General features: G+C 63.5%; 61 protein-coding genes (1 of these 61 only partly in view). 36 read left to right on the top strand and 25 right to left on the bottom strand.

Translation table 11 applies throughout. From position 1 onward, the window contains the following. The 3 genes from RA25_RS08530 to RA25_RS08520 all read left to right on the top strand — a co-directional run. Positions 1–1,526, top strand: the final stretch of a protein-coding gene (locus RA25_RS08530) for a chromosome segregation SMC family protein (protein WP_039171541.1). It extends 1,930 nt beyond the left edge of the window; 1,526 of the gene's 3,456 nt are visible here — the last part of the coding sequence; its start codon lies off the left edge, out of view; its stop codon occupies positions 1,524–1,526. Positions 1,527–1,591: 65 nt separating this feature from the next. After that, positions 1,592–2,059 (top strand): YbjN domain-containing protein, encoded by a 468-nt coding sequence (locus RA25_RS08525; protein WP_019296628.1) that lies wholly within the window; start codon positions 1,592–1,594, stop codon positions 2,057–2,059. A 70-nt stretch (positions 2,060–2,129) separates the two neighbouring features. After that, entirely contained in the window at positions 2,130–2,474 is a 345-nt protein-coding gene (locus RA25_RS08520) for a hypothetical protein (RefSeq protein ID WP_446720368.1), read from the top strand. On the opposite strand, the gene RA25_RS08515 is transcribed toward RA25_RS08520, so the two are convergent. The 4 genes from RA25_RS08515 to RA25_RS08500 form a co-directional block, all read right to left on the bottom strand. Beyond that, complete coding sequence (locus RA25_RS08515) at positions 2,471–3,640, bottom strand: lytic murein transglycosylase (protein WP_019296626.1); 1,170 nt, start codon at positions 3,638–3,640, stop codon at positions 2,471–2,473. The two genes, RA25_RS08520 and RA25_RS08515, sit on opposite strands and share 4 nt — an antisense overlap. 46 nt (positions 3,641–3,686) lie before the next feature. Beyond that, positions 3,687–4,598 carry an adenosylcobinamide-phosphate synthase CbiB gene (cbiB, locus tag RA25_RS08510; RefSeq protein ID WP_039171535.1) on the bottom strand — a complete coding sequence of 304 codons (912 nt, stop codon included), beginning with the start codon at positions 4,596–4,598 and terminating at the stop codon, positions 3,687–3,689. Then, on the bottom strand, positions 4,595–5,557 hold the full coding sequence (locus RA25_RS08505; RefSeq protein WP_082023053.1) for a threonine-phosphate decarboxylase: 963 nt from the start codon (positions 5,555–5,557) through the stop codon (positions 4,595–4,597). Before RA25_RS08505 ends, cbiB begins: the two co-directional genes overlap by 4 nt. Positions 5,558–5,685: 128 nt before the next feature. Next, positions 5,686–6,660: a glutathione S-transferase family protein gene (locus tag RA25_RS08500; RefSeq protein WP_039171529.1), complete on the bottom strand. Its 975-nt coding sequence runs from the start codon at positions 6,658–6,660 to the stop codon at positions 5,686–5,688. Between the two features lie 214 nt (positions 6,661–6,874). Here RA25_RS08500 and RA25_RS08495 point away from each other — a divergent pair, with 214 nt between their 5' ends. Then, positions 6,875–7,243 (top strand): hypothetical protein, encoded by a 369-nt coding sequence (locus RA25_RS08495; RefSeq protein ID WP_039147151.1) that lies wholly within the window; start codon positions 6,875–6,877, stop codon positions 7,241–7,243. Between the two features lie 6 nt (positions 7,244–7,249). On the opposite strand, the gene RA25_RS08490 is transcribed toward RA25_RS08495, so the two are convergent. Continuing rightward, positions 7,250–7,780 carry a L,D-transpeptidase family protein gene (locus RA25_RS08490; RefSeq protein ID WP_039171527.1) on the bottom strand — a complete coding sequence of 177 codons (531 nt, stop codon included), beginning with the start codon at positions 7,778–7,780 and terminating at the stop codon, positions 7,250–7,252. Positions 7,781–7,782: 2 nt separating this feature from the next. Then, entirely contained in the window at positions 7,783–8,955 is a 1,173-nt protein-coding gene (locus RA25_RS08485) for a MalY/PatB family protein (protein ID WP_039171524.1), read from the bottom strand. Between the two features lie 98 nt (positions 8,956–9,053). On the opposite strand from RA25_RS08485, the gene def (RA25_RS08480) reads away from it, so the two are divergent. From def (RA25_RS08480) to RA25_RS08465, 4 genes are all read left to right on the top strand, one after another. After that, on the top strand, positions 9,054–9,572 hold the full coding sequence (gene def, locus RA25_RS08480) for a peptide deformylase (protein ID WP_029204849.1): 519 nt from the start codon (positions 9,054–9,056) through the stop codon (positions 9,570–9,572). Positions 9,573–9,585: 13 nt separating this feature from the next. Then, entirely contained in the window at positions 9,586–10,083 is a 498-nt protein-coding gene (gene def / locus RA25_RS08475) for a peptide deformylase (RefSeq protein ID WP_019296618.1), read from the top strand. A 112-nt stretch (positions 10,084–10,195) separates the two neighbouring features. Next, the gene (fmt, locus tag RA25_RS08470) at positions 10,196–11,101 is read left to right on the top strand and encodes a methionyl-tRNA formyltransferase (RefSeq protein ID WP_039171522.1); all 906 of its coding nucleotides are present in this window, start codon (positions 10,196–10,198) and stop codon (positions 11,099–11,101) included. Between the two features lie 12 nt (positions 11,102–11,113). After that, complete coding sequence (locus tag RA25_RS08465; RefSeq protein ID WP_019296616.1) at positions 11,114–11,350, top strand: GlsB/YeaQ/YmgE family stress response membrane protein; 237 nt, start codon at positions 11,114–11,116, stop codon at positions 11,348–11,350. Between the two features lie 9 nt (positions 11,351–11,359). Here RA25_RS08465 and RA25_RS08460 read toward each other — a convergent pair whose 3' ends face one another. The 5 genes from RA25_RS08460 to ispH form a co-directional block, all read right to left on the bottom strand. Next, on the bottom strand, positions 11,360–11,983 hold the full coding sequence (locus tag RA25_RS08460) for a trimeric intracellular cation channel family protein (protein WP_019296615.1): 624 nt from the start codon (positions 11,981–11,983) through the stop codon (positions 11,360–11,362). A gap of 16 nt (positions 11,984–11,999) precedes the next feature. Continuing rightward, on the bottom strand, positions 12,000–12,464 hold the full coding sequence (rnhA, locus tag RA25_RS08455; RefSeq protein ID WP_019296614.1) for a ribonuclease HI: 465 nt from the start codon (positions 12,462–12,464) through the stop codon (positions 12,000–12,002). Beyond that, positions 12,457–13,056 carry a class I SAM-dependent DNA methyltransferase gene (locus RA25_RS08450; protein WP_019296613.1) on the bottom strand — a complete coding sequence of 200 codons (600 nt, stop codon included), beginning with the start codon at positions 13,054–13,056 and terminating at the stop codon, positions 12,457–12,459. The genes rnhA and RA25_RS08450 overlap by 8 nt, the downstream gene beginning before the upstream one ends. 21 nt (positions 13,057–13,077) lie before the next feature. Beyond that, positions 13,078–13,692 carry a LysE family translocator gene (locus tag RA25_RS08445; RefSeq protein WP_039171519.1) on the bottom strand — a complete coding sequence of 205 codons (615 nt, stop codon included), beginning with the start codon at positions 13,690–13,692 and terminating at the stop codon, positions 13,078–13,080. A 100-nt stretch (positions 13,693–13,792) separates the two neighbouring features. Then, positions 13,793–14,743, bottom strand: coding sequence for a 4-hydroxy-3-methylbut-2-enyl diphosphate reductase (gene ispH / locus RA25_RS08440; protein WP_039171516.1), 951 nt, complete (start codon positions 14,741–14,743; stop codon positions 13,793–13,795). Between the two features lie 140 nt (positions 14,744–14,883). Here ispH and RA25_RS08435 point away from each other — a divergent pair, with 140 nt between their 5' ends. Continuing rightward, positions 14,884–15,351 (top strand): c-type cytochrome, encoded by a 468-nt coding sequence (locus RA25_RS08435; RefSeq protein ID WP_039171514.1) that lies wholly within the window; start codon positions 14,884–14,886, stop codon positions 15,349–15,351. 63 nt (positions 15,352–15,414) lie between these two features. On the opposite strand, the gene RA25_RS08430 is transcribed toward RA25_RS08435, so the two are convergent. Then, on the bottom strand, positions 15,415–15,984 hold the full coding sequence (locus RA25_RS08430) for a LabA-like NYN domain-containing protein (RefSeq protein ID WP_019296609.1): 570 nt from the start codon (positions 15,982–15,984) through the stop codon (positions 15,415–15,417). Positions 15,985–16,121: 137 nt separating this feature from the next. Here RA25_RS08430 and folK point away from each other — a divergent pair, with 137 nt between their 5' ends. The 5 genes from folK (at position 16,122) to RA25_RS08405 (ending at position 20,859) form a co-directional block, all read left to right on the top strand. Next, on the top strand, positions 16,122–16,691 hold the full coding sequence (gene folK, locus RA25_RS08425; RefSeq protein ID WP_039171511.1) for a 2-amino-4-hydroxy-6-hydroxymethyldihydropteridine diphosphokinase: 570 nt from the start codon (positions 16,122–16,124) through the stop codon (positions 16,689–16,691). 93 nt (positions 16,692–16,784) lie between these two features. Next, entirely contained in the window at positions 16,785–17,138 is a 354-nt protein-coding gene (gene rpoZ / locus RA25_RS08420; protein WP_019296607.1) for a DNA-directed RNA polymerase subunit omega, read from the top strand. 36 nt (positions 17,139–17,174) lie between these two features. Further along, positions 17,175–19,310, top strand: coding sequence for a RelA/SpoT family protein (locus tag RA25_RS08415; RefSeq protein WP_039171510.1), 2,136 nt, complete (start codon positions 17,175–17,177; stop codon positions 19,308–19,310). 55 nt (positions 19,311–19,365) lie between these two features. Next, positions 19,366–20,007 carry a DUF2062 domain-containing protein gene (locus RA25_RS08410; protein ID WP_019296605.1) on the top strand — a complete coding sequence of 214 codons (642 nt, stop codon included), beginning with the start codon at positions 19,366–19,368 and terminating at the stop codon, positions 20,005–20,007. Between the two features lie 105 nt (positions 20,008–20,112). Continuing rightward, the gene (locus tag RA25_RS08405) at positions 20,113–20,859 is read left to right on the top strand and encodes a pyridoxine 5'-phosphate synthase (RefSeq protein WP_039171507.1); all 747 of its coding nucleotides are present in this window, start codon (positions 20,113–20,115) and stop codon (positions 20,857–20,859) included. A gap of 73 nt (positions 20,860–20,932) precedes the next feature. On the opposite strand, the gene RA25_RS08400 is transcribed toward RA25_RS08405, so the two are convergent. Continuing rightward, the gene (locus RA25_RS08400) at positions 20,933–21,673 is read right to left on the bottom strand and encodes a hypothetical protein (protein ID WP_039171506.1); all 741 of its coding nucleotides are present in this window, start codon (positions 21,671–21,673) and stop codon (positions 20,933–20,935) included. 89 nt (positions 21,674–21,762) lie between these two features. Here RA25_RS08400 and RA25_RS08395 point away from each other — a divergent pair, with 89 nt between their 5' ends. The 5 genes from RA25_RS08395 to rnc are packed head-to-tail and all read left to right on the top strand — an operon-like array spanning position 21,763 to position 24,763. Beyond that, positions 21,763–22,344: a MarR family winged helix-turn-helix transcriptional regulator gene (locus RA25_RS08395; protein WP_039171504.1), complete on the top strand. Its 582-nt coding sequence runs from the start codon at positions 21,763–21,765 to the stop codon at positions 22,342–22,344. 2 nt (positions 22,345–22,346) lie between these two features. Further along, the gene (locus RA25_RS08390) at positions 22,347–22,766 is read left to right on the top strand and encodes an ABZJ_00895 family protein (protein ID WP_152612176.1); all 420 of its coding nucleotides are present in this window, start codon (positions 22,347–22,349) and stop codon (positions 22,764–22,766) included. Continuing rightward, entirely contained in the window at positions 22,763–23,194 is a 432-nt protein-coding gene (gene acpS / locus RA25_RS08385; protein WP_019296600.1) for a holo-ACP synthase, read from the top strand. The genes RA25_RS08390 and acpS overlap by 4 nt, the downstream gene beginning before the upstream one ends. Before the next feature lie 58 nt (positions 23,195–23,252). Next, the gene (gene lepB, locus RA25_RS08380; RefSeq protein WP_039171498.1) at positions 23,253–24,089 is read left to right on the top strand and encodes a signal peptidase I; all 837 of its coding nucleotides are present in this window, start codon (positions 23,253–23,255) and stop codon (positions 24,087–24,089) included. Beyond that, complete coding sequence (rnc, locus tag RA25_RS08375) at positions 24,086–24,763, top strand: ribonuclease III (RefSeq protein ID WP_039171496.1); 678 nt, start codon at positions 24,086–24,088, stop codon at positions 24,761–24,763. Before lepB ends, rnc begins: the two co-directional genes overlap by 4 nt. 4 nt (positions 24,764–24,767) lie before the next feature. On the opposite strand, the gene RA25_RS08370 is transcribed toward rnc, so the two are convergent. Beyond that, positions 24,768–26,150: a multicopper oxidase family protein gene (locus RA25_RS08370; RefSeq protein ID WP_039171493.1), complete on the bottom strand. Its 1,383-nt coding sequence runs from the start codon at positions 26,148–26,150 to the stop codon at positions 24,768–24,770. 190 nt (positions 26,151–26,340) lie between these two features. Between RA25_RS08370 and era the strand changes: the two genes are divergently transcribed. From era to recO, 3 genes are all read left to right on the top strand, one after another. Then, positions 26,341–27,246: a GTPase Era gene (gene era / locus RA25_RS08365; protein WP_039171490.1), complete on the top strand. Its 906-nt coding sequence runs from the start codon at positions 26,341–26,343 to the stop codon at positions 27,244–27,246. Positions 27,247–27,334: 88 nt separating this feature from the next. Further along, positions 27,335–27,664, top strand: coding sequence for a DUF1491 family protein (locus tag RA25_RS08360; protein ID WP_039171487.1), 330 nt, complete (start codon positions 27,335–27,337; stop codon positions 27,662–27,664). 69 nt (positions 27,665–27,733) lie between these two features. Beyond that, positions 27,734–28,459, top strand: coding sequence for a DNA repair protein RecO (gene recO / locus RA25_RS08355; RefSeq protein WP_039171484.1), 726 nt, complete (start codon positions 27,734–27,736; stop codon positions 28,457–28,459). Here the strand turns inward: recO and RA25_RS08350 are convergent. The 3 genes from RA25_RS08350 to RA25_RS08340 all read right to left on the bottom strand — a co-directional run bounded on the left by RA25_RS08350 (position 28,443) and on the right by RA25_RS08340 (position 31,497). Further along, positions 28,443–28,835 carry an META domain-containing protein gene (locus tag RA25_RS08350; RefSeq protein WP_019296593.1) on the bottom strand — a complete coding sequence of 131 codons (393 nt, stop codon included), beginning with the start codon at positions 28,833–28,835 and terminating at the stop codon, positions 28,443–28,445. The two genes, recO and RA25_RS08350, sit on opposite strands and share 17 nt — an antisense overlap. Positions 28,836–28,948: 113 nt before the next feature. Next, a complete protein-coding gene (locus RA25_RS08345; RefSeq protein ID WP_039171480.1) occupies positions 28,949–29,632 on the bottom strand; it encodes an SGNH/GDSL hydrolase family protein in 684 nt (227 codons plus the stop codon). Between the two features lie 179 nt (positions 29,633–29,811). Then, complete coding sequence (locus tag RA25_RS08340; RefSeq protein ID WP_019296591.1) at positions 29,812–31,497, bottom strand: acyl-CoA dehydrogenase family protein; 1,686 nt, start codon at positions 31,495–31,497, stop codon at positions 29,812–29,814. Positions 31,498–31,642: 145 nt separating this feature from the next. On the opposite strand from RA25_RS08340, the gene RA25_RS08335 reads away from it, so the two are divergent. From RA25_RS08335 to RA25_RS08320, 4 genes are all read left to right on the top strand, one after another. Next, entirely contained in the window at positions 31,643–32,410 is a 768-nt protein-coding gene (locus tag RA25_RS08335; protein ID WP_039171477.1) for a sulfite exporter TauE/SafE family protein, read from the top strand. Between the two features lie 19 nt (positions 32,411–32,429). Then, on the top strand, positions 32,430–33,326 hold the full coding sequence (locus RA25_RS08330; protein WP_039171474.1) for a cation diffusion facilitator family transporter: 897 nt from the start codon (positions 32,430–32,432) through the stop codon (positions 33,324–33,326). A gap of 64 nt (positions 33,327–33,390) precedes the next feature. Further along, positions 33,391–34,746, top strand: coding sequence for a dGTP triphosphohydrolase (dgt, locus tag RA25_RS08325; protein WP_193747969.1), 1,356 nt, complete (start codon positions 33,391–33,393; stop codon positions 34,744–34,746). 84 nt (positions 34,747–34,830) lie between these two features. Continuing rightward, positions 34,831–36,645: a caspase family protein gene (locus tag RA25_RS08320; protein ID WP_039171472.1), complete on the top strand. Its 1,815-nt coding sequence runs from the start codon at positions 34,831–34,833 to the stop codon at positions 36,643–36,645. 34 nt (positions 36,646–36,679) lie between these two features. Here RA25_RS08320 and RA25_RS08315 read toward each other — a convergent pair whose 3' ends face one another. Continuing rightward, positions 36,680–38,278, bottom strand: coding sequence for a phosphoenolpyruvate carboxykinase (locus RA25_RS08315; protein ID WP_019296586.1), 1,599 nt, complete (start codon positions 38,276–38,278; stop codon positions 36,680–36,682). Positions 38,279–38,619: 341 nt separating this feature from the next. Here RA25_RS08315 and RA25_RS08310 point away from each other — a divergent pair, with 341 nt between their 5' ends. The 7 genes from RA25_RS08310 to RA25_RS08280 are packed head-to-tail and all read left to right on the top strand — an operon-like array spanning position 38,620 to position 44,022. Beyond that, entirely contained in the window at positions 38,620–39,324 is a 705-nt protein-coding gene (locus tag RA25_RS08310; RefSeq protein ID WP_019296585.1) for a response regulator transcription factor, read from the top strand. A gap of 50 nt (positions 39,325–39,374) precedes the next feature. Beyond that, entirely contained in the window at positions 39,375–41,081 is a 1,707-nt protein-coding gene (locus RA25_RS08305; RefSeq protein ID WP_019296584.1) for a sensor histidine kinase, read from the top strand. A gap of 15 nt (positions 41,082–41,096) precedes the next feature. Further along, complete coding sequence (locus tag RA25_RS08300; protein ID WP_019296583.1) at positions 41,097–41,534, top strand: HPr kinase/phosphorylase; 438 nt, start codon at positions 41,097–41,099, stop codon at positions 41,532–41,534. After that, a complete protein-coding gene (rapZ, locus tag RA25_RS08295) occupies positions 41,527–42,405 on the top strand; it encodes an RNase adapter RapZ (RefSeq protein ID WP_019296582.1) in 879 nt (292 codons plus the stop codon). The genes RA25_RS08300 and rapZ overlap by 8 nt, the downstream gene beginning before the upstream one ends. A gap of 9 nt (positions 42,406–42,414) precedes the next feature. Next, positions 42,415–42,822 (top strand): PTS sugar transporter subunit IIA, encoded by a 408-nt coding sequence (locus RA25_RS08290; RefSeq protein WP_019296581.1) that lies wholly within the window; start codon positions 42,415–42,417, stop codon positions 42,820–42,822. Next, positions 42,823–43,092 (top strand): HPr family phosphocarrier protein, encoded by a 270-nt coding sequence (locus RA25_RS08285; protein WP_019296580.1) that lies wholly within the window; start codon positions 42,823–42,825, stop codon positions 43,090–43,092. A 33-nt stretch (positions 43,093–43,125) separates the two neighbouring features. Then, positions 43,126–44,022, top strand: a complete 897-nt coding sequence (locus RA25_RS08280; RefSeq protein WP_039147096.1) for a lysophospholipid acyltransferase family protein — start codon at positions 43,126–43,128, stop codon at positions 44,020–44,022. A 69-nt stretch (positions 44,023–44,091) separates the two neighbouring features. Here RA25_RS08280 and RA25_RS08275 read toward each other — a convergent pair whose 3' ends face one another. Then, positions 44,092–44,967, bottom strand: a complete 876-nt coding sequence (locus RA25_RS08275) for a 3-hydroxybutyryl-CoA dehydrogenase (RefSeq protein WP_019296578.1) — start codon at positions 44,965–44,967, stop codon at positions 44,092–44,094. Positions 44,968–45,121: 154 nt separating this feature from the next. Here RA25_RS08275 and RA25_RS08270 point away from each other — a divergent pair, with 154 nt between their 5' ends. Beyond that, the gene (locus RA25_RS08270) at positions 45,122–45,943 is read left to right on the top strand and encodes a DUF6473 family protein (protein ID WP_039171470.1); all 822 of its coding nucleotides are present in this window, start codon (positions 45,122–45,124) and stop codon (positions 45,941–45,943) included. 82 nt (positions 45,944–46,025) lie between these two features. On the opposite strand, the gene RA25_RS08265 is transcribed toward RA25_RS08270, so the two are convergent. The 6 genes from RA25_RS08265 to RA25_RS08240 all read right to left on the bottom strand — a co-directional run bounded on the left by RA25_RS08265 (position 46,026) and on the right by RA25_RS08240 (position 50,426). Further along, a complete protein-coding gene (locus RA25_RS08265) occupies positions 46,026–46,955 on the bottom strand; it encodes an electron transfer flavoprotein subunit alpha/FixB family protein (protein WP_019296576.1) in 930 nt (309 codons plus the stop codon). Further along, the gene (locus RA25_RS08260) at positions 46,955–47,713 is read right to left on the bottom strand and encodes an electron transfer flavoprotein subunit beta/FixA family protein (RefSeq protein ID WP_019296575.1); all 759 of its coding nucleotides are present in this window, start codon (positions 47,711–47,713) and stop codon (positions 46,955–46,957) included. The genes RA25_RS08265 and RA25_RS08260 overlap by 1 nt, the downstream gene beginning before the upstream one ends. 295 nt (positions 47,714–48,008) lie before the next feature. Beyond that, a complete protein-coding gene (locus RA25_RS08255; RefSeq protein WP_039171468.1) occupies positions 48,009–48,581 on the bottom strand; it encodes a cob(I)yrinic acid a,c-diamide adenosyltransferase in 573 nt (190 codons plus the stop codon). Between the two features lie 6 nt (positions 48,582–48,587). Next, positions 48,588–48,791, bottom strand: a complete 204-nt coding sequence (locus tag RA25_RS08250; protein ID WP_019296573.1) for a twin transmembrane helix small protein — start codon at positions 48,789–48,791, stop codon at positions 48,588–48,590. A gap of 66 nt (positions 48,792–48,857) precedes the next feature. After that, positions 48,858–49,691 carry an SDR family NAD(P)-dependent oxidoreductase gene (locus RA25_RS08245; RefSeq protein WP_039171466.1) on the bottom strand — a complete coding sequence of 278 codons (834 nt, stop codon included), beginning with the start codon at positions 49,689–49,691 and terminating at the stop codon, positions 48,858–48,860. Positions 49,692–49,727: 36 nt separating this feature from the next. Then, positions 49,728–50,426 (bottom strand): SH3 domain-containing protein, encoded by a 699-nt coding sequence (locus RA25_RS08240; RefSeq protein ID WP_019296571.1) that lies wholly within the window; start codon positions 50,424–50,426, stop codon positions 49,728–49,730. 243 nt (positions 50,427–50,669) lie between these two features. Between RA25_RS08240 and RA25_RS08235 the strand changes: the two genes are divergently transcribed. Both RA25_RS08235 and RA25_RS08230 read left to right on the top strand, forming a co-directional pair. Next, entirely contained in the window at positions 50,670–53,018 is a 2,349-nt protein-coding gene (locus RA25_RS08235; RefSeq protein ID WP_039171463.1) for a DNA topoisomerase IV subunit A, read from the top strand. A 129-nt stretch (positions 53,019–53,147) separates the two neighbouring features. Continuing rightward, on the top strand, positions 53,148–53,747 hold the full coding sequence (locus tag RA25_RS08230) for a hypothetical protein (RefSeq protein WP_019296569.1): 600 nt from the start codon (positions 53,148–53,150) through the stop codon (positions 53,745–53,747). Positions 53,748–53,916 lie beyond the last annotated feature (169 nt).

The following is a 53,916-nucleotide window of genomic DNA, read 5'->3' as shown; positions in this document are numbered from 1 at the left end:
AGGAAATGGAGCGTGTCAGCGCCACTGCCGACGGTGCCCGCGCCGCGCATGAGATGCTGCTGCGCAAGCTGGAAGAGGTGACGCTGGCCGATCAGAACGCCCGCCAGGCGCGCCGGGTGGCAGATCAGCGGGTGGCTGATGCGGCCCGCGCCCTCAGCCGTGCAGAGGCCGACCGCAACCTGGCCGAGGGCAAGCTGGAAACCCTGGGCATCGCGGTGTCGCGCCACGAGGAAGACGCGCTGAGCGCCAGCCTGCAGCTGAAAGAGGCTGAGAAGGCGCTGGGAGAGCTGGGGAACCTGGACCAGGCCCGCACTGCGGTTGAGGATATCAAGCAGTCGGTTGAGGCGGCGCGGATCACCATGCTGACCCACCGCTCCAGCCATGACGAGCTGCGCCGCGAGGGCGAGGCCCGCACCAAGCGCGGGCAGGAAGTGACCAAGGAGCTGTCCGGCTGGCGCCACCGCCTGGAAAGCGCCGAGGCGCGGATCGAGGAGCTGGCGGAGCGTCGCGAGGCCTCGCAGGAGGAACTGGAAGAGGCCAATGCGGTCCCGGCGGAAATTGCCGAGAAACGCGAAGAGCTGAACGAGGCAATCTCTGAGGCTGAAGCGCGCAAGTCCGCAGCGACCGAGGCGCTGATCGCAGCTGAGGCAGAACTGCGCGAGGCTGTCCATAAGGAGCGCGAATGCGAGCGGCTGGCGTCGGAAGCACGCGAGGCGCGGGCACGGTCCGAGGCGCGCAGCGATGCGGCCAAGGAAGCCGTCACGCAAGCGGCGGGCAGGATTATCGAAGCGCAGCAGATCACCCCGCAGGCACTGCTGGAGAAGCTGGGCGTGTCGCCGGATGAGATGCCGGCCTCGGATGATTTGGAGCACGATGTGGACCGCTACAAGCGTCAGCGCGACGCCTTGGGTGCGGTCAACCTGCGGGCTGAGGAAGACGCCCGCGGGGTGCAGAACGAGCATGACACGCTGGTGGCTGAAAAGCTGGACCTGGAAGGCGCGGTGAAGACCCTGCGTGACGGCATTTCAAGCCTCAACCGAGAGGGCCGCGAGCGGCTTCTGACCGCGTTTGAGCAGGTGAACAACAGCTTTGCCATGCTGTTCACCCATCTGTTCGGCGGCGGCGAGGCCAATCTGGTGATGGTCGAAAGCGACGACCCGCTGGATGCGGGGCTTGAGATCATGTGCCAGCCCCCGGGCAAGAAGCTGTCGACACTGTCGTTGCTCTCTGGCGGCGAGCAGACGCTGACCGCGATGGCGCTGATCTTTGCGGTGTTCCTGTCGAACCCGGCGCCGATCTGTGTGCTGGACGAGGTCGACGCGCCGCTGGATGACGCCAACGTCACCCGTTTCTGCGATCTGCTGGATGAGATGTGCCGCCAGACCGACACCCGCTTCCTGATCATCACCCACCATGCGGTGACGATGGCGCGGATGGATCGTCTTTTTGGTGTCACCATGCAGGAAAAGGGTGTCAGCCAGCTGGTTTCGGTTGACCTCAAGAAGGCAGAGGCGATGGTGGCCTGAGGTCTGGCGCAGGGGGGATCTGTGCCGGGGCCTGTTTGCAAAGACAAAGTTTTGTGGAGTGACAAATGAATATGCTCAAAGCAATTGCCGCTGCTGCGGTGCTGATGACCCCGGCTGCCGCGATGGCTGGCAATGTGGTGGCCAAGACCGGCGACAGCGTCGCCAACTTTTTTAAGGACGAAGGCGCCAAGGTCGAAGTGACCACCGACAGCGTTGGTGATCCGAACCTGAAAGTCGAATATTACGGCAACGATTTTTCCGTCTACTACTACGGCTGCGAGGACAACGCCAACTGCGATGCGATCCAGTTCTTCTCCGGCTACCAGACAGACGGCAGCGTGCGCCTGTCCAAGATCAACGAATGGAACACCAATAACCGTTTTGCCCGTGCCTATGTCTCCGAGGAAGGCTCCGCCCGGATCGAGATGGATGTGCTGCTTGGGAATGACGGCATGACTTCGGATGATTTTGCCCTGGCCGTCGGAAAATGGAACCGGGCGTTGCAGGAGTTTGAAGAATTCATCGACTGGTAAACCGGCCTGTCACCGGATCGTGACAGCGGATTGCAGGATCAATCGCTAGGGTGGGGGCATGAAATGGATCATGCCCCTTTTCTTTTGCCTGCCCGCAGGGACCGCCGCGGCGGACAGCTGGCAGCTGCGCCCCGGCGACACGCCCTTTGCGCAAGCGGAGCTGGACGCGCTGCCTGGACAGTCCTTCCGCTTTTTTGACGGGGGCGAGTCGCAATACGGCAGCGGCGGGGCCTATGCCTATACCTACTCCTCGGAGAATGGCGGCGGCACCGCCTGGGGTACCTACCGGATTGCCGGCGATGGCAGCATCTGCGTGGACTTTACCAACGGGTTCGGGCGCTGCGACCTGTTTGTGCGCAACGGCAGCCGGATCATCCTGATCACCGAAAAGGGCGAAAGGTTCCCGGTGCGTTAAAGCTTCTTCAGCAGCGCGGGCGTGGGCCAGGCGTCGGCAGGCAGGCCGAGGCGCTGCTGCTCCTTTTGCACCGCAACCCGGGTGCGGGCGCCAAGGATGCCGTCAATGTCGCCGACATTGTGGCCGCGGGCCTGCAGTTTCTGCTGCAGCTGCTTCATCTGGGCGCCGTTCAGCCCATTGTCGGGCCTGCCGGCCTCATAGACATCCGCGCCCTGCAGCCGGTTGGCAAAATAGGCGGCGGTCAGCACATAGGTGAAGCTCTGGTTCCACTCGAAATAGACGTCGAAATTCGGATAGGCGAGGAAGGCCGGCCCCTTGTGGCCCTGCGGCAGCAGCAGCGAGGCGCGCATCGACGGATCCGGCAGGCTGCCGTCGCGGGCGGAGACACCCAGCTTGCGCCATTGGGCAACCGACTTTTTTCGTGCAGTGCCGCTGAGAGACAGGTCCAGGTCTTCGGGGATGGTGACTTCCTGCAGCCAGGGCTGGCCCGGCTGCCAGCCCAGATGCGACAGCATCCGTGCGCCGGACATCAGCGCATCGGGGGCAGAGGATTTCAGGCTGACCTTGCCGTCGCCATCGGCATCCACGCCGTGCTGCAGGATGTCTCCCGGCAGCATCTGCACCATGCCGATCTCGCCTGCCCAGGCGCCGGTGGTGCGTTTCGGGTCGAAGTTGCCCTGCTTGAACATTTCCAGCGCGGCAAACACTTGCGGGCGGAACAGTTCCGGGCGGCGGCAGTCATGCGCCAGGGTGACCAGCGCGTCGCGGGTGTTGAAATCGCCCTGATAGCCGCCGTAGTCGGTCTCGAACGCCCAGAAGGCCAGCAGCACGCCGCGGTCGATGCCATAGGTGCTTTCGATCCGCTGGAAGGTGGTGTCGTGTTTCTGCGCCATCTGGCGGCCTGTTTTCAGCCGGTTTTGCGAGATCAGGCGGCGGGAGAAGTCGATGAAGGGTTTCTGGAACACGCCCTGGCCGCGGTCGGCCTTGAGCACGCGGGGGTCCTGACGGGTGCCGGCAAAGAAAGCATTGACCGTGGCGTTGTCATACCCGGCCTGAACCGCCTCGTCCTTCATCAGTTTCACGAAATTCTGAAAGCCGCCGCCGCATTGGGCCGCCGCTGCCGCAGGCAGCAGGGCCGCTGCGAGGACAAAGGGCAATAGGCGCATGGTTCTGGCGCTCCTTGGTCTTACCGCTCCCACAGGAACTTATGTGCTAGAAAACTGCGGCGATGGCAACCGTCAGGGCCAGCGCAAGCGCCCAGGTTTGCCAAAGGAGCGCAACGGAACGGTTGATGGTTTCGGCGCTGGCGCTTTTGGTGCCCTTGGCGTGCACCCAGGCGAAATCGCGCATTTCGCCGTCATAGGAGCGGGGGCCTGCCAGCGATGTATCCAGCGCCCGCGCCATCGCGGCCTCCGGCCAGCCGGCATTGGGAGAGCGGTGCTTGCGGGCATCCCCGGCAATGGCACGCCAGTGGCGCAACTGGCCGCCGGCGGCGGCGATCATCAACCCGGTCAGGCGGGCCGGGATCAGGTTCAGCAGGTCGTCCAGCCGGGCGGCGGCCCAGCCAAAGTCCCGGTAGCGGTCGTTGCGGTAGCCGATCATGCTGTCGGCGGTGTTGACCATCTTGTAGATGATCAGCCCCGGCAGCCCGGCGATCAGAAACCAGAAGGCAGGCGCAATGACGCCATCCGACAGGTTCTCAGCACCGCTTTCGATGGCGGAGCGCGCGGCCTGCGGTGCGGTCATGGCACCAGTGTCGCGGCTAACGATCATGGCCACGGCCTGGCGGCCCTCCTCCAGGCTGCTGCGCAGGCCCTTGGCAACCGTGGCAACATGTTCGGTCAGGGACCGCTGGGCGATCAGGACGGCCGCCACCAGAATTTCGACCAGTGTACCGGGCAGGGCCAGCAGCTTGCCCGCGATGAGGCCTGCCAGAACCAGGGCCGCTGCCGCAAGCACGCCGTTGAGGCGGCGGCTGGGGCCGGTGTTGAGCTTACGGTCAAGGAAACCGACCAGCCTGCCCATCAGCACCGCAGGGTGGGTCAGGCGCGACCACAGCCATTTCGGCTCGCCCAGGACGGCGTCCAGCAGCAGGGCCACGGCAAGCATTCCGGCGGTGGTCACAGCGCGGCCTCCAGACGGTCCCAGCCGTCCGCAGGCGGCAGGCCAAGGCGCAGGAAAGTCTTGGAATAGGGGAAAATGCGGCTCCAGATATGGGCGCTGGCCAGCTTTTGCTGCCAGGCAGCGGCATCATCTACATGGTAAAGCCGGAACAGGTCGGTGCCGCCGGCCAAGCTGGCACCCTTGGCGAGCACAAGTTCGTCCAGCCGGGCGGCATCCTGATGCAGCCGGGTGCGAGTGGCTTCGGCCCAGGCATTGTCCTGCAAGGCCAATGTGCCGGTGCGCAGGGCCGGGCCGGAGACCGCCCAGGGGCCCTGCCAGGTGGCCAGCTGCGCAATCAGCTTGGGGTCGCCGATGGCAAAGCCCAGCCGCATCCCGGCCAGGCCCCAGAATTTGCCAAAGCTCTTCAGCACGACAACGGCGGGGCGGGCAGCCATGCGGATCAGGCTTTCACCCGGACACACATCGCAGAAGCTTTCGTCGATGATCGTCAGCGGTGCGGTAAGCTCGTCCTCGCGCCACATCCGGCCATCCGGGTTGTTGGGATGCACAGCCACCTTGGCCTCCGCAGGCCCATGCACCCGGACAATCCAGCCGCGGGCCTCAAATGCGGCGGCGTGTTCGTTGTAGGTGGGCTTGGTGATCTGCACCCAGCGCGGCTCGGCCAGCGCAGGCAGGGCGGCAATCAGAGCAGAGGCGCCGGGGGCGGCAAGAACAGCGGCCTCCTCCGGGATATTCCAGAAGCTGCGGGCGGCCTGTTCCAGACCGGCCAGCGCATCCGCATCCGGCAGCGCGCCCCAGTCACCGGCGCTGAACTGCGGCAGCGGATAGGGGTGCGGGTTGATGCCGGTGGAAAGGTCGATCCAGCCGTCGCGGCTGCCGCCGAATTCGGCGATCGCTGCACTCAGATTGCCGCCGTGATCGCGGGGCTGGGTTGCGGGGTCGTGAGAGAGGTCATGCATCGCAGTCGCCACCGGTGAGAGTTCACACCGGCCAGGGCCGGCTGCCATCTGAGGCACTGCGCGTATTAACCTATGCTGTGCGGGGCGTGAACTCCCTATTTACGGTGGTGCAGACGCAATCGCGTGAGTCAGCCGCGTCCGTGCGGTTCCTGCCAGTTGATATCCGGGTTGGTGGGGATGATCCGATGCGGATTGATGGTGTCATGGCTGTAATAATAGTGGCGCACGATGTGCTGCATGCCGACCGTCTCCGCCACACCCGGCCACTGGTGCAGCTCGCGGGTGTAGGCCCAGAGGTTCGGGTAATCCATCAGCCGTTTGCGGTTGCACTTGAAGTGGGTGTGATAGACCGGATCGAAACGCAACAGGGTGGTGAACAGCCGCCAGTCGGCCTCGGTGATGCGCTCACCCAGCAGGTAGCGGTGCTGCGACAGCAGATCTTCCAGCCAGTCCAGGCTTTCGAACAGCGGCGCGACGGCCTCGTCATAGGCTTGCTGCGAGGTGGCAAACCCGCATTTGTAGACGCCGTTGTTGATGGTGCTGTAGACACGGGCGTTTACCGCCTCAATCGGCTCGCGCAGCTCTTCCGGCCAATAGTCGTCACTGTTGCCGGTGATCCCGTCAAAGGCCGAGTTGAACATGCGGATGATCTCGGCACTTTCGTTGGAGACGATGGTGTTCTGCTCCTTGTCCCACAGCACCGGCACCGTCACCCGGCCGGTGTATTCCGCATCGGCGCGGGTGTAGACTTGGTGCAGGTGCGAACTGCCGAACAGGCCGTCGCCGGTGGCGCCATGTTCGTCGGTTTCAAAGGTCCAGCCTTCGCCCAGCATGTCGGGGTGCACGACAGAGACAGAGATATGCTCTGCCAGCCCCTTCAGCTGGCGGAAGATCAGCGTGCGGTGCGCCCAGGGGCAGGCAAGCGAGACGTAAAGATGATAGCGCCCGCTTTCCGCCGGGAAGCCGCCTTTGCCTGACGGGCCCGGGCTGCCGTCGGCGGTGATCCAGTTGCGGAACTGCGATTCGCTGCGCTTGAAGGCGCCACCGGTAGAGCCGGTGTCATACCACTGGTCGTGCCATTTCCCGTCGATCAAAAGGCCCATCGCGTCTGCTCCTGCTGCTGTGCAGGGCAAACATATGCGGGCAAGGCGCCTGCGCCTATGCAGGCCAGCGCGCAGGCCTTCTGCACCTCTGCACAGCAGCAACAAAATTGCGCGGCCGTCAAATTTTCGAAAATGTTCACTTGATTTTATATATTTGTGACGCACCGTTGAAAGAAGGACCCGTGTAAACCGAAGCATTTGGAAGGCCGCTGACATGAACACCTACGTACCCAAAGCCGTGCAGGAAGCGCTGGACACCGCCCGCCTGCAGGGGATGCGGCGCAAGAGCCGTTTGCGGGTGATGGCGGATAATGAGCTCTATCCGGTGCTGCGGCTGTGGAAGACCGGTTTCTCGGTCGAGGCGGAAACCGCACCGATGCTGCGCGGGCTGGTTGATATCTACGACGGCGCCCGTCATGTGTCGCAATGCCTGATCGTGGCTGGCGAGGAAGAGGGCGGCGAGATGCGTTATGAATTCAAGCGCTCCACCCCTGCCGCCGACAAGGCGCCGGTGGATTTCTACAAGTCGCCGGATGCGCCTGCGGGGCTTATCCCTTTCGACCAGTCGCAGGGCAAGATTTGAAGCGGTTCAGGGGCGGATTTCAACCTCAATTCCTATCTCTGCCAGGCGCCAGAGCGTTTCCATCTGTTCATTGCTGACAGCGATGCATCCGGCGGTCCAGTCGCCGGGTAGGGTGACCAGATTGCCCACTGCATTGGGCTGCCCGTGGATAAAAATATCGCCGCCCGGGCTAACACCTGCCGCCTGCGCGCGGGCACGGTCATCGGGCTGCGGATAGTTGATTCCCAGCGACAGGTGATAGGCGCTGTTAGGATTGCGCCGGTCGATCCGAAAGATGCCCTCCGGCGTCTTGCTGTCGCCTTCCTGTTCCTTATCGCCAGCAGGGGCAAAGCCAAGCGCGATAGGGAACTCCAGGACCATCTCGCCATCCCGGCTGGCGGTCAGTCGGCGGGCGGATTTCTCGATCAGGATACGGTCGATCCGGTCCACCGCCGCAGATTGCGGCGGCGGTGCTGGGCGCGGGGCAAAGGCCTGCCAGGCCATCCAGGCGGCGCCGGTCAAAGCAACCAGCGCCAAGAGGCGCAGCAGGCGCTTCATGCTTATTGCAGGTCCGAGAAGGCTGCGGTCAGCCGGCGGCAGGCTTCCTCCACCCGCGACCGCTGGGTCGCCAGATTGAACCGCTCCATGAGTTCGCCGCCGGTGCCAAAGCCGTCACCGGGTGAGGTGGCGATTCTGGCGTCTTCGCGCAGGCGCTTGATGAATTCCTCGCGGTTCATGCCGGTGCCGGAGAAGTCGAGCCAGGCCAAATAGGTGGACTGCAGAGGCAGCGATTTCAGACCCGGCAGCGCGTTGACGGTTTCGTCAAACAGTTTCCGGTTGCCTTCCAAATGCGCGATCTGTGCGTCGACCCACTCTGCCCCTTCGGGCGAATAGGCGGCCATGATCATCGCCACGCCGAGGCCGCTGGGATCATAATCCAGCGTGGCCTGGCGGTGCCGCATGGCTGCGCGCAGGTCCGGATCGGGGATGATCATGTTGCCAGTGCGCTGGCCTGCGATGTTGAAGGTCTTGGAGGGCGCGGTCAGGGTCACGGTCCAGGGCCGAGCGTCCAGCGCGGCCACGTCCATCGGCACAAAGGTGCTGCCCGGGTAAACCAGATCGTGGTGGATTTCATCCGAGACCAGGATCAGCCCGTTGCGCTTGGCAAAATTTGCGACTGCGCGCAGTTCCTCCGGCGTCCAGACCCGGCCCGAGGGGTTCTGCGGAGAACACCATAGCAGCAGCTTCTCCGTCCCGTTCAGGCGTGATTGTGCATCGTCGAGATCCAGATTGTAGGTGTCGCCGTCCCGTGCCAGCGGGCATTCGGTCACCTTGCGGCCCGCCTTGTTCACCTTGTGGGCAAACTCGTGATAAACGGGCGAGAAGATCACCACGCCATCACCGGGCTGGCTCCAGACATCGAGGCAAAGCGCGATGGCGTTGCCGAGACCTTGGGATGTCAGGATCCAATCGGTCTCAATGTCCCAGCTGTGGCGGTTCTTCATCCACCATTGCACCGCCTGCAGATACTCGGGGTGCTGCCAGGAGTAGCCGAACACGCCATGCTCCGCGGCCTTTTTGACGGCCTCGATCACGCAGGGCGCGGTTTCATAGTCGGAGTCCGCCGTCCACATCGCCAGGCCATCCTCAGGGGACACGCCGAACAGCTGCTCCATCTTGTCCCATTTTGAGCTGTGGGTGCCGCGGCGGTCTGTGGGTTTGTCAAAATTCATCTGTGAACTCCCGTATCGTTGGATGCGAAGCTAACCACTGCGGCAGCGTGCGCAAGGGGGGCGTTGCGATGGGGCCTGCAATCGCATACATGAAGCGCATGAAACGACCGATCCTGATCCATCCCGATCCCCGCCTGAAAAAGGTTTGCGTGCCCGTGCCGGACCTGAGCGATGACTTGCGCGTGCTGGCGGACGACATGCTGGAAACCATGTACGCCGCGCCCGGCATTGGCCTGGCAGCGCCGCAGATCGGCATCCTGCAGCGGCTGATCGTGCTGGATTGCGTCAAGGAAGAGGATGGCGACCCGCGCCCTCTGGTGATGTTCAACCCTCAGATCATTTCTTCCTCGGACGAGACCAACGTCTATGAGGAAGGCTGCCTGTCGATCCCGGATCAATACGCCGAGGTCACCCGCCCCAAGGTGGTGGAGGTCGAATGGATGGACCGCGACGGCAACGCGCAGCGGGAAACCTTTGACGGCTTGTGGGCGACCTGCGTGCAGCATGAGATCGACCATCTGAACGGCAAGCTGTTCATCGATTACCTGAAGCCGCTGAAGCGCCAGATGATCACCCGCAAGATGCAGAAGCTGAAGCGCGAACGCGCCCGCGCCTGAGGAAATACCAGACATGACCGTCCGCACCTGCCTGCCCTGGCCCGACAAGCGCCTGCGCACCAAGGCTGATGAGGTGACAGAGATCACCGACGAGATCCGCGAAATCTGGAACGACATGGTCGACACGATGGAGGCAATGCCGGGTGTGGGTCTGGCCGCCAATCAGATTGGCGTGATGCTGCGGCTGGCCGTCGTGGACGGCTCCACCGAGCGCGGCCGCGCGGTGAAGCTGGCGAACCCGGAGATCCTGCACGCCTCGGTCGAGCTGCGCGAGCATGACGAGGCCAGCCCGAACCTGCCCGGCGTCTCCGCCAAGATCAAACGTCCGCGGGCGGTGACCGTCCGCTTCATCAATGAGCAGGGCACGGTGGACCGCAAGGATTTCGTCGGTATCGAGGCGACCTCGGTGCAGCACCAGATCGACCACCTGAATGGCAAGATGTATTTTGACCGCCTCAGCAAGGTGAAACGCGACATGCTGATCCGCAAGGCGAAGAAGCTGAACGGCTGAGGCTGATCTAAATTCCCGGATCGCCTGCGGTCCGGTTCGCGCCCTGGCAGCAGGCTGCCGGGCAATCGGGGCAGGGATTTGCGGGCAGATTGCCCACCCTACGGAGGCATTGATGCGCATTATCTTCATGGGAACGCCTGACTTCTCAGTGCCGGTGCTGGATGCGCTGGTGGAGGCCGGGCACGAGGTTGCCGCCGTTTATTGCCAGCCGCCCCGGCCTGCGGGCCGCGGCAAGAAGGACCGTCCAACCCCTGTCCACGCCCGCGCCGCGGCCTTGGGGCTGGAGGTGCGCCACCCGGTCTCGCTGAAAGGCGCGGAGGAGCAAGAGGCCTTTGCCGCTTTGAATGCAGATGTGGCGGTGGTCGTGGCCTATGGCTTGATCCTGCCGCAGGCGGTGCTGGACGCGCCCGCGCATGGCTGCCTCAACATCCACGCCAGCCTTTTGCCGCGCTGGCGCGGTGCGGCGCCGATTCACCGCGCGATCATGGCGGGCGACGCGGAAACCGGCGTCTGCATCATGCAGATGGAGGCGGGGCTGGACACCGGGCCGGTGCTGTTGCGCGAGGCCACTGCCATCGGTGCGGAAGAAACCACCGCGCAGTTGCACGACAGGTTGTCTGCAATGGGTGCGGCGCTCATCACCGAAGCCTTGAGCCGCCTGCCGGAGCTGACACCCGAAGTGCAGCCGGAAGATGGCGTCATTTATGCCGAAAAAATTGACAAGGCGGAGGCGCAGATCGACTGGACGCGTCCGGCGGCGGAGGTGGACCGCAAGATCCGCGGCCTGTCGCCCTTCCCCGGCGCCTGGTGCGAGATCGAAGGCCAGCGGATCAAGCTGCTGGCCTCACGGCTGGCAGAGGGGCAGGGCGCGCCCGGAGAGGTGCTGGACGACAGCCTGATCGTGGCGTGCGGCGAGGGAGCAGTGCAGCTGTTGCGCTTGCAACGGGCAGGCAAAAGCGCGCAGGATCCCGATGTATTCCTGCGCGGCTTCCCGGTTCCCAAGGGCAGCCGCCTGTAACCGGAGGGTCTGATGCCCATCATTGCCCTGATCATCATCGGCGCCGCGGCAGGCTTTCTGGCAACCAGGCTGATGAAACTCGAAACCGATATCATCACCACGGTCTGCATCGGTATGGCCGGGGCACTGATCGGCGGATTGGTGCTGCGCGCACTGCTGGCGGTGATGGGCTTCATGGCCGGTTTCATAGGCGCGGTGCTGGGCGCCTTGGTTTTGATCTGGCTCTGGCAGAAATACGTCCAGCGCTAGACGCCTTTCCTAGCTGCGCGGCGGGCGGCTTTTGTAGACCGGCAGGTGCCAGCCAAACAGGATGGAGCCTGCCCGCAGCACCCAGCAGACCCCGGCGCAGGCCAGCAGCGCGAACTTCAGCTCAAACCCCAGCCAGATGGCCGCAACGGCAGTGATGGCGCCTGCCATGGCGCAGGTGATGTAAAGCTCGCCCTGTTTCAGCACCAGCGGCACCTCGTTGCAGACCACGTCGCGCATCAGCCCGCCCATGGTGCCGGTGGCCATACCCATCAGCACGACGATCACCGGCGGGCTGTCCAGCGAGATCGCGGCACCGGTGCCGGCAGGTACAGCAATGGCAAGGGCAAAGCTGTCGAGCCAGACCACCCAGCGCAGGCGGCTTTCCAAGAGATGCGCAGTGAAGAACACCGCCACGGCGGCCAGCGCGGCCAGCAGGATGTAGTTGGGGTTGCCGATCCAGAACACCGGGTTGCGGTCCAAGAGCAGATCGCGCAACGTGCCGCCGCCCAGCGCGGTCAGGCAGGCAACAAAGGCAAAGCCGACAATATCCAGCTGCGCCCGGCTGGCGACCAGCGCGCCGGAAAGGGCAAAGACCAGCACCGAGGCATAGTCCAGCAGCGCCAGAAAGGTCATACGGCAACCCTGCGCATCAGGCGCTTTTCTTCTTCTTGAAGGGCGCCATGCCTGCGCGCGCCAGCTCATCCGCGCGCTCGTTTTCAGGGTGGCCTGCGTGGCCCTTGACCCATTCCCAGGTCACCTTGTGGCGGGCTTGCGCTTCGTCCAGGCGCTGCCACAGCTCGACATTCTTCACGGGTTTCTTGCTGGACGTCTTCCAGCCGTTCCTTTTCCAGCCGAAGATCCAGCCGGTGACGCCGTTCTTCACATAGGCCGAGTCGGTGACCACGGTGATGGTGGACGGCCGCGCCAGGCTTTCCAGCGCGTTGATTGCGGCCAGCAGTTCCATCCGGTTGTTGGTGGTCTCCGCCTCGCCGCCGCTCAGTTCTTTTTCTTTGACGATGGTGTCACCGTCCATGGCGCGCAGCAGAACGCCCCAGCCGCCGGGGCCGGGATTTCCAGAGCAGGCGCCGTCGGTATAAGCAAATAATTCAGGCATGCGCCGTCAGTACTACGAACTCCTGGGCAGTGCCAGCCAGTCCTTTGCCTGTCCCGCGGCGGGCGCCGAGCAGGGTGAAGCCGGCGGTTTCGAGTTTTTCGCGCAGCTCGTCCTCGCTGTAGTACGCATAGAACCTGCCCAGCTCGTCGCGGCCTTCGCTCTCGCCCAGTTTCATTGCCAGGCATAGCGTGCCGCCTTCGGTCAGCGCCCGGCGGAGGGCGGTCAGGTGAACGGAAAGTTCCTCCCGCGGCACATGCAGCAGGCTGAAATAGGCCCAGATGCCGTCAAACACCGCCTCTGCATCCAGCGCGTGAAACCCGGCGGTAATGACCTCAATCCCATAGGCCGCGCGAGCCGCCTCTGCCATTTCCGGCGAGGCATCAAGCGCAGCTACCCGAAAGCCGGCATCCCGGAAACGCGCAGCCCAATGGCCGGGGCCGCAGCCAAGGTCCAGCAATGTGCCGCCTTCGGGCAGTCGTGCAGTGAAGGCCTGAAAATCAGCCTCCTCCCCCGGGTCCGTTCTGCCGGTGAAAAGCTCGGCGTAATCCGCCGCGCGGTCGTCGTAGACGCTGATGGTTCTGTCATCACTCATCTGGATCTCTCCCGGGCAGGGTCAGGCGCGTTCCATGGCCAGCCGGGCGGCAAGGCCTGCAAAGACGGCCGCAAAGCCGCGGTTCAGCCACTTCAGCACCCGCTCGCTGTTCAAGAGGTAAGTGCGGGCCTGGGCGGCAAACAGCCCGTAGAGCACGAAGATGGCAAAGGTCATCACCATGAACACCAGTCCGAGTACCGACATTTCCAGCGTGGAGCTGGTGGGATTGCCGCTCAGGAACGGTGGCAGCAGGGCCAGGAAGAACACCGACAGTTTGGGGTTCAGGATGTTGATCAGCGCGCCGCGCCAGGCGATTTTCCAGCCGGGCTGGCTGGTGCGTTTCGAGGACACAGCCAGCGCGCCGCCGCTGCGCAGCGCCTGCCAGGCGAGGTACACGAGATAGGCCACGCCCGCGGCCTTGACGATCTGGAACAAGAGGGCAGAGCTGTGCAGCACCGCCGCCAGCCCCAGCGTGGCCGCGGCCAGATGCGGAAGGATACCGAAGGTGCAGCCGATTGCGGCCCAGATGGAAGCGCGCCAGCCCTGGCCGAGACCAAGCGCCAGCGTGTAGATGACACCCGTGCCCGGTGCGAGGACGACGACAAAGGCGGTAATCAGAAAGTGCAGCGTGATCATGAAAACGGCTCCAGAAAAATGCCCGGGACCTTAGGCGTACCACGGTTCGCCTGAAGCGGGTGTAATTTCTGTCACTTAGTATGCACTCTGGTCTGTGCGCTCACGCAGGCTGCCTCAGCACGCGGGGCACCTTGAATTCCACTGTTTCCACCGCGGTCTCCACGACTTCCACGGTCACCTCATAGCGCTCCCGGAAAGCGTCGATCACCTCGTTGACCAGCAGCTCCGGGGCCGAAGCGCCGGCGGTGATGGCAACCGAGCGGATGCCTTCGAGCGCGCGCCAGTCGATGTTCTCGGCACGCTGCACCAGCTGGGCGTAGTCGCAGCCGTTCTTAGCCCCGACTTCGACCAGGCGGCGGGAGTTGGAGGAATTCGGCGCGCCGACCACTAGCAGCGCGTCAGCCTTGGGCGCCACCGATTTCACCGCCTCCTGGCGGTTGGTGGTGGCATAGCAGATGTCTTCTTTGTGCGGGCCGATGATGTTGGGGAACCGCTCTTCCAGCGCCGCAACGATGCCCTTGGTGTCATCGACCGACAGGGTGGTCTGGGTGACATAGGCCAGCCGGTCCGGATCACGCACCTCAACCGTCGCCACGTCTGCGGCGGTCTCAACCAGCAACACCTCGCCCTCAGGCAGCTGGCCCATGGTGCCGATGGTTTCGGGGTGGCCCTTGTGGCCGATCATGATCATCTGCAGCCCGGCCTCGGCGTGGCGCTGGGCCTCGATGTGCACCTTGGAGACCAGCGGGCAAGTGGCATCGACATAAATCATCTCGCGTGCTTCGGCCGCGGCGGGCACAGATTTCGGCACCCCGTGCGCGGAGAAGATCACCGGGCGGTCATCCGGGCATTCATCCAGCTCCTCGACAAATACCGCGCCTTTTTCGCGCAGGCTGTCGACCACGAATTTGTTATGCACGATTTCATGGCGCACAAAGACCGGCGCGCCCCATTTGCCGATCGCCATTTCAACGATTTTGATCGCGCGGTCCACGCCGGCGCAGAAGCCGCGCGGCGCGGCGAGGTAGAGGGTCAGGGCTGGCTTGGTCATGGGCGTCTCCTTGCGCGCCAGAGGTAAGCGCTTCGAGCGGCAAGGTCCAGTGCCGCGGGCGCCTCACGCGAGTGTGACTTCAGCTTCCAGCGCCGGAAGGCGGCAGATAGTTTTACGGCACGCCAGGACGGGAGGCAGAAATGATACGGGCATTCACGCGGGCTGCGGTTTTGGTTCTAGAGGGCGAAGCTGGTTTTGGCTTCTCCGCTGCAGGCGCCGGGCCCGCAAGTATCCTGCCGTATGATGATCCGGCTGAGGTTGAAGCAGGCAGTGCGGTTTATGAGGAAAACTGCGCCAGCTGTCATGGCGGCGACCTGCAGGGGGAGGCTGACTGGCAGACGCGGGACGGCGAGGGCTATCTGCCCGCGCCGCCCTTGGACGGGACCGGTCATGCGTGGCACCATCCGGATGAGCAGTTGCTTGAAGTGGTCAGGAAAGGCGTGGCGGCAATTGCTGGCGGTGGCTACAAAAGCCGCATGGAGGGCTTCGGCGGCGTGCTGAGCGACGCGGAACTGCGTCAAGTGCTCGCCTATGTCAAAAGCAGCTGGCCCGCAGATGTCATCGCGCGCCACAACCAGTTCAACAGCCAGGGTCACGCGCACGACTAAGTGTTTCCGGAACAGGCGCCACCCCATCTGATGCCTGTTCCGGTTTGTTTCCAGCGTCTCCGGTCAGCCGTGGGCGGCTGTTGCGGAACGCGGTTCGCTCTGCTCGCGCGGCGGGCGGCCGATCACGTCGCGCAGCTCTTCCAGCTCGATGAAATTGTCGGCCTGGCGGCGTAGGTCGTCAGAGATCATCGGCGGCTGGCTGCGGATGGTCGAGACCACCGAAACGCGCACGCCCTGGCGCTGCAGGCTGGCAATCAGCGGGCGGAAGTCCCCATCGCCCGAGAACAGCACGATATGGTCCACCCGCGGTGCCAGCTCCATGGCATCGACGGTCAATTCGATGTCCATGTTGCCTTTGACTTTGCGGCGGCCCATGCTGTCGGTGTATTCCTTGGCCGGTTTGGTGACCATGGTGAAGCCGTTGTAATGCAGCCAGTCGACTAGAGGCCGGATCGGCGAATACTCGTCGTTCTCGAGCAGAGCGGTGTAATAAAAGGCCCGCAGAAGCTTGCCGCGGCGCATGAATTCCTGCCGCAGAAGCTTATAGTCGATATCAAACCCGAGCGCCTTGGCCGCGGCGTACAGGTTTGACCCGTCTATGAACAGCGCGAGCCGTTCGTCCTTGTAAAACATCAAAATTTTCCTTCCGGTATATCCGTCTCGGCCGGGGGTTCCGTGAGTGAATGCTTGAAATCGGCGAAACGGGTAGACTTAATGTAAGTTATTTGTCATTTGCCGCAAGTATACTGTCCGTTTGAATAGGGTCAAAGATGGCCGTAAACCGCAAAACGGCGCTGATTGCTCTTGGCGGCAACCTGCCAGCTGACGCTGATGCGCCTCAGATCACCCTGTCAAAGGCCATCCGGGCGCTGCAGTCGGAGGAGATTTCCCTGCGCTGCGTGTCGCGGTTCTTTCAAACCCCCTGTTTCCCGGCCGGCGCCGGGCCGGACTATGTGAACGCTGCGGTTTCCCTGGAAACCGCGCTGTCCGCGGGTGACCTTCTGGCGCGGCTGCATCAGGTCGAGGCGCAGTTCGCGCGGGTGCGGGAGCAGCGCTGGGGGATGCGGACGCTGGATCTGGACCTGGTGGACTATGACGGCGCCGTGCTGCCCGATGCGGCGGCCTATGCCCGCTGGCAGGGGTTGCCATTGGAGCAACAGATGCAGGCAGCACCAGGGCAGCTGATCCTGCCGCACCCGCGCATCCAGGACCGGGCCTTTGTGCTGGTGCCGCTGGCCGACATCGCGCCGCGCTGGCGCCACCCGGTGCTGCAGAAAACCGCGACAGAGATGCTGGCGGAGCTGCCAGCGCAGGACGTGGCTGAGGTGACCCCGCTCTGAGCCGCGCAATGCGTTGTTTTCCGCCCTTGTCAAGAGAAAGATATGGGCGTAAATGTCTGCCTTCTGGACCAGGAATGATATGGAGAGTCGCTGATGGCCCGCGTGACGGTTGAAGATTGCGTCGATAAAGTGCCCAACCGCTTTGAGCTGGTGATGCTGGCTGCGCATCGTGCCCGCGAGATCTCGGCAGGTGCCCCGATCACCGTCGAGCGCGACAACGACAAGAACCCGGTTGTGTCCCTGCGTGAAATCGCCGACGAGACCCAGAGCGCCGACGACCTGCGCGAGCGCCTGATCGAGAGCAACCAGACCCAGATCGAAGTTGACGAGCCGGAAGAAGATTCCATGGCTCTGCTGATGGGCGCTGACAACGACAAGCCGGCTGACGATGACATGTCGGAAGAGAAACTGCTGCGCGCACTGATGGAGGCCCAGGGCCAGGGCTGAGGCGCGCGTCTGGACTATTGAGGCTGCGGACCGGACATGATTTCCCCTGACGACCTGATTGCTCTGGTCCGCAACTACAATCCCAAAACAAACGCGGACAGGATCGCGGACGCCTTTGCGTTTGGCGAGCAGATGCATGACGGGCAGTTCCGCCACTCGGGCGAGCCGTATTTCACGCATCCGGTGGCAGTGGCCGCCATCCTGACCGAACAGCGCCTGGATGATGCAACCATCATCACCGCGCTGCTGCACGATACCATCGAAGACACCAAAGCCAACTACGAGGAAGTCTCCCGCCGTTTCGGCGAAGAGGTGGCGATGCTGGTCGATGGCGTCACCAAGCTGACCAACCTGCAGCTTTCCAGCCGTGAGACCAAGCAGGCGGAGAACTTCCGCAAACTGTTCATGGCGATGTCCAAGGATCTGCGGGTCATTCTGGTCAAACTCGCCGACCGTCTGCACAACATGCGCACCATCAAGGCGATGCGCCCGGAGAAGCAGGCCCAGAAAGCGCGCGAGACGATGGACATCTATGCGCCGCTGGCAGGCCGCATGGGTATGCAGTGGATGCGCGAGGAGCTGGAGGACTTGGCCTTCCGCGTGCTGAACCCGGAAGGGCGCCAGTCGATCATCCGCCGCTTTGTGACCCTGCAACGCGAAACCGGCGACGTGATCCACCGGATTACCGGTGATATGCGGCTGGAACTGGAAAAAGCGGGCATAGAGGCAGAGGTCTTTGGCCGCGCCAAGAAACCCTATTCGATCTGGCGCAAGATGCAGGCCAAGGATCAGGGCTTTTCGCGGCTTTCGGACATATATGGCTTCCGGGTGATCACCCTGTCCGAAGAGGATGCCTACCGCGCGCTGGGCGCCATCCACCAGCGCTGGCGGGCCGTGCCGGGCCGGTTCAAGGACTACATCAGCCAGCCGAAATCCAACGGCTACCGGTCGATCCACACCACCGTGTCGGGCCGTGATGGCAAACGGGTGGAGGTGCAGATCCGCACCCGCCAGATGCATGATGTGGCGGAAACAGGCGTGGCGGCGCATTGGTCCTACCGGGACGGCGTGCGCACCGAAAACCCGTTTGCCGTGGACCCGGCAAAATGGATCGCCTCGCTGACTGAACAGTTCGACGCTGAGGACGATCACGACGAATTCCTCGAAGCTGTGAAGCTTGAGATGTATTCGGACCAGGTGTTCTGCTTCACCCCCAAGGGCGACGTGATCAAGCTGCCCAAGGGCGCGACGCCGATCGACTTTGCCTATGCCATCCACACCCGTATCGGCAGCTCCTGCGTCGGCGCCAAGGTGGACGGTATCCGGGTGCCTTTGTGGACCCGGCTGCGCAATGGCCAGTCGGTCGATGTGATCACCGCTGAGGGGCAGACCCCGCAGGTCAGCTGGCTGGAGATCGCCACCACCGGCAAGGCCCGCACCGCCATCCGCCGCGCCCTGCGCGAGGCGGACCGGGCGCGGTTCGTCAAGCTAGGCCACGAACTGGCGCGCTCCGCCTTTGAGCACGTCGGCAAGAAGGCCACCGACAAGGCCCTGGAAACCGCCGCCCGCGCCCTGCGCGCCAGCGGCGTGGACGAATTGCTGGCGCGGCTGGGTGCCGCGGAAATCACTGCGCATGATGTGGTGCAGTCGGTCTACCCGGAACTGACCACAACCGGCGATGGCGACGAAATCTCTCCGCGCCGTGCGGTGATCGGCCTGGAGCCAGGCCAGAGCTTTGAGCGCGCAACCTGCTGCCAGCCGCTGCCGGGCGAGCGCATCATTGGCATCACCTACCGCGGCCGCGGGGTGGTGGTGCACGCCGCTGATTGCGACAAGCTGGGCGAATTCGAGGACCAGCCGGAGCGCTGGATGGACGTCCAGTGGCACAGCGGCACCCACCCGGCCGCCTATGGCACCACGCTGGAATTGACCATCGGCAATGACGCTGGCGTGCTGGGACGCATTTGCACATTGATTGGCGAGAAAAAGGCCAATATCTCGGACCTGGAATTTGTAGACAGGAAACCAGACTTTTACCGGCTCATGATCAATGTGGAGCTGCGGGATGTGGAGCAGCTGCACTCGCTGATGCTGACGCTCGAAGCAGAAAGCGATGTCGCCGCGGTGGCGCGGTTCCGGGAACAGCCGGAAGAGCGCCACTTTCCGGGGTAAACCGCTGAAACTCTGAGCCGGGAACTGGGCCGGGAACTGGGAAGGACGGACAGCTTTGGTATTCAGGCGCCGGGACAGACGTCCGCCCCTCCGGGCGCTGGCGGACTTCCTCTGGCCGCGCGGCGGCTGGGGGCGGGCGTTCCTGTATGTAAAGCACCGGGTCCGGCGCCTGCCCGATTCGCCCGAACGCATCGCCCGCGGCATCTGGGCGGGGGTGTTCACCACCTTCACGCCATTCTACGGCCTGCATTTCTTTGTCGCTGCAATCATTGCGCGGATGATGAACGGCAATATCCTGGCCTCGCTCAGCGCCACGTTCTTTGGCAATCCGCTGACCTATGTGCCGATTGGCGTCGCGTCGCTGCAGACCGGGCATTGGCTGTTGGGGACGGAGTTTGACCAGGAAGTCGACAAATCCCTGGTGGGCAAGTTCCTGGCTGCTGGCGGTGATCTGAAGGACAACCTGATTGCGCTGTTCATGGACCGCCCTGCCGACTGGCAAGGGCTGCACCTGTTCTACAATGAGGTGTTCTATCCCTACATGATCGGCGGGGTGATTCCGGGCATCATCTGCGCAACTGTCTGCTATGTGCTCAGCCTGCCGGTGATCCGGGTCTACCAGCAGCGCCGCCGGGCCAAGATCAAGGCCAAGTTCGAGGCCATCAAGAAACGCGCCGAGGTCGACACCGGGCTTTAAGGCGCCTGCCTGATTGTACCATTATTGCCTGCAGGCTTGCTCTTGCAGTTTGTCTGTCTAGTCTTTGAGACAAGGCTTTGACTTCAGACGGATGAGAGTGCTCTCATGACAGACAATCAGCTGCGCCTGGGCGTGAACATCGACCACGTCGCCACCGTGCGCAATGCCCGCGGCGGCGCCTATCCGGACCCGGTCCGCGCCGCAAAGCTGGCCGAAGATGCCGGCGCTGACGGCATCACCGCACATCTGCGTGAAGACCGCCGCCATATCACCGACAGCGATATTGATGCGCTGATGGAGGCGCTGACCGTACCGCTGAACTTTGAGATGGCTGCGACGGTGGAAATGCAGAAGATCGCCCTGCGCCACAAACCGCACGCAGTCTGCATTGTGCCGGAAAAGCGCGAAGAGCGTACCACCGAAGGCGGGCTGGAAGTGGCGCGCGAGGAAAACCGCCTCGCCCATTTCATCGCTCCGTTGCGGGATGCCGGCTGCCGCGTGTCGATTTTCATCGCCGCTGACCGGAAACAGATCGACGCCGCACACCGCATCGGCGCGGAGGTAATCGAACTGCACACCGGAGCCTATTGCGACTATCACGCCGAAAGCCGGTTTGAAGACCGCGACCGCGAGCTGGAGGCGCTGCGCGAGATGTCTGCCTATGCCCATTCGCTGGGACTGGAAGTGCACGCGGGTCACGGGCTGACCTATGACACCGTGCAGCCGGTTGCGGCCTTCCCGGAAGTGCGCGAGCTGAATATCGGCCACTTCCTGATCGGCGAGGCGATCTTTCGCGGGCTCACCCCGGCAGTGCAGGAAATGCGCCGCCTGATGGACGCCGCGCGCGGCTGACAGCGGTCAGCCAGAAACGGGCCGGGGCAAGGCATATCACTGCCCCGGGCCAGATTAACTCCCGCAGATCAGGTCATTCCAGCTTGCCGGGCAGGCTCAGGTCGCCAGAAGCGATATCGAACACATCCGTCACGCACAACAGCGGCGCGTGGATGTTCGCATTGACCTTCAACCCGGCCGTCACCCCGTCAAATGCCAGCGCCTCTTCTGCCAGTGGAACCGTCAGGCTGACTTCTTTGCCGTTCAGGACCGGCGAATAGCCGGGGCTGTCGATGTAGAGCGGCAGTCCCGGCCAGGTTGGCGGCAGCGCAGGCGTTGCGCCTTCGGGGATGTCCTTGACCGACAGCATGCCTTCGCCGCAGCCATCGTTGGGGGTCAGCACCACCCAATGGCTGTGCCAGCCGGCACCATCGTTGGCCAAATCGCCATCGCCGTTTTCGTCAAACAGCGGCGTGTCGTCAAAGTCCGGATGCGCGGTGGCAACCAGCGCCAGCGTGCCGCTGCCGGCTTCAAAACCCGCGGCTGAGGGATCCAGCGACAGCGGCCAGACATAAGCCTGCACCCCGGCACCACCCAAGGAACCAGTGGCAGGTGGCACGGAGCTGCCGGCCTCTCCCCCGGTTTCCATCCGAAAAGTGACATGCCCGCCAGTGCGGCTTGCATGAACGCTGCGGATGTCAGTGTCCGGCGCTATCCCTTCCTTGGCGTCCGACAGCAGCGGTTCTGCATGGGTTGCAGCGTGGCTGCCGCCGGCCTGTGCTGCTTGCCCCGCACCCAGAGCGGCAAGCGCCGCCAGATAATATGCGAATTTCATTTCAACCTCCTTGGTGTCGACTCGATGTCATTCGATAGTATCGAGTCGAAAGTATTGCAATGGTAATTTTGACTCGCTATCAAGCTTGCATGACTGCGGCACATGAAATCGCCAGCCTCCTCGACCGGCTCTCGCGCCTGCATGGCACCGGGCGCCGGGCTGCCGGGCTCAACCCGGCGCAGGCGTCGGCGCTGGATTATCTGGCGCGGGCCAACCGGTTCTCCCGGACCCCGTCGGCGGTGGCCGACTACCTGTCAGCAACCCGCGGTACGGTCTCCCAGACGCTGAAGTCGCTGGCTGCCAAGGGTTTGGCGCAAGAAGGGCCAGGCGGCAGCGACCGGCGCTCGCGGCGCTATGATCTCACGCCGCAAGGCCAAGCCGTGGCCGGGGCCCTGGACGCTGCACCGCAAGTGGACCTGCCAGCCAGCCAGATGGAAGAAGTCCGGGATGCGCTGCAGCAGCTGGTCAGGGGCATGATCGCGGCCCGCGGCGGGCGCAGTTTCGGTCTGTGCCGCAGCTGCCGGCATCACCGGGCGTCTGCTCAGGGCGTCCATTGCGCGCTGCTGGATGTGCCGCTTCGGGACGAGGAAACAACACAGATCTGCCAGGAGCATGAGCCGGGCAGGACGGAAAAGGCGCGGCCGGATGGCTGTGATGCCGGGGGGGAGTGAATATGCAGGTCAATCTAGTCCGTTACGGTCTTTGGTGGATGGGGGCCTCAGTGGCGATGCTGCTGGCAGGTCTTTTGCTGGCGCAGTTCGGTATCGGCATGCCGGCCGGGCTGGCAACGGTGCTGCCGCCGATGGTGGCGTCGGTCGTGGAGGGCATGCGCATCGCCCAGGCCACCCGCGCGCCCCTGCCGGGCAGGGATGCCTGGGTCTGTGCGGCGGCGATGACCGCGATTGTGGCACTGCTGACCATTATCCAGCTGCCGCTTTACTGGAACAGCCCGATGGTTGCTGAGGCGCGGCAGACAATTCCGTTTGTTTTCCTAGCCGGGATCTTCCTGCTGCTGCTGGCGGTCATCCTGATGGTCAACCGGCTGTTCCTGGGCCATGGCATCAAACTGGGTCTGAAACGGCTGGAAGAATGATCCTGGGCATCGGAACCGACCTCGCCAATATCGAACGCATCCAACGCACGCTGGACCGGTTCGGCGACCGTTTCCGCAACCGTGTTTTCACCGAGGTGGAGCAGCGCAAGGCCGAGCGCCGCCGCGATGTGGCCGGCACCTATGCCAAACGCTGGGCCGCCAAGGAGGCCTGTTCCAAAGCACTGGGCACCGGCCTGCGCATGGGGATCGCCTGGAAGGACATGGCGGTCAGCAACCTGCGGAGCGGCCAGCCGGTGATGCATGTGACCGGCTGGGCCGCCGACAGGCTGCAACAGATGACCCCGCCCGGCCATGAGGCGGTGATTCACGTGACATTGACCGATGATCACCCCTGGGCGCAGGCCTTTGTGCTGATCGAAGCACGCCCGATCCCGGCGAACCCGGCGGAATCATCCGCCGGAACTTGACTTGCCCCCCTCAGGCCCGCATGTAGCCCCGGACCCTGTTACCAAACCGGAGAGCCTGATGACGGCCAAAGCAAAGACCAGCAGTTCGATCATCGAGACGATCAAGACCGTCGTCTACGCGCTGCTGATTGCCGGTGTTTTCCGCACCCTGTTCTTCCAGCCCTTTTGGATTCCGTCCGGCTCGATGAAGGAAACCCTGCTGATCGGGGATTTCCTGTTCGTGAACAAGATGGCCTATGGCTATTCCTACGCCTCTTGCCCCAGCCTCCGCTTCCCGGCGGTCGGGGTGAACATCGACGCCAAGAAAATCTGCGCGTTTCTGGATGGCGACAACACCCGCCTGATTGGCAGCGAACCAGAGCGCGGCGATGTCGCAGTGTTCCGCCACCCTGTGAACGGCAACGACTTCATCAAGCGTCTGGTCGGCCTGCCGGGTGACAAGATTCAGATGAAGAACGGCGTGCTGTTCATCAACGGCGAAGCGGTGAAGCTGCAGGACGCAGGCGAGTTCGAGGAAGTGATGGAGCGGCAGGGCCCGCAAGGCTCGATGCCGCGCTGTGAAAACGCTCCGGTGGGTCAGGGCGCTGTCTGCAAGAAGTCGCGCCAGATCGAGACCCTGCCCGGCGGCAATGAGCATACCGTGCTCAACATCACCAACCAGGGCGTCGACCACACCAGCGTCTATCAAGTGCCCGAGGGCCATTACTTCTTCATGGGCGACAACCGGGACAACTCCTCGGACAGCCGCTTGCCGCAAACCGCGGGCGGGGTTGGGTTCGTGCCGTATGAAAACCTGATCGGCCGCGCCGACCGGATCATGTTCTCCTCCGCCGGGCGTTCCATGCTCTACTTCTGGACCTGGCGCAGCGACCGTTTCTTCAAGGGGATCCAGTGAAACTGTCCAAGGAACTGCGCGCGTTTGAGGAGCGGATCGGGCATAAATTTGCCCGCCCCGACCTGCTGCAGCGTGCCGTGACTCATGCCTCCGTCTCCTCCTCTACCCGCAAGGACAACCAGCGGCTGGAGTTTCTGGGCGACCGGGTGCTGGGGCTGGTGATGGCCACAGCACTTCTGGAGCACGACAAGACCGCCACCGAGGGCCAGCTGGCGCCGCGCTTCAATGCGCTGGTGCGCAAGGAGGCCTGCGCTGATGTCGCCAAGGAAATCGACCTCGGCGCGGTGCTGAAGCTGGGCCGCTCCGAGATGATGTCCGGCGGCCGCCGCAAGCAGGCGCTTTTGGGCGACGCCATGGAGGCGGTGATTGCCGCGGTTTACAAGGACGCGGGCTTTGACGCTGCGGCGGAGGTGATCCTGCGCCTGTGGGGCAGCCGCATCCACCAGGTCGAAACCGACGCACGCGACGCCAAGACCTCCTTGCAGGAATGGGCGCAGGCCCGCGGGCAGAAAGTTCCTACCTACGTGGAGGTCTCCCGCAGCGGCCCCGACCACGCACCGGTCTTCACCATTGCCGCCCGTCTTGAAGACGGCACCGAGGCGCAGGCCACCGCAGGTTCCAAGCGGCAGGCCGAACAGGCCGCCGCCAAGGCGCTGCTGGAACAACTCGGCTGATCCGTCAGACCACCCGGATGTAACCGGCCAGCCCGGTTTTCTGGTGCTCGATCACATGGCAATGGAACGCCCAGTCGCCGGGATTGTCGGCGACCAGGGCAATCTCGGCCACCTCATCCTTCAACAGCAGCAGTGTATCGGTCACCAGCGGCGGCAGTGTCCGCAGGTTGGAGCGGATCGGAACAAACGCCAGCCCGTGCAGATGGATCGGATGCAGGTTCGGCGATTCATTCCGCAGCCGCAAAACATAGCTCTTGCCGCGTTCCAGCACGGCCAGCGGCCCAGTACCCTTGGCCGCATCTCCGGCCCAGGGCGTGCGGTTGATCGACCAGAAACTGTAGCCCATGGAGCCGCAGTAGCCATCATTCGGCGGCCCGCCCTCCGGCGTCCAGCCAAAGACGAAATCATGCACCTCCGCCTTTGCCAGATCAGGCCGGGCAACCGGATTGGCAGGCAGCGGTTTCAGTTCCCGCAAGTCCCGTGCCAGGTCCGCGCCAACAGACCGCAGCCGCGCCATGGTGCGGGTGGGCTGGCCTGGAAGTTCTGCAAGCAGCTCCGCCGACTGCCCCTCGTCTGCTGGCATCCGCACTGCAAATTCCACCCGTTGTCCGGGGCCGACCAGCAACGGCTCCTTGGCCGAGGGCAGGGGCAGTTCAACCGTCACCGGATGCCCGTCCCAGGCAATTATCCGCGCCTGAGCGGTGCTGAGGTGCAGCTTGTAGATTCGCGTGGTGTCGGTGTTCACCACTCGCAGCCGAACCAAGCCGCCCGCAAGGTGATCATAAACCGGCGCCTGCAGCCAGTTTGCAGTCAGCACATTGCCGTGCGTCCCGCCGCGGGCCGCGCCGCGTGCAGTGTAATAGGGCAGGAACGCGCCCGCATCATCCAGCCGGAAGTCCCGCAGGTTAACTACCTGATCGGCGTCGAACCCGGGGTCCTCCGTTTCGCGGATCAACATCACTCCGGTCAGCCCATGCGCCATCTGCGCCATGGTCATGCAATGCGGGTGATACCAGTAGGTGCCCGCGTCCGGCGGTGTGAATTCATAATCAAAGCTCTCGCCGCCTGCGATCGGCATCTGGGTCAGGTACGGCACCCCGTCCATCGCGTTGGCAATCCGCAACCCGTGCCAGTGCATTGCGGTGTAGTCTTCGGTGCCATTCTCCACCCGCAGATGCATGGGCTTGCCCTGTGTGCCAAACAGAACCGGCGGCGGCGCGTCCGGCGACAGGCTCACCAGCCCTTCGGTCGGTGTTTCACGGAAAGCGAAACTGGCGGGCTGGATGGTCAGCCGCTGCGCCCCGCCGGTACCCGCCAAACCCCAGCTGCCTGCGCCAAGCGCCCCGGCAGATGCAGCAGTCCTAATCAGAAAATCCCGGCGGTTCATCAGGCAGGCCCCTTATGTGCACTCGAATAAAGGCCTGGCTTGTGGAACTGGCTCGGCGCGGTGGTTCTTTCACGGGATTTGCCACAGGTCTTTGACATAGGGCAAGCTGGCCGAAGCCCAATGAAAACGCCTCTGGCCCCTGTGGGTAAATTCCTGTAGAGGCACTGATCTGCAAACAGGACCAGTTGAAATGACCACACGCGCCGGATTCGTTGCCCTGATCGGAGAGCCCAACGCGGGCAAGTCCACCCTTCTGAACCGCATGGTCGGGGCCAAGGTCTCGATCGTGACTCACAAGGTGCAGACCACCCGCGCCCGTATCCGCGGCGTGGCGATGGAGGGCGACGCGCAGCTGGTGTTTGTCGACACGCCCGGCCTGTTCAAGCCCCGCCGCCGCCTGGACCGCGCCATGGTTGCCGCCGCCTGGGGCGGTGCCGCGGACGCCGATGTCGTCGTGCTGATGGTTGAGGCCCACCGCGGCATCACCGAAGGCGTCGAAACAATCCTCGAAGGCCTTTCCGAAATCGGCGAGGGCCGCACCGTGGCGCTGGCAATCAACAAGATCGACAAAGTGCCGGCCGAAAAACTGCTGGGCCTCACCCAGGACCTGAACAGCCGCTACACATTTGCCGAAACCTTTATGATCTCGGCAGAGCGCGGCCATGGCGTCGACGATCTGCGCCAGTGGCTGGCGGGCAAGCTGCCGGAAAGCCCCTGGCTCTACCCCGAGGATCAGATCGCCGACCTGCCAATGCGGATGATCGCGGCGGAAATGACCCGCGAGAAGCTGACGCTGCGCCTGCATCAGGAGCTGCCCTACCAGCTGACGGTTGAGACCGAAAAATGGGAAGAGCGCAAGGACGGCTCTGCCCGCGTCGACCAGATGATCTATGTGGTCCGCGACGGCCACAAGGGCATCGTGCTGGGCAAGCGCGGCGAGACCATCAAGTCCGTCTCCCAGGCCGCCCGTGCCGAGCTGGAGGAATTCCTGGGCCGCAAGGTGCACCTGTTTCTGCAGGTGAAGGTGCGCCCGAACTGGCTGGAAGAAGCAGAGCGCTATTCCGAAATGGGCCTCGACTTCAAGGACGGCAATTGAAGCGCCCCGTGCTTTTCACCTTTGTGAAAATACTCCCGCCGGAGGCTCCCGCAGGCTCCTTGAGCGCTGACGCAGGCGGGGGTGCGGCATGACCCGCCTCACCGCCCGCTTCTGGGTTGACGCCTATCTGGCCCGCCTTCGGTTCCAGGATATTCCGGCCTTCATCACCTCCCATGGCGACGACACTGCGGGCGCAGTGCTGGTCAAGCTCAACACGCTGGACGGCCAGGCCCGCGCCTTTCACCGCACCTATGACCTGATGAGCGGCGACCGCAAATGGGATGCGCTGGCCGAGGGGGCGGAGCCGGACGTCGATGCTTCCATAAACCGGCAGCGGAGCTTTGACCCTGACCTCTGGGTGATCGAGGTCGAGGACCGCCAGGGCCGCCACCTGCTGGACGAACCCGGCCTGGAATGACCCCGCCGCTTGCAGCCCGTCCGGCAATACGATCTGGTAGGGCGGACCGCAGAACAGGGAGGCCCGGCTTTGGAGTGGCGTGATCACGGCATATTGCTTTCGGTGCGCCGCCACGGCGAAAGCTCGGCCATCATCGACGTTTTCACCGAAGAACACGGGCGCCACGCAGGCGTGGTGCGCGGCGGGGCCGGCCGCCGGATGGCACCGATCCTGCAACCCGGTGCACAGCTGGATGTGACCTGGCGAGCAAGGCTCGAGGACCATTTGGGCAGTTATCACGCCGAACCCCTGCGCAGCCGCGCCGCCGCAGCGCTCTCTGGCCGGCTGGCACTGGCCGGGCTCAACACAGTGACGGCGATGCTGTCCTTTTGTCTGCCAGAGCGCGAACCGCACGCCGGTCTCTATACCCGCAGTGAACAGCTGCTGGATCTTCTGGGCAACGAAGACCTCTGGCCGCTCGCCTACCTGCGCTGGGAATTGACGCTCCTGGAGGAGATGGGCTTTGGCCTCGACCTCACGGTTTGCGCCGTGACCGGCAGCCGGTTCGGGCTGGCCTATGTGTCGCCGAAAACGGGTCGGGCTGTTTCACGTGAAGGGGCCGGTGACTGGGCAGACCGGCTGCTGCCGCTGCCGCCGGTGATGCTGGGGCAGGGCGATGCAAACGACGCCGAAATCCTCCAGGCCCTGCGCACCACAGGTCATTTCCTCGAGTCGCATCTGGCCCCGTCGCTGGGCAATCACCCACCGCCGGAGGCGCGCACCCGGCTCATGGACCTGCTTAGCCGCCGTCTTTGAACAGCATCTCCCGGCCCGCGTCATTGCTGAGGATCAGCACATCGCCGGAAACCTCTGCCAGCGTCATCTCCTGCAGCGCTTTCAGAAATGCGTCCTCAGCCTCCAGTTCCGGGCAGGCCATCCGCGTCACCGCCAGCGGCCCGGTTTCAAACCAGGGATAGGGCGCGGTCTGGCTGCCCAGGAAATTGTTGCAAGGCCCGCGTCCGGCGATCTTGCCCGGCTCCGGAAAGATGAGGGTCGCAGCGGCGGTAAAGGCGCTGCCATCAATGCTCTGCAACTTCCACTCCTTGCCCGCGGCGCCATAGGCAGACAGGCTTTCATCTCCGGTGCAGGCGGTTGGCAGCAGCAGGGACGCGATCAGGGCAGCACGCAGCATCTAGACCTCCGGCGGCAGTTTCTGATGCCACATTGAAGGGGTGCAGCAGTCAGCGCAAGGTCGCAAGTGCAAGCATTCGGGCGGGAAAACCGCGCGTCCGGGCCGGGGTTCTCTCAGTTCGTGCGGATAATCTCGGCCACCTTGCGGCCGATCTCGCTGCTCGCCTTGACTGACGGGTGGATCATGTCCAGCGCGTGGTAGGACCGGTCGCCGTAAGGCACCAAGTCCTTGTTTGACAGGAAGAAGATCCCCTCATCCAGCGCCGCCAGCCGCTCAATCCGGGCCTCCAGTTCGTTGCCCTCGTCCCGGCAATGTTCGATCATCGACCCCACGCCGGGGCTGCGCAGGTAGCCGACATAGATCACCTTGGCGCCGGACGCGCGCAGTTCTGCCAGCATCCCGGGGATTGCACCCTTGCGCCCGTCAGAGGCAATGAGCTTGTCCATTTTGCGGTTGCAGGCAAAGCAGCCGCAACCAAGCCACAAGTCATTGCCGCCGCCGTTGACGATCACCCAGTCCCACTCGCCGGGCGTGTACTGCTTGCGGATGTTCATCCCAGCAGCGCCGGAAATGGGCAGCTTATAGATGATCCGCGCGGCGGAAACGGAACGGTCAACAACCGGTTCCTGCAATTCGCGGGCCACTGTGTCCGAAATGGATTTGCCGGCCAGGCTGTGCCAGGCCAGAAGCGAATCGCCCATCGCCAGAATACGGGGGGATTGTCCCTCCGGAACGGCGCCGCCGCAGGCGGAGATCAAAAGCAGAGTGGGCAGAAGGAGGCAGCGAAAGAGTGTCATGCACTCTTGTTAACCATGAATCGTTAAGGATCGAAGAACCTGTATTGGAAACAGACTTATTCCGCGCCGTGGTTGCAGGCGGGCCGCATAAGCTGCGGTTTTCAGCCACCCGGAAAAAAGCCCGGCGCGAGCGCCGGGCAAGGAGGGGATTGCTCCCCTGCGGTGGTCTCTGACAGCGGTCAGCCCAGCAGGCGGCGGGCGATGACCTGCGCCTGGATCTCGGCGGCGCCTTCGAAAATGTTGAGAATGCGGGCATCGCACAGCACGCGGGAGATCTTGTATTCCATCGCAAAGCCGTTGCCGCCGTGGATCTGCAGGCCATTGTCGGCCGCCGCCCATGCAACCCGCGCGCCCAGGAGCTTGGCCATCCCGGCCTCCAGATCGCAGCGGTGGCCGTGGTCCTTTTCCCAGGCTGAGAAATAGGTCAGCTGGCGGGCGATCATGATCTCCACCGCCATCATCGCCAGCTTGCCGGAGACGCGCGGGAAGTTGATCAGCGACTTGCCGAACTGCTTGCGCTCCTGCGCGTACTGCATGGCAATATCCAGCGCCGACTGCGCCACGCCGATGGCGCGGGCCGCGGTCTGGATGCGGGCCGATTCAAACGTCTCCATCAGTTGCTTGAAGCCCTTGTTTTCCTCGCCGCCCAGCAGGTTTTCCTGCTTCACGTGGAAATTGTCGAAACCCAGCTCGTATTCCTTCATGCCGCGGTAGCCCAGCACCTCGATCTCGCCGCCGGTCATGCCGGGGGTGGGGAAGGGGGCCTCGTCGGTTCCCGGGGTCTTCTCTGCCAGGAACATCGACAACCCGCGGTGGTCGGTGGTGTTCGGATCGGTGCGCGCCAGCAGCGTCATCACATGGGTGCGGGCAGCGTGGGTGATCCAGGTCTTGTTGCCGGTGATCTTGTAATCGCCGTTCTCATCCTTCACCGCGCGGGTGCGCAAGGACCCGAGGTCAGAGCCGGTGTTCGGCTCGGTGAACACGGCGGTCGGCAGAATCTCGGCGCTGGCCAGTTTCGGCAGCCAGTTGGCCTTCTGCTCCTCGGTGCCTCCGCACAGGATCAGCTCCGCCGCAATCTCGGACCGGGTGCCCAGAGAGCCAACACCGATATAGCCGCGCGACAGTTCCTCGGACACCACAACCATCGAGGCCTTGGACAGGCCGAACCCGCCGTATTCCTCCGGGATGGTCAGCCCGAAGACACCCATCTCGGCCAGCTCCTCGATCACTTCCATCGGGATCAGCTCATCCTTCAGGTGCCAGTCATGGGCATTCGGCTCGACCTTCTCTACCGCGTAGCGGCGGAACTGGTCGCGGATCATCTCCAGCTCTTCCTCCAGGCCGGAGGCGCCGAACATGGTGGAACCAGCCTGTTCCTCCATCAGCTCCACCAGACGGGTGCGGGCGGCCTGGCTGTTGCCCTGCTCGCACAGCGTCATCACTGCAGGCACCATCAGCGCACGCTGGGCGTCCTGGCTCAGGCCCAGATCCTGCAAGCGGATGATTTCGCCCTGGTTCATCTGGATGCCGCCGTAGACCTGCCACAGGTATTCGCCAAAGCCGATCTGGTGCAGCAGCTGCTCCATCTCGCCGAACTTGCCCTCGCCCTGCAGCTTCTCCGCCCATTTCTGCATCTGCCGCAGCGAGTAGACGTAAGTAGCAAGCCAGGACAGACCATGCGCCGCCACCTGGTTTTCCTCGATCAGCTTGCCGGAGACACGGCCGTCGCTGCTCACCATGTCCTTGACGGAGGCCCGTGCGGCCTCAAGCAGCTGGTCCAGCGGTTCCAGCGCTGCGCCGGTCAGCGCCAGCAGGTCGGGAATGAGAGTCGGTTTCATATGCAAGTCCTGTCCGTCGTGGGCCATGAATCAGATCCTTCTTCGGTCGCCCGGTGGTAAATCATTTTGCAGGTGCAGCGCAACAAAAATACTCACGGGTGCGTCATTTGGATCAAATCTTGCGTGTCGATTTTGCCCGTGCAGCACGCTGCGGATGTGATAGAGCGGAGGCATGACCGCATTGTTTACGCTTCTTTCCCCGGCTGAGCTGGCAGCGGCCTTTGGCATCGCGCTGCTGGCGGGCACGGTCAAAGGCCTGGTGGGCTTTGCCATGCCAATGATCTTCATTTCCGGCCTCAGCATGTTCCTGGCGCCGGACCTGGCGCTGGCCGGGCTGATTCTGCCTACGCTGGTAACTAACGGCATGCAGGCGCTGCGGCAGGGGCCCGCGGCGGCCATGGCCTCGATCCGCAAGTTCCGCGTGTTCCTGCTGATCGGGCTTGTCTGCCTGCTGCTCAGCGCCCAGTCCGTGCGGCTGCTGCCGCAGCAGGCTCTGCTCCTGGTTATCGGCCTGCCGGTCACGGTCTTTGCCTGCATTCAACTGATGGGCAAAACATTCACCATCGCCAATCCTTCCCGCCGCAGCGAGGCGATGGTGGGGGGCATTGCGGGTCTGATCGGCGGCGTGTCCGGCGTCTGGGGGCCGCCGACGGTGGCCTATCTGACGGCCCTGAATACCGAAAAGACAGAACAGATCCGGGTGCAGGGGGTGATCTACGGCCTGGGTGCGGTGGCGCTGCTGGTGGCGCATGTGGGATCGGGTGTGATCCGGACTGAGACCGCGCCGTTCTCGCTGGCGCTGATCGTGCCGGCGGTGGCGGGCATGTGGATCGGCGGGCAGCTGCATGACCGGATCGACCAGGTGCTGTTCCGCCGCGCAACGCTGGTGGTGCTGCTGATCGCAGGCCTGAACCTGTTGCGCCGCGGCGTGCTGATGTAGCGGGGAAAGGCAGGGCGTCATGCATCAACGGCTCAGCGCAGAACAGCTGGCAACCGGCTCCATCCTGGTCGCGCTGGCGGTCATGACGCTGAAGGTTGCTGCCTGGATGATGACCGGTTCCGTGGCGCTGCTGTCGGATGCGCTGGAATCGCTGGTGAACATCGGCGGCGCGGTGATGGCCTGGTTCGCGGTGCGCTATGCCCAGCGGCCGCCGGACGCGGGCCACCCCTACGGCCACCACAAGGCCGAGTATTTCTCGGCGGTGATCGAGGGCATCCTGATCGTGATCGCTGCCCTGGTGATCCTGCACGAAGCCATCAGCGCGCTGACCCGCGCAGGCGATCCCGCCTGGGGCGCTGCCGGCATGTTGGTGAACGCGCTGGCGATGCTGGTGAACCTTGCTTGGGCGCGGGTGCTGCTGCGCGCGGGCACACGGTTGAAGTCCCCGGCGCTGTCGGCTGGCGGGCGCCACCTGATGAGCGATGTCTGGACCTCTGCCGGGGTGCTGGCTGGGCTGGTTCTGGCACTTGTCACCGGCTGGGCGGTGCTCGACCCGCTGCTGGCGCTGCTGGTCGGCGTCAACATCCTGCGCGAGGGCTGGCTGGTGATCGCAGCCTCCGTGAACGGCCTGATGGACACCGCCGCCCCGGCGGAGGAACGCCAGAAAATCGAAGAGGTCATCCAGCGCATGGCAGCAGGCGCGCTGCAGGTGCATGGCCTCAGGACCCGCCGGGCCGGCCGTGCGCTGTTTATTGAGTTTCATATGGTGGTGGACGGCGCCATGACGGTGCGGGCGTCCCACGGCATCTGCGACATGATTGAAATCGCCCTGAAAGATGCCCTGCCGGAGGCGCAGGTGGTGATTCACGTGGAGCCGGAGCACAAGCTGGAGCCTGCCGGCATCGAACCGCGCTGAAGGGTTTGCAATTCCCCGCCGCCTCCCGTTTAACCGCTGTCAAATCAGGCAAAGGAGCAGGCACATGGCGATGGAGTGGAACAGGCTGCTGAACCCGGGGCGGCTGTGCCGGCCGGACTTCCCCGAAGCCCCGGGGCGCGAGGCCTATCTGCAGGACTATGACCGCATCCTGTTCTCCGAGCCGTTCCGGCGGCTGGCGCAGAAAACCCAGGTGCACCCGCTCTACAGCCACGACCATGTGCACCACCGGATGATCCACAGCATGGAGACCTGCAGCGTCGGCCGTTCGCTTGGCGCTGGCGTTGGGCAGGCCCTGCTGGCAGCAAACCGCATCACCCCGGATCAGGTCTTGCGCATTGCCGGCCATGTGCAATCCGCCTGCCTTCTGCATGACATCGGCAACCCGCCCTTTGGCCACTCCGGCGAGGACAGCATCGGCGGCTGGTTTGCCGCGCAATTCAAGGCAGGTGCAGGGCTCGCCGCCGAGGTCCCGGCAGCCCAGCAGGCCGAGTTTGCCCATTTTGAAGGCAACGCCCAGGGCCTGCGCATCGCCGGGCGGCTGGAAATGGCCCGGCGCGAGGGCGGCATGCGGCTCAGCTACGCAACGCTGGGCGCCTTCCTGAAATACCCCTGTACCCGCCAGGTGCGCGATGCCGTTTGCGGCGATGGCCCGGCGCCTTATGCAGGCCTCAAGAAATTCGGCGTCTTTGCCGCTGACACAGCGCTGCTCGATGAAATCTGCACCGCCACCGGCATGATCCGCGAAAGCGCAGGCTGGTACCGCCGCCACCCGCTCGCTTTCCTCGTCGAGGCCGCGGATGATATCTGCTACCGCATCATGGATATCGAGGACGCAGGCGCCGTGGGCGATCTGGACCGGGGTGATGTGGCTGCTGTGCTCGAGGACATCACCGGCAAGCGCAACCGCGAGGAAGACGCCGCCATGCCGCTGGGCGAGCGTGTCGCCCTTCTGCGCGCGCTCTCCATCGGTGCCGCCACCAGCGCCGCTGTGCAGGCCTTCCTGGACAATTACGACGCCATCATGAGCGGCGAATTCGACGGTGACCTGATCGGCGCATCATCCAAGGCGGACGCCTTTGCCGAATTGCAGCGCCTGTCGGTGGAACGCATCTTTGCCGCGCGCCGCAAGACAGAGCTGGAGGTCGCAGGCCGCCAGGTGCTGCACCGCATCCTCGGCCACTTCCACGGGCTTTACACCGATCTGGCTGCCTGCGGCTGGGATCAGGCGGTGCTGGCCAAGGAGCATCCCCATTGGGCACAGCTGATCCGCGCCGTCGACCTGGATCTGCGCGGGGTGGAGGATGCCTGTACAGCCATGCATTCGCTGGCGGATTTCGTTTCCGGCATGACCGACCGCTACGCAGTCAAGGTGCGGGACATGGTGACAGGCAGTCTTTAGGCCGGATATCCGGCCTTAGCCGCCGGGTTAGAAGTTTTTCGGAAATGTGCTACCTTGGATTGTGCAGGTTCAGGGGGGACTGATATGCGCGTTTTCCGTGTTTTCACGCAGCTGGTTCTGATAGCTTTGTGGCTGCTTGCAGCCGGCACCGCAACCGCGAAGGCAAATCCGGAAAAGCGGGTGGCACTGATCATTGGCAATTCCGACTACGCAGCAGTTCCCAAACTCCGAAACCCGGGTCGCGATGCCGCGGATCTTGCAAGCGCCCTGCGGCGGATCGGGTTTGACGTCTCTGAATTCGAGAACCTGGATTACCGCGGTATGCGGCTCGCGCTGCGCGACTTTTCAGCAACCGCTGAACAGGCGGATGTGGTCTTGGTTTATTACGCAGGACACGGCATCGAAATTGAAAACACAAATTACCTGATCCCCGTCAATGCGGAACTCAAAAGCAGCCGGGACGTCGAATTCGAAGCGATCCGGCTGAGCGGCGTTCTGTCAGCTGTGGAGTCATCCGGCGGCCTGAAAATCGTGCTGGTAGATGCCTGCCGGGACAATCCGTTCCAGCAGCAGATGAAGGTGTCCGGGGCAACCAGATCCATCGGCCGCGGTCTGGCTATAATTGAACCCAGCGGTGTTCTGGTTGGGTATTCGGCAAAGGGAGGCACGCTTGCCCTGGACGGTTCCGGACGCAACAGCCCCTATGCGGCGGCGCTGCTGCGGCATATCGAAACCCCGGGGCTTGAGCTTGGCAAGCTGTTCCGTCAAGTCCGCGACACTGTTTTTGCAGCGACGCAGGGTGAGCAGGAACCCTTTGTCTATGGATCTTTGCCGGGCCACGACATCTTTCTGGTGCCGCCCAAACCGCAACCGGTTGCCGCTCCTGCCCCGGTCCCGCGGCCTCAGGGAATCGATCAGGAGATGATTGAGGAATTCACCGAGGCAGCGGGGTATAACACGGTTTGGAGCTGGAAGCGGTTTTTGAAGAAATACGAAGACTACCCGGAGCACCGGCTGGTTGCACTGGCGGCAAAGCGGCGTGATGCTCTGTCTCTTGAGTTGGATCTGCGCCGGGGCTACCGGGTTGCAGAGCCTTGGTTGGCGTCAGCGATTGAAGAAGACGGACGCACCGTAACGCTATCTGCAAAAGACCGGATATTAGTGCAGAAAGCATTGGGTATGATGGGGTTTGATACTGGCGGACTGGACGGGAAATTCGGTCCTCGAACGCGCAAGGCTATTTCGCAAGCACGTTTAATGACCAACATTGGATATGGCTCTGAAGTCGATGTTGCACTCCTGAAGGTGCTTCCCAATGTTCCGGCTATCGAGGCACTAATGGGGCCAATGGCCCGGCGGTATACACCCGAAGATCTTACAGGGGATATAGAGCCGCGTTTACGCAAGGCGCTCACTGTTTTTCGGTTGTACCCTATTAAGTTCGGCTATTTCCGTGGGCGTCTCTATCTGTCAGTGCACGGGCAGTCGATGGCCTGGTCTTCTGCAAATAGCATGGCGCGGAATGCCGGAGGATACTTGGTGTCGATCAACAGTGCGGAAGAAAACCAGTTTGTGGTTGATCTATTCTCCTCGGACGAGCGATTCATAGCACATAATGACGGAATGCGCTTTGGTCCCTATATCGGTTTGTACCAGCCAGACCGGCGAAACGAACCTGCAGGGGGGTGGGTTTGGGCTTCAGGAGAGCCGCTGACATACCGGCGATGGGGACTTGGCCAGCCGAACAACCTCAAAAACCGACAGCACTTTGCGAGGTTTTCTATAGCGCCTAAGCTCAATCGGCCTGGCGTAAAGGTTTCCTACTGGGACGATGGAAACGCTGATATTTGGAATACCGGGTTCCTGGTTGAAATTGAACTGACAGGAAGAAGCAAATAGCCCCGGTAGTGGCCGGGGCTATTACTCAGGTAGATCAGCCGATGGCTGCGGCCTTCACGTCCTCGTCGATAAACGGCAGGTACTGCTCGAAGTTGTCAGAGAACATCTGCACCAGTTTGGCCGCCTGGGTGTCATAGGCGTCCTTGTCGTCCCAGGTGCGGCGCGGATCCAGCAGCAGTTCCGGCACGCCCGGCACGTTGACCGGCACGTCAAAGCCGAAGTTCGCGTCCTTGCGGAATTCCGCATCCGCCAGCGAACCGTCCAGCGCAGCAGTCAGCAGCGCGCGGGTGGCCTTGATCGGCATCCGGCTGCCGGTGCCATAGGCGCCGCCGGTCCAGCCGGTGTTCACCAGCCAGCAGGTGGCGCCGTGCTGGGCGATCTTCTCGCGCAGCAGGTTGCCGTAAACTTCCGGGCGGCGCGGCATGAACGGCGCGCCAAAGCAGGTGGAGAAGGTCGGCTCCGGCTCGGTCACGCCGCGCTCGGTGCCCGCCACCTTGGAGGTGAAGCCGGACAGGAAGTGGTACATCGCCTGCGCCGGGGTCAGCCGCGCGATCGGAGGCAGCACGCCGAAGGCATCGCAGGTCAGCATGATGATGTTCTTCGGGTGGCCGCCTCGGGCGCTGGCCGATGCATTGGAGATGTAATGCAGCGGGTAGGCGCAACGCATGTTGGCGGTCAGGCTGTCGTCGTTGAAATCCAGCTCTTTGGTCTCCGGATCGAACACCATGTTCTCGATCACGGTGCCGAACTTGGAGGTGGTGGCGTAGATTTCCGGCTCTGCCTCGGCATTCAGGTTGATGGTCTTGGCATAGCAGCCGCCTTCGAAGTTGAAGGTGCCGTTGTCGGCCCAGCCGTGCTCGTCATCACCGATCAGGACGCGGTCCGGGTCGGCCGACAGGGTGGTCTTGCCGGTGCCCGAGAGGCCGAAGAACACGGCGGTGTCGACCGGGTTGCCTTTGGCGTGGTTGGCGGAGCAGTGCATCGGCATGATGCCTTTTTCCGGCAGCAGGTAGTTCAGCAGGGTGAACACCGATTTCTTGTTTTCGCCAGCGTATTCGGTGCCGCCGATCAGGATCATTTTGCGGTCGAAGTTCATCGCGATGATGGTCTCGCTGCGGCAGTCGTGCTTCTTGGGGTCGGCCTGGAAACTCGGGCAGTTGATGACGGTGAAATCGGCGATGAAATCATCCAGGTCTTCACGGTCGGGACGGCGCAGCATGGTGCGGATGAACAGGTTGTGCCAGGCCAGCTCGGTCACCATGCGGACGTTGATCGCATGTGCCGGATCGGCGCCGCCCACCAGGTCCTGGACGTAGTAGTCCTTGCCCTTCATGTGCTCCAGCATGTCGGCGTAGAGCGCGTCAAAACCCTCGGCGCTCATCGCGGCGTTGTTGTCCCACCAGATGGTGTCGCGCACGCTTTCGGTTTTCACGACATGTTTATCCTTGGGCGACCGGCCGGTGAATTTACCGGTGGTGACCAGGAAGGCGCCGCCATTGCCCAGCGTGCCTTCGCCGCGCTTCAGCGCGGCTTCGATCAGCGCAGGCTCCATGAAGTTGTAATAGACATTGCCCAGACCCTCGATGCCCTGATCCTCGAGGCGGAATTGCGGGTTAACCCGTCCAGATGTCATGCGTTTTTTCTCCTGTGGCGGCGCGGGCGGCACGCAGGCTGCGCGGCTGCGCCATTGGGGCAATAGAAACGGCATCGCTGCCGGTGGCGCGGTCTTAACATGGCGTTTTGGGGGGTGAACAGGCCGGTTTCAACCAGTTAGCGCCATCAAGGCAATGTTTAGCGCAACCATTGTTCTGCACCGCGGCATGTGCCCGGCTGTTCAGTGAACGCTAAGGTATTTTTGCCCCAATTGTGTCCAAAGATTGTCCCGATTCTTCAAATGGGATTGATTCGGGGCACTAGAACGGCGATGAACATGGTAAAAACAAAACATAACAGAGCAGATTAGGGGCAATTCCGATGTCGAAGATTGCTTTGGTTGACGATGACAGGAACATCCTGACATCGGTTTCCATGACGCTTGAGGCCGAGGGCTTTGAGGTCGAAACATATAATGACGGGCAGGCGGCGCTGGACGCCTTCAACAAGAAACTGCCGGATATGGCGGTGCTGGACATCAAGATGCCGCGCATGGATGGCATGGACCTGTTGCAGCGGCTGCGCCAGAAATCCCAGATGCCGGTGATCTTCCTGACCTCCAAGGATGATGAGATCGACGAGGTGCTGGGCCTGCGCATGGGGGCTGACGATTACGTCAAGAAGCCGTTTTCGCAGCGCCTGCTGGTCGAACGCATCCGGGCGCTCTTGCGCCGCCAGGAGGCCATCAGCAGCGACGCCGAAGGCACCGCCTCGCCCGAGGCCAAGGTGATGGAGCGCGGCAACCTGCGGATGGACCCGCTGCGCCACGCGGTCAGCTGGAAGGGCAGGGACGTGTCGCTGACAGTGACCGAATTCCTGCTGCTGCAGGCGCTGGCCCAGCGGCCCGGCTTCGTCAAAAGCCGCGACCAGCTGATGGATGTGGCCTATGACGATCAGGTCTATGTGGACGACCGCACCATCGACAGCCACATCAAGCGCCTGCGCAAGAAGATGCGCAGCGCGGATTCGGATTTTGCGGCAATCGAGACCCTTTATGGAATCGGTTACCGTTACAATGAAGAATAAGCGGCACATCTAAGCGGGGCTTCTTGCCCCCGGCCAAGGGAGTGGCGCGGATGCGCGATACCAGCATAGTGCAACGCCAGCAGGACGGCGATGTGGTTTTGGGGGAAGACTGGGTCACCCCCGACCAGTCGGTCACGCGCGAGATGCAGGTCAAGCGCGCCCGCCGCGGGCTCCTGCCGCTCAAGGGCTCGCCGCTGACCCGCCGGATCATCACTTTCAACCTGATTGCGCTGACCATCATGGTCACCGGCATCCTCTACCTGAACTCTTCCCGCCAGAGCCTGGTTCAGCAGCGGGCCGGCGCGCTGGTCTCCGAGGCGATGCTGGCCGCCGATGTGTTCGAGGCTGAGATGCCCGCGGCCGGCGCCGTCAGCTTTGCTGCCGGCGATGGCATTCAGGTGGAAGATACCTTGGCTCGCCTCAGCCTGCGCGGCGGGGTCGAGGCATTTGTGTTCGACACCACCGGCAACCTGATTTCCAGCATCAAGGGTGTGGACCGCAGCGATGCGCTGAACGTGCTGAACGACAGCGGCCGCAGCCGCACCCTGATCAGCGACGCGCTCTCTGTGCTCTGGGGATTGACGGAAGGCGATGAAACACCCAATGCGGCTTCTGGCCCGACGCTGGAGGAACGGCTCAGCGGCCTTGTGGACCGTGCGATGAATCGCGGCACCGGGGTTGAAACCGTGGTGGACACCAGCGGCAGCCGGGTGATCTCCGCGGCTACCCCGATCATGCACAACGGCACCGCCGTCGGGGTGATCGCGCTGACCTCGCCCACCGGCGAGGTAGACGCGCTCGTTCGCGGCGAGCAGGAACGGGTTCTGCAGATGTTTGTGGTGGCGCTTCTGGTTTCCGTCGGCCTCAGCCTGGTGCTGGCTTCGACCATCGCCAACCCCTTGGCCGATCTGGCCGAGGCGGCGGAACTGGGCCGCGACCGCGGCAGCCGTAAATCCAACCCGGGCCGGATCCGCATCCCTGACCTGTCCGCCCGCCCTGACGAGATTGGCCGCCTCAGCCGTGCCCTGCGCGGCATGGTCAAGGCGCTTTATTCCCGCATCGACAGCAACGAACAGTTCGCCGCGGACGTGGCGCATGAGATCAAGAACCCGCTCGCCAGCCTGCAATCCGCGGTTGGCACCCTGCGGATGGTCCGCCGCGATGACCAGCGCGAAAAGCTGATGGACGTGATCGAACACGATGTGCGCCGCCTCGACCGGCTGGTCAGCGACATCTCCAACGCCTCGCGGCTGGACGCCGAACTGGTCAAGGAGGAGGAGGAAGAGTTCAACCTCCTGTCCATGCTGGGCAACCTGAACCAGTACCTGGGCGAGGATGCCCGCGCCAAGGGCATCGACTACATCACCGATCTGCCTGCACAGCCGATTCAGCTGCAGGGGCTGGAGGCGCGCCTGGCGCAAGTCTTCGTGAACCTGATCACCAATGCGATTTCCTTCTGCGAGGAGGGCGACGCCATCCGCGTCTGGGCGCGCCGTCGCGCAAACCGGGTGCTGATCGTGGTCGAGGACACCGGCCCCGGCATCCCCGACCAGGCGCTTTCCAAGATTTTCAAACGCTTCTATTCGCAGCGCCCGGTGGAGCATTTCGGCAATAACTCAGGCCTTGGCCTGGCAATCTCCAAGCAGATTGTCGAGGCACATGGCGGGGTGATCTGGGCCGAAAACATCCGCCCGACCGAGGCCGATGTCACTTCCGAGCCACTCGGCGCGCGTTTTGTGGTAGGCTTGCCTGTCTGATCCCGGTTCAAGCCCATGTCTGAAACACAAAGCCTCATCCTGCATGCCTCCTGCGTCGCGCTGGAGGGGCAGGGGCTTTTGATCACCGGCACCTCCGGCCAGGGAAAATCCGCGCTGGCGCTGCAGCTGATGGCCTTCGGCGCCCAGCTGGTGGCTGACGACCGGGTGCTGGTGCAGCTTTTGCACGGGGAACTGGTCGCCAGCGCGCCGGAACCGATCCGCGGTTTGATCGAGGCGCGTTATATGGGCCTTCTGCAGGCGCAGATCCGCAGCCCGGTGCCGGTGACGGCGCTGGTCGATCTCGACGAGGCAGAGACCGAACGCCTGCCGGTGCGCCACACCACCCAGCTCTTGGGGCAGGAGATTGTCCGGGTCAAACGCGTGGACGGCGCCCATTTCGCCCCGGCCCTGATGCAATACCTCAGATGCGGGGCGCTGGACCCGGATGCCTGAACAGAAAAAACAGGCAGTCCCGGCGGTTCTGGTCACCGGCCCCTCCGGCGCGGGCCGGACCACCGCGATCAACGTGCTGGAGGATCTTGGCTTCGAGGCAATTGACAACCTGCCGCTGCGCCTGCTGCCCGGTCTGTTTGATGCCGCCGCAGCGCCGCGCCCGATGGCGCTGGGGCTGGACAGCCGCAACCGGGACTTCTCGCCGCGCGCGCTGCTGGATGTGATCGACATGCTGTCGGGCCGCCGCGAGCTGGACTTGACCGTGCTCTACCTCGACGCCCAGCCCGATGTGCTGTTGCGCCGCTACTCGGAAACCCGCCGCCGCCACCCGCTGGCACCGGCAGAATCCCCGGGCGAGGGCGTGCGCCGCGAGCTGGACCTGATGGGACCGATCCGCGACCGGGCCGACATCTTGCTGGAAACCTCGGGCATGAACGTCCACCAGCTGAAGGCGGAGATCGAGCGCTGGTTCGCCCCCGGCGGCCGCACCCTGGCGCTGTCGGTGCAAAGCTTCTCCTACAAGCGCGGCATGCCGCACGGGATCGACATGGTGTTCGACTGCCGCTTCCTGGCCAACCCCTATTGGGACCCGGGCCTGCGTGCGCTGAACGGCCAGGATCCGGCGGTGCAGGACTATGTCCGTGCCGACGACCGGTTCCAGCCGTTCTTTGACCGGGTGCTGGACCTGACCCGGCTGCTGCTGCCAGCCTACCGGGATGAGGGGAAATCGCATTTTTCCATCGCCTTCGGCTGCACCGGCGGCCAGCACAGATCGGTGACAATGGCGGAAACCCTGGCCAAGGCCCTTGCGGAGGACGGCTTGCAAGTGTCAATTAGACACCGCGAGCTGCAAGGCCAGCAAAAGAAGTGAGAGGCCGGGTTGATCGGGATTGTGATCGTAGCGCATGGCGGACTGGCAAAGGAATACCTTGCCGCAGTGGAACACGTTGTGGGTCCGCAGCCCAGCCTTGTGGCCATTGGCATCGGCCCTGAAGACGACCGCAGTGCCAAGCAGAAGGAAATCGCCGCTGCAGCCGATAAGGTCGACAGCGGCGGCGGCGTGGTTGTGGTGGTGGACCTCTTCGGCGGTTCGCCCTCCAACCTCAGCCTCAAGGCCTGCGCGCCCGCGGACCGCCGCATTCTTTATGGCGCCAACCTGCCGATGCTGATCAAACTGGCAAAATCCCGCCACCTGCCGGTTGCCGATGCAGTGCGGCAGGCAATGGAGGCCGGGCGCAAGTATATCAACGCCCAGAACGTAAACCCTGACGGGGAGCAGGCACATTAAATGGCTCTGAAGACGCTGAAAATCATCAACGAAAAGGGGCTGCACGCCCGCGCCTCTGCCAAGCTGGTGGAGGTGGTCGAAGCGTTTGACGCCACGGCAGAGGTGCTGAAGGACGGAATGTCGGCCTCAGGCGACAGTATTATGGGGCTTTTGATGTTGGCAGCCTCGAAAGGAACGACTATTGACGTCGAGACTTCGGGGCCTGATGCTGACGCGCTGGCGCATGCGCTGGAGGCTCTGGTGGCCGACAAGTTCGGCGAGGGCTACTAGGCCCGCGCCGGCGACGGGACGGGAAAAGGCACATTGGCGGATACCGCACAAGACAGGAATACCGGCATCGCGCCGGACACCGCTGAGCAGACAACGGGCGAGGTCTATGACCGCCGCACGCTGACCTATGCCAACTCCTTTGACGACCGCTGGACCTCGCTTGCGATCAAGACCATCGAATGGCTGACCGGCAAGCTGACGATCCTGCGCATGGTCAACAAGTTCGAGAAGAACAACGCTGAATACCGCGGCCAGAAGTTCTGGCGCGGTGCGCTCAACACCATGGGCATCGACCTGCAGACCCCGCAGGAGCAGATCGATAACATCCCCGCCGACGGCCCGGTGGTGATTGTCGCCAACCATCCGCACGGCATGGTCGACGGCATGATCTTTGCCGACCTGATCGGCCGCCGCCGCCTCGACTACCGTATCCTGACCCGCTCGGTGCTGACCGGCCTGGACGAGGCCGCAACCTCCTTCATGATCCCGGTGCCCTTCCCGCATGACCCCGAAGCGCAGCGCAAGATGGTCGACATGCGGGCCAAAACCATGGCCTTTCTCAAGGAGGGCGGGGCCGTGGCACTGTTCCCCTCCGGCGTTGTGATGTCGTCCGACAGCTGGTTCGGCCCCGCGGTTGAACGTGAATGGAACGTCTTTACTGCCCAGCTGATCCGCCGCTCCGGGGCCCGGGTGGTGCCAATCTTTTATCCCGGCTCGAACTCGCGCTGGTACCAGATCGCCTGCCAAATCTCCCCGATCCTGCGCCAGGGCCTCTTGCTGCATGAGATCGTCCGTTCCTGCAACAAGCCGCAGGCGCCGGTGGTCGGCAAACCGCTGACCGATGAGCAGATGGAACAGCTGCAAACCGATCCGCGCGGCTTCATGGCCTGGCTGCGCGAGCACACGCTGAACCTCGGCAAGCAGGGCTGAGCCTGCGCTCTCCATCTTGCCGGAAACGAAAAAGCGCCCCGCGGGGCGCTTCTTTGTTTGTGCCGTCTGTTACCGGGTCGGCACCGGGGTTTCCCCGCGGTAGTCATAGAACCCGCGCTGGGTCTTGCGGCCCAGCCAGCCGGCCTCGACGTATTTGGTCAGCAGCGGGCAGGGACGGTATTTGGTGTCCGCCAGCCCGTCGTGCAGCACGTTCATGATCGCGAGGCAAGTGTCCAGCCCGATGAAATCCGCCAGCTCCAGCGGCCCCATCGGATGGTTGGCGCCCAGCTTCATCGACTCGTCGATCGACTTCACCGATCCCACGCCCTCATAGAGCGTATAGACCGCCTCGTTGATCATCGGCATCAGGATGCGGTTGACGATGAAGGCCGGGAAATCCTCGGCGCTGGCAGAGGTTTTGCCCAGCCGTGCCACCACGTCCTGGCAGGCCTTGAAAGTCGGCTCGTCGGTGGCAATGCCGCGGATCAGCTCCACCAGCTGCATCACCGGCACCGGGTTCATGAAATGGAACCCCATGAAGCGTTCGGGCCGGTCGGTGCGGCTGGCCAGCCGGGTGATCGAGATCGACGAGGTGTTGGAGGTCAGGATCGTATGCGGCTGCAGATGCGGCTGCAGGTCTTCAAAAATGGCCTGCTTCACGGTTTCCCGCTCGGTCGCCGCCTCGATCACCAGATCGGTTGCACCCACGTCGGCCAGCTTCAGCGACGGCACGATGCGCGCCAATGCGGCCTTCACATCGTCTTCCGAAATCTTCCCCTTGCTGGCCTGGCGCTCCATGTTCTTGTGGATCAGGCTCAGCGCGCCGTCCAGCGCCTGCTGGCTGACGTCATTCAGCACGACCTCGTATCCGGCCAGCGCCATGACATGGGCAATGCCATTGCCCATCTGACCCGCGCCGATCACTCCAACCTTCTGAATTTCCATGCCTCAGGCTCCTGAAATAGCTGCGGCAACCATACTGGCCGGGCGCGGGCAGGCACAAGGGCAGCTGACCCGGATTTGAGGCAAATTCTCACTTTAGGGAAATTGCAATGGTTGCCCGCCAGGGTGAGTCTCGGGTGAAAAATTTGGTGGTAGTATGAGCTATGAACTCAAAAGCGCGGGGGCGCTTGCGGGGGAACCAGTCAGATATGGTCAATCCAGACTGCTGGTGCGGGGGCCGCGACGGTCCCTGGATGACCCTTATGTCGCTTTCCTTGGCGGAACCGAAGTCTATGGGCGATTCGTTGAATTTCCCTTTGTCGACTCGCTGCAGGCCCGGCTGGGCATGGATTGCGTCAACCTGGGCAGCGTGAACGCGGGGCTGGACAGTTTCGCGCATGACGACAGCCTGATCGGCGTTGCCCGCAACGCCCGGCTGACCGTGGTGCAGATGCTGGGCGCGCAGAATATCTCCAACCCCTATTACCGGGTGCATCCGCGCCGCAACGACCGCTTCCTTGCCGCCCAGCCAGCGCTCAAGACCCTGTATCCTGAGGTCGACTTCACCGAGTTCCACTTCAACAAGCACCTGTTGTGCTCCCTGCGAGAGATCTCCGCGCAGCGGTTTGAGCAGGTCCGCGAACAGCTGCAGCGCAGCTGGATCGACCGGATGACCAGGCTGGTCGATGAACTGGACGGCCGTGTCCTGCTGTTGTGGCTGCGCTATGCGCTCGACGCCGAGGCCGGCTTCCCGGAGGAGCCGGTGCTGGTCGACCGCGCCATGGCTGAGGCGCTGCGCCCCAAGGTGCAGGGCATCCTCGAAATCAAGGCTGCCTCCGCTGCCGCGGCGCAGGATATTTCCGGCATGATCTTCGGCCCGATGGAGCTGCCGGCTGCCCGCCATATGATCGGCCCCAAGGAACACATGAAAATCGCAGAGGCGCTGGCCGGCGACCTGGAGCCGCTGCTGCGCGCCTGAGCGTCAAATCCCCCTTACCATCAGAACGGAAAAAGGCCCGCCAATTGGCGGGCCTTCCTATTGGTCAGCTGTCCAGCTGGGCTCAGCCCAGTTTTTCGGTCAGGGCCGGGACGGCTTCGAACAGGTCGGCAACCAGGCCAAAGTCCGCAACCTGGAAGATCGGTGCTTCTTCGTCCTTGTTGATCGCCACGATGACCTTGGAGTCCTTCATGCCGGCCAGGTGCTGAATGGCGCCGGAGATGCCGACAGCGACATACAGGTCCGGTGCAACAACCTTGCCGGTCTGACCCACCTGCCAGTCGTTCGGGGCATAGCCCGAGTCGACAGCCGCGCGGGAGGCGCCAACAGCGGCGCCCAGCTTGTCGGCCAGGTTCTCGATCAGTTTGAAGTCTTCCTCGGAGCCAACGCCGCGGCCGCCGGAGACAACGATGCCGGCCGAGGTGAGTTCCGGACGGTCGCTTGCGGCAACCTTGTCTTCAACCCACTCGGACAGGCCCGGGTTTGCCGCTGCGGAGATGGTTTCCACGGAAGCGGAACCGCCTTCGCCAGCTGCGTCAAAGGACGCGGTGCGGAAGGAGACGACTTTCTTGGCGTCGCTGGACTTCACGGTCTGGATCGCGTTGCCGGCATAGATCGGGCGCTCGAAGGTGTTGCCGTCGACAACGCCGGAGACGTCCGAGATCACCATCACGTCCAGCAGTGCTGCAACGCGCGGCAGAACATTCTTGGCGTCGGTGGTGGCCGGAGCAACGATGTGCTCATAGTCGGACGCCAGGCCAGCGATCAGCGCCGCGGTCGGCTCCGCCAGGCGGTGGCCCAGGGATGCGTCCTCTGCAACCAGAACCTTGGCAACGCCTGCGATCTTGGCGGCTTCTTCGCCAGCCGCAGCAGCAGAGGCGCCAGCGGCCAGAACGGTCACGTCGCCCAGCTTGGAGGCAGCGGCAACGGCTTTTGCGGTCGCGTCCAGCGCCAGCGCGCCGTCGGTCACTTCAGCAAGGAGAAGAACAGCCATTACACAGCCCCCGCTTCTTTGAGTTTCTCAACCAGCTCGTCGACAGAGCCGACCACGATGCCTGCGGCACGTGCCGGCGGCTCTTCGGTCTTGACGATTTCCAGACGCGGGGTGACGTCGACGCCGTAGTCGGCGGCGGTTTTCTCGTCCAGCGGCTTTTTCTTCGCCTTCATGATGTTCGGCAGCGACGCATAGCGCGGCTCGTTCAGGCGCAGGTCCACGGTGATGATGGCGGGCATCTTCACGGAGATGGTCTGCAGGCCGCCGTCGACCTCACGGGTCACCTTGGCGTTGCCGCCTTCGATGTCCAGTTCGGATGCAAAGGTGCCCTGGGACCAGCCCAGCAGCGCCGACAGCATCTGGCCGGTTGCGTTCATGTCGTTGTCGATTGCCTGCTTGCCGCAGAGCACGACGCCCGGCTGCTCTTCCTCGACCACTTTGGCCAGGATTTTCGCAACGGCCAGCGGCTCGATGTCGGTGTGCACGTCGTCGGCAGCAACCACCAGGATGGCGCGGTCTGCACCCATCGCCAGGGCGGTGCGCAGGGTTTCCTGAGCCTGCTTGACGCCGATCGAAACCGCAACCACCTCATCAGCCTTGCCGGCTTCTTTCAGGCGGATGGCTTCTTCGACAGCGATTTCGTCGAAGGGGTTCATCGACATTTTCACGTTGGCGAGATCGACACCGCTGCCGTCCGCTTTGACGCGGACCTTCACGTTGTAGTCAATCACGCGTTTGACAGGCACGAGTACCTTCATTTTGCGTTCTCTCCTTAACAAACGGCAAGCCGCCCCAGGGCGACTCCCCCTCTATGCTCTCGCAGCGTTGATACCGGCTGGTGTGCGCCTGCAACAGGGCAAAATCGTCACGTTAGCGCACGCCGACGTCGCGTTTGCTCATTTGGAACATCATTTTTGCAAGAATGTTTCCGGTGGGAAATCCGCCTGCCGCGACGGCAGGGCGCGGGAGTCCCGCATGACGCGTTTGGCGCCGGATTCGCAAAAATCCGGCGCCAAGGGGCGAATCAGACCGGGCAAACCGGGGCAGGTCGCCTCAGCGGTTGGCGCCGGGCACCCACAGCACGTCGTCCTTGCCGCCGTTGTTGGCGGTGCGGGCGGCAACAAAAAACCAATCCGACAGGCGGTTCAGGTATTTCACCGCCGCCGGGTTCACGTCCTCAGCCGTGCTGAGGTCGGTCGCCAGCCGTTCGGCGCGCCGCGCCACGGTGCGGCAGACATGCAGATGCGCCGCCAGCTTGGATCCGCCCGGCAGGATGAAGCTGCGCAGCGCCTCCAGATCCTTGTTCATGACGTCGATCTCGGCTTCCAGCCGCTCGACCTGCGCCACGGCAACCCGCAGCGGCGGGTATTCGGCGTCCGCATCTTTCTCCATCTCCGGACGGCACAGGTCTGCGCCCAGATCGAACAGGTCATTCTGGATGCGCGCCAGCGCCGCATCCATCTCGCCGTCGGCTTCCAGCCGCGCGACGCCGACAAAGGAGTTCAGCTCGTCCGAGGTGCCATAGGCATTGACCCGCGCCGAGTGTTTGGCGACCCGCTCGCCGTTTCCCAGCGCGGTTTCGCCCTTGTCGCCGGTGCGGGTGTAAATCTTGTTCAGAACGACCATCGCCGATTATCCTCCCTGGCTGCGCAGATAGACGTAGGCCAGCAGGATCACCACTGCAATGAATTGAAACAGGATGCGCAGCCGCATCATCTTGTTTGCATTGCGGCGGTTGAACTCCCCGCCCTTGCCAAAGCCGCCGATGCCAATGACCAGCGCCACAACCACGGCCGCCACGGCTGCCAGTCCCAGATAATACAGCGGATCGCTCATCCTGTCCCCCAAAGGCCCATCAATTCTGTCGCTCCCATCTAGCCTGCGCGCGCGCAGATGGCGACCCTATCCGAGCCGCACAAGGATGCGGTCAATTGCCCGGGTCGGCAGGATGCGCCGCAGAAAGCCCGCGATATGGGTTGGGGTGGTGACGTAATAGCGCGGATGCGGGCGGCGGGATTCGCAGGCATGCGCCAGCTTGGCGGTGACGGCGGAGGCCGGCAGTTCGAACCGGTCCGGGCCATTGCTGCCCTCATAGAGCCGCTTCAGCAGCCGCGATTCATACAGGTCGCGCAACGGTGACACTTTCCAGTCGATGAACCGCTCGAAATGCGGGATCGACTTTTCCCGGATCTTCGACGTCACCGGTCCCGGCTCGATCAGCACCATGTGGATGCCGGTGCCCTTCAGCTCTATTCGCAAGGTGTCCGTCAGCCCCTCCAGCGCGTATTTCGTCGCCACATAGGCGCCGCGCCAGGGGAAGGTCACAAACCCCAGGATCGAGGAGTTCTGCACGATCCGCCCGTGCCCCTGTTTGCGCATCACCGGAATCACCTGCCGGGTCAGCTCATGCCAGCCAAAGAAGTTGGCCTCGAAGATCGCACGCAGGCCTTCGGTCGGCAGATCCTCCACTGCGCCCGGCAGCCCGTGCGCACCGTTGTTGAATAGCGCATCCAGGGTGCCACCGGTGGCCTCCAGCACTTCACCCAGGCCGGCGGTGATGCTTTCCGGGTCGGTGTAATCAATGCGCGGGCTCTCAAACCCTTCGGCGCGCATCCGGTCGCAGTCGCGCTGCTGCCGGCAGGAGGCAAACACCCGCCAGCCGCGCTCCCGCATGCCGCGGGCCGCATCCAGGCCGATCCCGGAGGAACAGCCTGTAATCAGAATCGTTTTCTTCAAGAGAGTGCCCCTCTGCCCGGAAGTCTCCGGGACCAGTTATGGGCGTTTCTTGCTCACCAGGGAAGCGGCAATCCAGCCCACCTTGCCCTTGCCGGGCGCGCGCAGGTGCAGCCAGCCGGTGCCGCTGTCCTCGAACACGACAACCTCGTCACCGCCCAGCAGACGCGCAATCACCGGGTAATTGGTGCCCGGCCCCTGCCGCATGTTCACGCGCGACGCTCTGATTCGGCGGATGTCCTTCTCCGGTTCAGGCTGCGGCTCGGCCAGGGCTGCGCCCGCAGGTTCGGACGCATCGTTTTGAACCTCAGTTCCGGCAGCGGCTGTCTGAATGCTGGAAATGCCGCCCTCCAGCGATGCCAGCTGCAGTTGGGCGCCCTGGTCTGCAACTGCCGGAAACACGTTTGTGCTGTCACTGATGGCCAGGCGTGCCTGGGTGATCTGCCGCAGCGCCACCCGCGAGCGCAGCTGCGGGTCGGCTGCAGGGCGCGCGGGCCGGGCGGCCTCCTGCGTGCTGCCTGCAGGCTGGAAAGTCACGTTTCGGATCAGGGATTTGGCGTCTTCGCCGGCCCGGCTGCTGCGGTTGGCCTGCCGGGTTTCATCCGGTGCGGAAAATGCTGCCTTGGCAATTTCCAGCGCTTCAGAGCGCTCCTGGCGCGGCTCAAAATCTGCACCCCCGCTGAGTTCGTAAAAGCCCCAGCCCAGAAAAGCGAAAGACACAAAAATAAAACGCGACATAACCGGTCCCCCTAGTACCACCACACGGGCAGCTGCACTGAATTGCATTGGTTTGAAAAAGAAACGCGCGGCGCGGCTGCCTGGTTCCTTTCTATCTAGGGCAAGTTAACGGCGGGGAAACAGGGGAGAGTCCGGCTTATTCTCCCCCAAGCTTCCCCCGAACCCCGTGGGCGCGCCGCTGCACCCTGCGAATTTCGCGCGCGCCCGCTTTACCAATTCCGGCGGCGGCAGTATCACCGATGCATGACCGACCTGGTAGAAGATCCCGACATGCCGTCTGCCCCCGAACAGGGTGAAATCCTGGAACCGCTGCGCCGCGCCATTGGCGAGCGCTATCTGACCTATGCGCTCAGCACCATCATGCACCGGGCGCTGCCCGACGCGCGTGACGGGCTGAAGCCGGTGCACCGGCGCATCCTCTATGCGATGAACCGCCTGCGCCTCAGCTCCACCGGCGGCTTTCTGAAGTCAGCCAAGATTTCCGGCGACACCATGGGTGACTTCCACCCCCACGGCGACGCCGCGATCTATGACGCGATGGCGCGCCTGGCGCAGGACTTCAACGTCCGCTACCCGCTGGTCGACGGCCAGGGCAACTTCGGCAACATCGACGGCGACAACCCGGCGGCCTCGCGCTACACCGAGGCGCGGATGACCTTCGTGGCCGAGGCGATGCTGGAAGGCCTCAATGAGGATTCGGTTGATTTCCGCGACAACTACGACGGCCGCCTGACCGAACCGGCCGTGCTGCCCGCGACCTTCCCGAACATCCTGGCCAACGGCGCAGCCGGCATCGCGGTGGGCATGGCGACCAATATTCCGCCCCACAACATTGCCGAGCTGATCGACGCCTGCCTGCATCTGATCAAGACGCCGGATGCGCGCGACGACACCCTGCTGAATTATGTACCCGGCCCGGACTTCCCCACCGGCGGCATTATCGTCGAGCCCAAGGAAAACATAGCCAAGGCCTACAGCACCGGCCGCGGCTCCTTCCGCCTGCGCTGCAAGCACGAGGTCGAGGACCTGGGCCGCGGCCAGTGGCAGATCGTCGTCACCGAAATCCCCTATCAGGTCCAGAAATCCAAGCTGATCGAGAAGATCGCAGAGCTGATCCAGACCAAGAAGGTGCCGATCCTCGCCGATGTGCGCGACGAATCGGCGGACGACATCCGCATCATCCTGGAACCCAAGTCCAAGAACGTGGACCCCGAGGTTCTGATGAACATGATGTTCCGCAATTCGGACCTGGAAATCCGCTTCAGCCTCAACATGAACGTGCTGATCGACGGTGTGACCCCCAAGGTCTGCTCGATGAAGGAGGTGCTGCGCGCCTTCCTCGACCACCGCCGCGACGTGCTGCAGCGCCGCTCGCGCCACCGGATGGAAAAGATCGACCACCGGCTGGAGGTGCTCGAAGGCTTCATCATTGCCTTCCTGAACCTCGACCGGGTGATCGACATCATCCGCTATGACGAGGACCCCAAGGCCGCCCTGATCCGCGAGGATTGGAGCAAGGACCACCCCCGCGCCTTCACCGAGGCCGAGTATGTGTCTCCAGCCCCTGGCACGGGCGAGCTGACAGAGGTGCAGGCCGAGGCGATCCTCAACATGCGCCTGCGGTCTTTGCGCAAGCTGGAAGAGATCGAGCTGGTCCGCGAACGCGACGCCCTGCGCGAGGAACGCGCCGGGCTGGTCGAACTGCTGGCCTCCGAAGACCTGCAATGGTCCCGCATCTCCGAGCAGTTGAAAGAAACCAAGAAGCAGTTTGGCAAGGATTACGCCGGCGGCGCCCGCCGCACGTTGTTTGCCGAGGCTGGCGAAGTGGAAGACGTGCCGCTGGAGGCAATGATCGACCGCGAGCCGATCACCGTGGTCTGCTCCCAGATGGGCTGGATTCGGGCGATGACCGGCCACATCGACCTGAACCGGGAGCTGAAGTTCAAGGACGGCGACGGCCCCCGCTTCATCTTCCACGCGGAAACCACCGACCGCCTGCTGGTGTTCGGTTCCAACGGCCGATTCTACACCCTGTCCGCCTCCAACCTGCCCGGCGGCCGCGGCATGGGCGAACCGCTGCGCTTGATGGTTGACCTCCCGAACGAGGCAGAAATCGTCGATCTGATGATCCACAACCCCGAAGGCCGCCTTCTGGTCGCCTCGGATGCCGGCAACGGCTTCATCTGCGCCGAAAAGGAAATCGTCGCCCAGACCCGCAGCGGCAAGCAGGTGCTGAACGTCAAGGACGACGACCGCGCCAAGATCTGTATCCCGGTGGAGGGCGACCACGTCGCCATCGTCTCCGAGAACGGCAAGTTCCTGGTCTTCGCGGTCGAGGAAATGCCCGAGCTGACCCGCGGTAAGGGCGTGCGCCTGCAAAAGTACAACATGGCCCGCGGCAAGCAGGGCTCGCTGGAACTGGACGGCGGTCTCAGCGACATCACCACCTTCAACTGGGATGACGGCCTGCGCTGGGAAATGGGCGGCGGCAAGACCCGCCACGAGGCCGACCTCACCCAGTGGCTGGGTAAGCGCGCCGGGGTGGGCAAGCGCCCGCCGCACGGCTTCCCGCGCAATTACAAGTTCAAGTAGGGCAGCAGAAACCTGCCGCCTGCCTGTGCCCCCCGCGCCACCCGCGCGGGGGTTGCTGTTTCCGCCTCTTTACCCTGGCCGCCGCCCCCGGCTATCTGGGCAGGACCGACTTTCTCTTGGGGGACTTCCATGATCCGCGTACTTTCCGTGCTTGCCTCTTTGGCCCTGCTCGCCGCCTGCGGCGAAACCCAGCTGAACGAAGCGCCGGAGGATCTGGGCGCCTTCCAGGCCCGCGTCACCCATGTCTACACCGAGAAAGCGCTGCAATGGCCGCTGTCGCGCGACGCCGAGCACAGCGAATGGACTGCGCCGATCGAAAACGCGCTGAACACCCGCCTGCGCCGCTATGACGGCGCCCAGCAGTACGACGTCGCGGTGACGCTCGAAGGTTTCATGCTGGCCCCCCCCGGCGTGCCGGTGCTGTTCTCCCCCAAAAGCGCGGTGGTGGTGAACGTTTTTGTCTATGACGTGGCGCAGAAGAAATTCCTCGCCAAGAAGCACCAGATGCAGATCTTCGAAAGCACCACCGGCGAAAGCGCGGTGCTGGGCTCCGGCCATGCCCGCACCAAGCAGGAGCAGATCCAGGGCCTTGCCATAAATATCGCCGACAAGGTCGAGGAATGGATGGCCGAGCAGCACGAGGCGGAAGGCTGGTTTGCCCCGCGTGCAGCGGCGGAATCCAGCGCCGGCGCAGACGCGGCTGCGGCAGAGACGCAACCGGCTGGCTGAGGCGCGCGAAAACCGCCCCTGTCAAGCAGGAACGGGTTGATTTTTGCCGGCAAACCAAATAATCCGCCGGCGCAGAGGAAACCGGGTCGGCAAGCGACCCCTCATTTCAAAAGGGCGCCTAAGCAATGGCTAAGGAAAAGTTTGAACGTAATAAACCGCACGTCAACAT

Source organism: Leisingera sp. ANG-S5 (assembly GCF_000813925.1).
Lineage (GTDB): Bacteria > Pseudomonadota > Alphaproteobacteria > Rhodobacterales > Rhodobacteraceae > Leisingera.
The sequence above is the reverse complement of the archived record's forward strand: the minus strand, read 5'-3'. Positions and strand labels throughout refer to the sequence as shown.

Excerpts from the sequence above, each read along its gene's own strand:
- RA25_RS08525 (WP_019296628.1), top strand. The coding sequence starts at position 1,592 with ATGAATATGCTCAAAGCAATTGCCGCTGCTGCGGTGCTGATGACCCCG.
- RA25_RS08520 (WP_446720368.1), top strand. The coding sequence starts at position 2,130 with ATGCCCCTTTTCTTTTGCCTGCCCGCAGGGACCGCCGCGGCGGACAGC.
- RA25_RS08515 (WP_019296626.1), bottom strand. The coding sequence starts at position 3,640 with ATGCGCCTATTGCCCTTTGTCCTCGCAGCGGCCCTGCTGCCTGCGGCA.
- RA25_RS08505 (WP_082023053.1), bottom strand. The coding sequence starts at position 5,557 with ATGCATGACCTCTCTCACGACCCCGCAACCCAGCCCCGCGATCACGGC.
- RA25_RS08500 (WP_039171529.1), bottom strand. The coding sequence starts at position 6,660 with ATGGGCCTTTTGATCGACGGGAAATGGCACGACCAGTGGTATGACACC.
- RA25_RS08495 (WP_039147151.1), top strand. The coding sequence starts at position 6,875 with ATGAACACCTACGTACCCAAAGCCGTGCAGGAAGCGCTGGACACCGCC.
- RA25_RS08490 (WP_039171527.1), bottom strand. The coding sequence starts at position 7,780 with ATGAAGCGCCTGCTGCGCCTCTTGGCGCTGGTTGCTTTGACCGGCGCC.
- RA25_RS08485 (WP_039171524.1), bottom strand. The coding sequence starts at position 8,955 with ATGAATTTTGACAAACCCACAGACCGCCGCGGCACCCACAGCTCAAAA.
- def (WP_029204849.1), top strand. The coding sequence starts at position 9,054 with ATGAAACGACCGATCCTGATCCATCCCGATCCCCGCCTGAAAAAGGTT.
- def (WP_019296618.1), top strand. The coding sequence starts at position 9,586 with ATGACCGTCCGCACCTGCCTGCCCTGGCCCGACAAGCGCCTGCGCACC.
- fmt (WP_039171522.1), top strand. The coding sequence starts at position 10,196 with ATGCGCATTATCTTCATGGGAACGCCTGACTTCTCAGTGCCGGTGCTG.
- RA25_RS08465 (WP_019296616.1), top strand. The coding sequence starts at position 11,114 with ATGCCCATCATTGCCCTGATCATCATCGGCGCCGCGGCAGGCTTTCTG.
- RA25_RS08460 (WP_019296615.1), bottom strand. The coding sequence starts at position 11,983 with ATGACCTTTCTGGCGCTGCTGGACTATGCCTCGGTGCTGGTCTTTGCC.
- rnhA (WP_019296614.1), bottom strand. The coding sequence starts at position 12,464 with ATGCCTGAATTATTTGCTTATACCGACGGCGCCTGCTCTGGAAATCCC.
- RA25_RS08450 (WP_019296613.1), bottom strand. The coding sequence starts at position 13,056 with ATGAGTGATGACAGAACCATCAGCGTCTACGACGACCGCGCGGCGGAT.
- RA25_RS08445 (WP_039171519.1), bottom strand. The coding sequence starts at position 13,692 with ATGATCACGCTGCACTTTCTGATTACCGCCTTTGTCGTCGTCCTCGCA.
- ispH (WP_039171516.1), bottom strand. The coding sequence starts at position 14,743 with ATGACCAAGCCAGCCCTGACCCTCTACCTCGCCGCGCCGCGCGGCTTC.
- RA25_RS08435 (WP_039171514.1), top strand. The coding sequence starts at position 14,884 with ATGATACGGGCATTCACGCGGGCTGCGGTTTTGGTTCTAGAGGGCGAA.
- RA25_RS08430 (WP_019296609.1), bottom strand. The coding sequence starts at position 15,984 with ATGTTTTACAAGGACGAACGGCTCGCGCTGTTCATAGACGGGTCAAAC.
- folK (WP_039171511.1), top strand. The coding sequence starts at position 16,122 with ATGGCCGTAAACCGCAAAACGGCGCTGATTGCTCTTGGCGGCAACCTG.
- rpoZ (WP_019296607.1), top strand. The coding sequence starts at position 16,785 with ATGGCCCGCGTGACGGTTGAAGATTGCGTCGATAAAGTGCCCAACCGC.
- RA25_RS08415 (WP_039171510.1), top strand. The coding sequence starts at position 17,175 with ATGATTTCCCCTGACGACCTGATTGCTCTGGTCCGCAACTACAATCCC.
- RA25_RS08405 (WP_039171507.1), top strand. The coding sequence starts at position 20,113 with ATGACAGACAATCAGCTGCGCCTGGGCGTGAACATCGACCACGTCGCC.
- RA25_RS08400 (WP_039171506.1), bottom strand. The coding sequence starts at position 21,673 with ATGAAATTCGCATATTATCTGGCGGCGCTTGCCGCTCTGGGTGCGGGG.
- RA25_RS08395 (WP_039171504.1), top strand. The coding sequence starts at position 21,763 with ATGACTGCGGCACATGAAATCGCCAGCCTCCTCGACCGGCTCTCGCGC.
- RA25_RS08390 (WP_152612176.1), top strand. The coding sequence starts at position 22,347 with ATGCAGGTCAATCTAGTCCGTTACGGTCTTTGGTGGATGGGGGCCTCA.
- acpS (WP_019296600.1), top strand. The coding sequence starts at position 22,763 with ATGATCCTGGGCATCGGAACCGACCTCGCCAATATCGAACGCATCCAA.
- lepB (WP_039171498.1), top strand. The coding sequence starts at position 23,253 with ATGACGGCCAAAGCAAAGACCAGCAGTTCGATCATCGAGACGATCAAG.
- RA25_RS08370 (WP_039171493.1), bottom strand. The coding sequence starts at position 26,150 with ATGAACCGCCGGGATTTTCTGATTAGGACTGCTGCATCTGCCGGGGCG.
- era (WP_039171490.1), top strand. The coding sequence starts at position 26,341 with ATGACCACACGCGCCGGATTCGTTGCCCTGATCGGAGAGCCCAACGCG.
- RA25_RS08360 (WP_039171487.1), top strand. The coding sequence starts at position 27,335 with ATGACCCGCCTCACCGCCCGCTTCTGGGTTGACGCCTATCTGGCCCGC.
- RA25_RS08350 (WP_019296593.1), bottom strand. The coding sequence starts at position 28,835 with ATGCTGCGTGCTGCCCTGATCGCGTCCCTGCTGCTGCCAACCGCCTGC.
- RA25_RS08345 (WP_039171480.1), bottom strand. The coding sequence starts at position 29,632 with ATGACACTCTTTCGCTGCCTCCTTCTGCCCACTCTGCTTTTGATCTCC.
- RA25_RS08340 (WP_019296591.1), bottom strand. The coding sequence starts at position 31,497 with ATGGCCCACGACGGACAGGACTTGCATATGAAACCGACTCTCATTCCC.
- RA25_RS08335 (WP_039171477.1), top strand. The coding sequence starts at position 31,643 with ATGACCGCATTGTTTACGCTTCTTTCCCCGGCTGAGCTGGCAGCGGCC.
- RA25_RS08330 (WP_039171474.1), top strand. The coding sequence starts at position 32,430 with ATGCATCAACGGCTCAGCGCAGAACAGCTGGCAACCGGCTCCATCCTG.
- dgt (WP_193747969.1), top strand. The coding sequence starts at position 33,391 with ATGGCGATGGAGTGGAACAGGCTGCTGAACCCGGGGCGGCTGTGCCGG.
- RA25_RS08320 (WP_039171472.1), top strand. The coding sequence starts at position 34,831 with ATGCGCGTTTTCCGTGTTTTCACGCAGCTGGTTCTGATAGCTTTGTGG.
- RA25_RS08315 (WP_019296586.1), bottom strand. The coding sequence starts at position 38,278 with ATGACATCTGGACGGGTTAACCCGCAATTCCGCCTCGAGGATCAGGGC.
- RA25_RS08310 (WP_019296585.1), top strand. The coding sequence starts at position 38,620 with ATGTCGAAGATTGCTTTGGTTGACGATGACAGGAACATCCTGACATCG.
- RA25_RS08305 (WP_019296584.1), top strand. The coding sequence starts at position 39,375 with ATGCGCGATACCAGCATAGTGCAACGCCAGCAGGACGGCGATGTGGTT.
- RA25_RS08300 (WP_019296583.1), top strand. The coding sequence starts at position 41,097 with ATGTCTGAAACACAAAGCCTCATCCTGCATGCCTCCTGCGTCGCGCTG.
- rapZ (WP_019296582.1), top strand. The coding sequence starts at position 41,527 with ATGCCTGAACAGAAAAAACAGGCAGTCCCGGCGGTTCTGGTCACCGGC.
- RA25_RS08285 (WP_019296580.1), top strand. The coding sequence starts at position 42,823 with ATGGCTCTGAAGACGCTGAAAATCATCAACGAAAAGGGGCTGCACGCC.
- RA25_RS08275 (WP_019296578.1), bottom strand. The coding sequence starts at position 44,967 with ATGGAAATTCAGAAGGTTGGAGTGATCGGCGCGGGTCAGATGGGCAAT.
- RA25_RS08270 (WP_039171470.1), top strand. The coding sequence starts at position 45,122 with ATGAGCTATGAACTCAAAAGCGCGGGGGCGCTTGCGGGGGAACCAGTC.
- RA25_RS08265 (WP_019296576.1), bottom strand. The coding sequence starts at position 46,955 with ATGGCTGTTCTTCTCCTTGCTGAAGTGACCGACGGCGCGCTGGCGCTG.
- RA25_RS08260 (WP_019296575.1), bottom strand. The coding sequence starts at position 47,713 with ATGAAGGTACTCGTGCCTGTCAAACGCGTGATTGACTACAACGTGAAG.
- RA25_RS08255 (WP_039171468.1), bottom strand. The coding sequence starts at position 48,581 with ATGGTCGTTCTGAACAAGATTTACACCCGCACCGGCGACAAGGGCGAA.
- RA25_RS08250 (WP_019296573.1), bottom strand. The coding sequence starts at position 48,791 with ATGAGCGATCCGCTGTATTATCTGGGACTGGCAGCCGTGGCGGCCGTG.
- RA25_RS08240 (WP_019296571.1), bottom strand. The coding sequence starts at position 50,426 with ATGTCGCGTTTTATTTTTGTGTCTTTCGCTTTTCTGGGCTGGGGCTTT.
- RA25_RS08235 (WP_039171463.1), top strand. The coding sequence starts at position 50,670 with ATGACCGACCTGGTAGAAGATCCCGACATGCCGTCTGCCCCCGAACAG.
- RA25_RS08230 (WP_019296569.1), top strand. The coding sequence starts at position 53,148 with ATGATCCGCGTACTTTCCGTGCTTGCCTCTTTGGCCCTGCTCGCCGCC.